The following is a 57,671-nucleotide window of genomic DNA, read 5'->3' on the forward strand; positions in this document are numbered from 1 at the left end:
AATCAGGAAATAGTCGACCATCAGAATCCCCGCCACCGGACCGAGCAAGGCCGAATAGCCGACCAGCCATGTAAAGATATAACCCTGCGTGGTAGCGAGAATCTTCCACGGCATCATCACGATTGCGATGGTCGCGGTAATCATGCCGCCCACGCGATACGAAATACCTTTGGGCCACAGGCTCGAAAAATCATAGGCCGGACCGACGAGATTTGCCGCGAGATTGCAGCACATGGTGTCGAGCGTCAGGATGATCAGCGCGACGCCCACGCCAATGCCGGTCATGCGGCTCGTCAGGTCGATCGGATCCCAGATCGCCTTGCCGTAAATCACCACGGTAGCCGACGTGACGACCACCGAAATCACCGAGAGCAATGCCATCGGCACCGGCAAGCCGACTGACTGGCCGATGATCTGATCGCGCTGCGTTCTGGCAAAACGCGTGAAGTCGGGAATATTCAATGCGAGCGTGGCCCAGAAACCGACCATTGCCGTGAGGCCGGGCCAGAAGGTGATCCAGAACATGCCCTCTTTCTTGCCGCCCGGCACGAATTGCGACGGCGCCGACAGCATCGAGCCCAAACCGCCCGCTTTCGATGTCGCCCACCACACGAGCGCAATGCACATCACGATCTTGATCGGCGCGGACCAGCTTTCGAGCCAGCGGATCGAATCGGTGCCATGCACGATGAAGTAGATCTGCAGCGCCCAGAACACGAGAAAACAGGCCAGTTGCGCAAGCGAGATGTCGAGGAACGGCAAAGCCGCGCCGTGCAGCGCGTTGCCGGTGAGAATGTTCAGCAGCGTATAGATCGCGCTGCCGCCGAGCCACGTCTGAATCCCGTACCAGCCACAGGCGACGATCGCGCGCAGCATCGCCGGCAATTTGGCGCCCTGCGTGCCGAACGAGGAGCGCACCAGCACCGCGTACGGAATGCCGTGCTTCGCGCCCGCATGGCCAATCAGCAGCATCGGCGCCAGCACGATCAGGTTGCCGAGCAGCACGGTCATCACGGCTTGCCACGGCGACATGCCCTCTTCCGTCAAACCGGCGGCGAGCATGTAGGACGCGATGTTCATCACCATCCCTACCCAGAGCGCCGCGAAGTGATACCACTTCCATGTGCGCTGCGCGATACCGGTCGGCGCCAGGTCGTCGTTGTAAAGACTGCTGCCCTGCACGCCGGCTGCGAACTGCGGGTCGGCGGGTTGCGCTGTCTGCTTCATCTAGGGATCTCCACTCGATCGTTGAGGCCCGCGCGGCTCTAATGGCGCGTCGGGCCCTGGGGAATGACAGGTTCAGTACTAGCGCTGCGTGTCCTGCAACCACGTCGTGTTTCAGGCGGCTTTCGCCGCGTGGGCATGCGCGGGCTCGGCGGTTTCAGCCGCGTCCGCCGTTGCGCCTTGTCCGGCACCCACTCGCGCCGGGTTGTTCGGATGCGTGGTCCAGTTCGCGTACTCGCCGTTGTCCACGCGTTCCATCGTGATGCACTGCTCGACCGGACACACGTGCATGCACAGATTGCAGCCGACACATTCGGAGTCCATCACTTCAAAATGCCGGACGCCATCTTTTTCTTTCATGATCGCCTGGTGAGCCGTGTCTTCGCAGGCGATATGGCACAGGCCACACTGAATGCACTTGTCCTGATCGATGCGCGCCTTGATGTCGTATTTGAGGTTCAGGTATTTCCAGTCGGTGACATTCGGCACGGCGCGGCCGCAAATGTCGTCGAGCGTTGCGTAACCTTTTTCGTCCATCCAGTTGGAGAGGCCGTCGGCGAGATCGGAAACGATACGGAATCCGTAGTGCATCGCCGCCGTGCAGACCTGCACGCTGCCCGCGCCAAGCACCATGAATTCGGCGGCGTCGCGCCATGAGGAGATTCCGCCGATACCGGAAATCGGCAGGTTCGGCGTTTCTACGTCGCGCGCGATTTCCGCCACCATGTTCAGCGCGATCGGCTTCACGGCCGGGCCGCAGTAGCCGCCGTGCGTGCCTTTGCCGTCGACCATCGGCAACGGCGACATTGCATCGAGATCGACGGCCACGATCGAGTTGATCGTGTTGATCAGCGACACGCCGTCCGCGCCGCCTTTATAGGCCGCGCGCGAACCCAGACGAATGTCGCTGATGTTCGGCGTCAGTTTGACGAGGCACGGCAGTTTCGTGCCCTCCTTGACCCAGCGCGTGACCATCTCCACGTACTCGGGCACCTGGCCCACCGCCGCACCCATGCCGCGTTCGCTCATGCCATGCGGGCAGCCGAAATTCAGTTCGACCGCATCCGCGCCGGTGTCCTCGACGAGCGGCAGAATCCATTTCCAGTCGCGTTCGTTGCACGGCACCATCAGCGAGACGATCATCGCGCGATCGGGCCAATCGCGTTTGACTTGCGCGATTTCCTTCAGATTGACGTCGAGCGGACGGTCGGTGATCAGTTCGATGTTGTTCAGGCCTGCGATACGCTGGCCGTTCCATTGCACCGCGCCGTAGCGCGAGCTAACGTTCACCACGTGCGGGTCGAGGCCAAGCGTCTTCCACACCACGCCGCCCCAGCCCGCCTCGAAGGCGCGGTTCACGTTATAGGCTTTGTCGGTCGGCGGCGCGGAGGCGAGCCAGAAGGGATTCGGCGAAGTGATGCCGGCAATCGTACAGCGCAGATCGGCCATGTTCGGCTCCTTGGGGACTGCTGTTTTTTGTCTGTTTTCGTTACGTGATTTGGCTCGATTCGCTTCAGGCGGCTTTCGCCGCCGTGCGGGCGAACTGCGCATCGATGGCGGCAGCGGCGACCTTGCCGTCCTGCACCGCCTGCACCGTGAGATCGATGCCGCCAGTGGCCGCGCAATCGCCGCCGGCCCATACGTTTGCCAGCGAGGTCTGGCCGTTCGCGTCGACTGCGATACGGCTGCCGTCCAAGGTCAGCAACTCGCGCCCGATGCCGACCGGCACCAGCGTTTGACCGATCGCCTTGAGCACCATGTCGGCTTCGACTACGAAGCGCTCCTCGCCGCCATCATTCGACGTACGTACGAATTCGACACCCGTGACCACGCCGCCGTCGCCAATCAACCGCATCGGCGTGGCATGCGTGATGAGCGTCACGCCGCTGGTCTGCGCGAAGTCGCGCTCGGCCCAGGTGGCGCTCATCGCCTCGACGCCGCGCCGGTACACCATCGTCACCGACGCCGCGCCGAGCTTGCGGCTTTGCACGGCAGCATCCACCGCCGTATTGCCGCCGCCGATCACGACGACGCGCCGGCCCACCGGCACCGTGCCGAGGTCGCTCGTGCTGCGCACCTGTTCGATGAAGTCCACCGCGTTCATCACACCGCCAAGGTCTTCGCCTTCCATCGCGAGCGCCCGCACGCCGCCGAGGCCGATAGCGAGGAACACCGCGTCGTGCTGCTTGCGCAGCGTGTCGAGCTCGATATCGCGACCAAGCGCCACGCCATGTTTGATTTCGATACCGCCAACGGAGCACAGCCACGCCACTTCACGCTGCGCAAAATCATCGACGGTTTTGTAGGCGGCAATGCCGTATTCGTTCAGGCCGCCGGCTTTTTCGTGAGCGTCGTAGATCGTCACGTTATGGCCGGCGAGCGCAAGCCGATGCGCGCAGGAGAGTCCCGCCGGCCCCGCGCCGACCACCGCAACGTGCCGTCCGGTTTCGGCCGCGCGCTTGAACAGCACTTCGCCGCGCGCCATCGCCCAGTCCGTCGCATGACGTTGCAGCGCACCGATCGCCACTGGTTTCGCATCCTGATGGTTGCGCACGCAAGCGCCTTCACAAAGAATTTCCGTGGGGCAGACGCGTGCGCACATGCCGCCCATCGGGTTGGCCGACAGAATGTCCACGGCCGCGCCCTTCAGATTGCCGTTGCTGATCTTGCGGATGAAACTGGGAATGTCGATCTGCGTGGGGCACGCGTTCACGCACGGCGCGTCGTAACAGTAATGACAGCGGCTCGCCGCCGCGGCCGCGGCGCTCGCGTCGAGCAGCGGTGCGATGTCAGAGAACTCGCACGAGAGCTGCTCGGGCGACAGGCGCTGGGCCGCAATGTCGCCGGTTTGCTTGATGGCCATACTCGTTCCTTCTTCGATGTGAGGACGTAGCCGCTCCCGCCGGCCGCGCTTCGAGCGCAGCCGGGACGGCTTGTTTTATGGGCACTACGGTAAAGCGGGTGAAACGACCGCAACCGCCGGATCGCTACGACGTCGTCATGAAACCGGCTCGCACGCACGCTCCAGCATGGCGTGCAGCAGCACGTTGGCGCCCGCCTCGATCCACTCGAAGGTGGCGTCTTCGATCTCGTTGTGACTGATGCCGTCCACGCATGGCACGAACACCATCGAAGTCGGCGCGACCTGGGACAGATAACAGGCATCGTGACCCGCACCGGACACCATGTTGCGATGCGGATAACCGAAGCGTTCCGCGGCCGCGCGCACGGACTTAATGCAGGCTTCGTCGAACGCGACGGGCGCGTAATAAAAGATCTGCTCCAGCTCGGTTTCAAGACCAATACCGTTTGCGATATCCGCGACGCCCTGGCGTAATGCGCCATCCATTTTCGCGAGCACCGCATCGTCCGGATGGCGGAAATCGACGGTGAAAAACACGCGGCCCGGAATCACGTTGCGCGAGTTCGGATAGACCTGCATCATGCCGACGGTCGCGCAGCCGAACGGCGCGTTGTCCAGACCAATGCGATTGACCAGATCGACCACGCGCGCGGCGCCGAGCAAGGCATCGCGGCGGCGCGGCATGGGCGTCGGCCCCGCGTGCGCCTCCTGTCCCGTCAGCGTGATTTCGTACCAGCGCTGGCCTTGCGCGTCGGTCACCACGCCGATGGTTTTCTGTTCGGCTTCGAGAATCGGTCCCTGTTCGATATGCAATTCGAACGCCGCGTGCAGCGGACGCCCACCGCACGGCAGATCGCCCGCATAGCCGATACGCTTGAGTTCCTCGCCGATGGTCTTGCCATCCACGTCCTTGCGCGAAAGGCCGTAGTCGATCGTGAACACGCCGGCGAACACGCCCGAGGCCACCATTGCCGGCGCGAAGCGCGAGCCTTCCTCGTTGGTCCAGATCACCACTTCGACGGGATGCTCCGTCTCGATGCCGTGATCGTTCAGACTCCGAATCACTTCAAGACCGCCCAGCACACCGTAGATACCGTCAAAGCGGCCGCCGGTCGGCTGCGAGTCGGCGTGCGAACCGGTGACGACCGGCAGCGCGGCGGGATTGCGCCCGGCGCGGCGCATGAACACATTGCCCATCTGATCGACACTGACCGTGCAACCGGCTTGCTTCGCCCAACTGACTATCAGGTCGCGCCCTTCCTTGTCGAGGTCGGTCAGCGCGAGGCGGCAAACGCCGCCTTTGGGCGTTGCACCGATCTTTGCCATCGTCATCAGGCTGTCCCACAACCGCTTGCCGTCGACCTTGATCGACGTAGAGGGTTCGGCGTGTTTCAGCGCTTCGGATACCGCGTTCATTCGTCTCGCTCCTTTCGGTGGACCGACATAAAACTGGTGCATCGGCGGCGGGTTTTGGGGCGTAGCCGCACGGAGGCGGTGCACACGGGATGCCTTTGATCGCCTCTTATACAGAGGGCAAACCCTGGGGCATCGGCCGCTCTTCCAATCCTGTCCAGTTGGACAGGTTGTAGACGATTAAACTCGCCAAATCAACACCTTTCGTTCGGTGAGAAACATAGCGAGAAGCGTGCCATTGCATCGCAGCATGTGTTTGCCGCGGGTAGCGAATGCGCGTGTGGGTGCCGCGGCAAACGACTAGAATGAAGCGCGACGCGGCACACATGCCGCCGAAGGCGAACATGAGAGACGACGACGTGGCAGCCGACATCACGGAAAACGAAGAAACACGCGCACCTTTGCGGCGGCGCAAGGCACATATTCGCGAGTCGAATGAAGCGCATCTTCTGGCGTGCGCCGAGGCGGTTTTCGCCGAGCGCGGACTCGACGGCACCAGCACGGCAATGATCGCGGAGCGCGCAGGCTTGCCGAAAGCCAACCTGCATTACTACTTCCCGACAAAGCTCGCGCTATACCGGCGCGTGCTGGAGGATCTGTTCGAAGACTGGTATCGCGCGGCCGACACGTTCGAATGCAGCGACGATCCGGTCGAAGCGATCGGCGGCTACGTACGCGCGAAAATGGAATTATCGCGCCGCCGGCCGCTCGGCTCGAAGGTGTGGGCGAGCGAGATCATTCACGGCGCGGAGCACATGGAGGACATTCTCACGGAGCGCGTGAAGCCTTGGCTCGATAGCCGCGTGAAGGTGATCGACGACTGGATCGCGCGCGGGTTGCTTGCGCCGGTGAATGCGCAAACGCTGATGTACATGATCTGGGCGACGACTCAACATTACGCCGACTTCGACGCGCAGATTCGCGCGCTCAAAGGCAAGCGCGCGTTGACGCAGAAAGCGTTCGAGGCGACGACGGAGGAAGTCGTGCAGTTGGTGATTCGGGCGTGTGGGGCGGTCTCGCCGGAGAGGTCGGACCTGTTGGGGCAGAGCACCTGAGCGGCTTACCTAAGCGGCGCATCCAGGGGCAGAATTACGGCTTTAAACAGATGACTATCGAGAAAATCATGCAACGGAATCTGGTATCGAAGTCCGAGTTCAAAACCAGAGCGCTCGAGTTCTTTCGGCAAGTGGAATTTTCCGGCGAAAGCCTGATCGTGACGGACCACGGCAAACCCGTGCTTGAAGTGCGGCCCTACCGTCGAGCGGAACGGTGCCCGCTCGACGCGCTGCGCGGCACGGTTGTTAAATACGACAATCTCACCGCGTCTGCCGGTGAAGACGATTGTGAGGCGGCACGGTGAGTTCCGGTGTCAATAAGTCTCCAGATGCAGCCTCCCCTCCCGCTTGAGCCTCGCCCACAGCCCATCCCAATCCAGTTGATGCTGCTCGCCGATCTCCTTGAGCGCCTGTAGCACGCCATCTTCCATACCCTTCAACCCGCACACGTAAATATGCGTGTTATCGTCCCTGAGCATATGCGCCACGTCGACAGCGCGCTCGCGCATGGCATCCTGGACATAGCGCTTCGGTTGCCCCGGCGTACGCGAAAACGCCAGATTGGTATCGATAAAATCTTTCGGCAAATTCGTAAGCGGCCCAAAGTACGGCAACTCTTCTTTGGTCCGCGCGCCGAAGAACAGCATCAGCCTGCCCGTTGCGCCCTTCAAGCGGCGCCGGCGACGATACTCGGTCATCGCGCGCATCGGCGCTGAACCTGTACCCGTGCAGATCATCAGCAAATGCGAGTTCGGATGATTGGGCATCAGGAAGGTGCCGCCGAACGGGCCAATCACATTGACCACCTCGCCCTTCTTCAGATCGCACAGGTAGTTCGAACACACGCCATCGGTCGAATCGCCGTGCTGCTGCGATACTCGTTTGACCGTCAGCGAGATGTTGTTATACCCCGGCCGTTCGCCGTCGCGCGGGCTCGCGATCGAATACTGGCGTGCGTGATGCGCGCGGCCGTCGGCAGTCGAGCCGGGCGGCAGGATGCCGATCGACTGTCCTTCCAGCACCGGAAACGGCATCGAGCCGAAATCCAGCACGATATGATGAATGTCGCTGTCGGTCGAACCATCGGTCAGCCGGTAGTTGCCGACCACCGTCGCGGTAGTCGGCGCCTTGTGCGTGTAGAGATTCACATAGGGCTTCGCCGCGGACCACGGCGGCACGACCGAACCCCGCACGGTATCCACTTCGATGCCGCTTGCGTCCACCGGGGTATCGCCGGACGCGCCCGCGCCCGACAGCTCGTCCGCCGCGGCCACGGCCATCGTGTTCTGTTCCGGCAGCACGTCCCACGTGAACTGCTCGTCGATCGGGTAAGCGTCGGCTTTCAGCACCGTGCGCCAGTTGTCGATCGCCCCGGTCGGACACGGCGGCACGCACGCCATGCAGCCGTTGCAGATATCCGCCTTGACCACGTAGTTGTTGTCGTCGTGCGTGATCGCATCGACCGGGCAAGTCTCTTCGCACGTATTGCAGCGAATGCAGATTTCCGGATCGATCAGATGCTGCCTGAGAACTTCGATCGATACTGGGCCGTTCATGACTTCCTCCACCTGGATATGCAGCGCAAGCGTGCCCCGCGCCGCCCGCGCGCTCAGTTAAAGCGCACGTATTCGAAATCGACCGGCTGACGGTTCACACCCATTGCCGGCGGCGCGATCCAGTTGGCGAACTTGCCGGCTTCGGTGACTCGCCCCATCAACGACGCGACGTACGCGCGGTCTTCCGGTGTGGCGAGCCATTTCGCTTCGTTGGCGGCCCATTCGGTTTCGCTGACCACGCGGCCGTCGGGCGATACGCGCGTGCCGGCGAACGTGCCGATCTGACGATTGAACGCTTTATGCGGCACCGTCATGCGGAAATCGATGCCGGCCTTTTCGAGTACCTTGTTCCAGCGCGCCACGCCCGCCACCGAATCCTTGATGTAATCGTCGCGCAGCACTTCGTTCATCGCGTTGAGCATCGGCACTTCGCGCTCGACCAGCTTGCCGTCCTGCACGTCGAGCAGCTTGTAGCTCTGGCCGTTCAGTTGATGATCGTCCTCGCGCCTGTTTTCTTCATAGCGACCCTTCAGGCCCGAGCTATAGAAGGTGGCCGCGTTGGACGAATGATCGGCGCCGAACAGATCGATGGTGACCGAGTAGTGGAAGTTCAGATAGCGCTGAATGGTCGGCAGATCGATCACGCCGGCCGCGCGAATCTTCGTGACGTCGTCCGTGCCCAGTTCGTTCATCACCTTGGCGGTCCGCTGGATGACCCGCGAAACACCCGACTCGCCGACGAACATGTGATGAGCCTCTTCAGTGAGCATGAACTTCGTGGTGCGCGCGAGCGGATCGAAACCCGACTCGGCCAGCGCCGACAACTGGAATTTGCCGTCGCGATCCGTAAAGTACGTGAACATGAAAAACGCGAGCCAGTCCGGCGTTTTCTCATTGAACGCGCCGAGAATGCGCGGGTTGTCGTCGTCGCCCGAACGGCGGCCGAGCAATGCTTCGGCTTCCTCACGGCCGTCGCGGCCGAAGTAGCGATGCAGCAGATACACCATCGCCCACAGGTGGCGACCCTCTTCCACGTTCACCTGGAACAGGTTGCGCAAATCGTAGATGGAAGGCGCAGTCAGACCCAGGTGGCGCTGCTGCTCGACCGACGCCGGCTCCGTATCGCCTTGCGTCACGATAATGCGCCGCAAATTCGCGCGATGCTCGCCGGGCACGTCCTGCCAGGCCGCTTCGCCCTTATGTTCGCCGAAGTGAATCTTGCGGTCCTGCTCGCCGGGCGTCAGGAAAATGCCCCAGCGGTAATCCGGCATCTTCACATGATCGAAATGCGCCCAGCCGCCCGCGTCGACGCTCACTGCGGTGCGCAGATACACATCGTAGCCCTGCGAGCCTTCCGGGCCCATATCGCCCCACCAGGCCAGAAAATTCGGCTGCCATTGTTCGAGCGCGCGTTGCAGCGTGCGGTCGTCGGCGAGGTTGACGTTGTTCGGAATCTTTTCGCTGTAGTTGATCGTGGACATGGTCGGTTCCTGGTTCGGAAACTGCAGTGACGATGAGAGGCGCGTATCGGGCAAGTGGCGCTCCGGCTCGCGCTCGCTGCGTCGATGGCGTTGCAATGCGCATCAGGCGCGCATCAAATGTGAATCACACGCGCGAGACGTCGAATTGCGCCTTGCTGCCCTTGCCGTACACCTTGAGCGCGCCCTTCTCGCCCACTGCGTTCGGCCGGTTGAAGATCCAGTTCTGCCAGGCGGTGAGACGGCCGAAAATGCGCGTCTCCATCGTTTCCGGACCGTTGAAGCGCAGATTCGCTTCGAGTCCGGTCAGGGCATCCGGCGACATGGCCGCGCGCTCTTCGAGCGCAATGCGGATTTCGTCGGCCCAGTCGATGTCGTCGGGCGATGCCGTAACGAGGCCGAGGCGTTCGGCTTCGACCGGCTTGATCGCCTGACCGATCCGGGAGCGCACGGCATCGAGCGGCTCCGTTTCCTCATAGAAACGCCGCGCCAGACGCGATTGATGCGTGACCATCGGATAGAGTCCGAAGTTGACATCCGAAAGCGTGATGGCCGGCTCTTCGTCTTCATTGGCCGGCAGCGCCGCCATATAAGTGCGGTCGGCGGCGAACGCGAGTTCCGCGAAGGTGCCGGCAAAGCACGAGCCCGGCTCGATCAGCGCGAACAGCGAACGCGACGAGACGTCGATACGCGCCAGCGTGCGGCGCAACAGGCCAATCGTCTCGCGCACGAACCAGTGGTCTTTGTGTTGCATCAGCGAGGCGTCCGCGGCGAGCAGATTGCGGGCGTCGCCTTCGGTCCTGAAGACCCACGTGCCGACCGCAAGCTCGTTGGTGCGCATGGACAGGATCGCGTCGTCGAGCTCGCGGGCGAATTGCAACGGCCACCAGTTCGCGCCGGCAGCGACGATGGCGTCGATACTCATGGGCGGTTCGGTTTGCGGAGCCTTGGCCCTGAACGTTGCAATGCGCTTGGCACGATCGATCGTCACGTCGAGCGTTTTATAAGTGAGGCCGTCTTCGCGATCGGTGCGTTCGATCCGCGTGAGCGGCACGCCTTGTGCGTCCATGGGACGATCGCTCTGCGCGGCGAGTTCGAGCGCGCGCGCCTGGATCGCCTGGTCGAACTGGTTCGGCTTCACGACTTCGTCCACGAGGCGCCATGCCTTTGCGCGCTCGCCGCGCACGCCTTCCACCACCGTGCAGAAGATGTCGGCGCGATCGTGACGCACCTTGCGCTTGTCCGTGACGCGCGTCAGGCCGCCGGTGCCCGGCAATACGCCGAGCAACGGCACTTCCGGCAGCGATACCGACGACGAACGGTCATCCACCAGATAGATCTCGTCGCAGGCGAGCGCGAGTTCATAGCCGCCGCCTGCGCAAGCGCCGTTCACCGCCGCGAGAAACTTCAGCCCCGAATAGCGCGAGGAATCTTCCAGTCCGTTGCGAGTTTCGTTGGTGAACTTGCAGAAGTTGACCTTCCACGCATGGGTGGAAAGACCCAGCATGAAGATGTTGGCGCCCGAGCAGAACACGCGATCCTTCAGGCTCGTCAGCACCACGGTTTTGACTTCCGGATGCTCGAAGCGGATGCGCTGTATTGCGTCGTGCAGTTCGATATCGACGCCGAGGTCGTATGAATTCAGCTTCAGCTTGTAGCCGTCACGGATACCGCCGTCCTCGGCGATATCGATGCCGAGTGTCGCGACGGGACCGTTGAAGCTCAGCTTCCAATGCTTGTACTGCGAGGGATCGGTGCGGTAGTCGACCGGCTCGACGGCGGTTTCTGCTGTGGACATGGGGCGTCTCCTGACTGGACGATGCAAATTGTTTTTTGAACAATAGTGCATCGTCAAACCCATGTAAAGCACTTTAGTGCATGTTCGCTAGTAAACCCTGACACCGGAATACATGTCAGCTCACACGCGTTTCATCCGGCGATTCGGCGGCCAGCCTTGCGGCGAGGCGGTCGCGCAGTTGCAGGTAGGCGTCGGCCAGGGTTTTCTCGCTGGTGTCGAAGGTCATGTCGGCGCGGCCATACAGCTCGCTGCGTCCCGCCAGGATGCGCTTCAGGTCGTCCATCGCCTCCTTGTTGCCCGACATCGGCCGCAGATCGCCCTGCGCGACGACGCGGCGCATATGTTCCTCCGGCGCGGCCTGCAGCCACACCGTGTAGCAATGCGACAGCAGCGTATTGAACGTGCCCGACTCGGACACGAGGCCGCCCGGCGACGCAATCACCGCGTGCTCGTGCTCCTGAATCACGGCCTCGAGCGCCCGGTGCTCATAGCGCCGGTAAGCGGCCGCCCCGTACAGCGAGTGAATCTCCGACGGCGGGCAGCCGGCCAGTTGCTCGATCACGCGCGTGAGCTCGACGAACGGCACCTTGCGCTCCTGTGCCAGCATGCGCCCAAGCGTGGATTTACCGGCGCCGCGCAGGCCGATCAACGCAATCCGGTCCTTGCGATGCGGGTCGCGCGGCGCCTGCGCGAACATCTCGGCAAGCGCCACGCGGGCGCGCTGCAAAGCGGCCTGATCGCGTCCGTGCAGCAGTTCGCGGATCAGCAGCCATTCAGCGGAAGCAGTGGTTTCGTCACCGATCACCTCGGCCAGCGAACAGTTCAAAGTCGCCGCGATCTGCCGCAGCACCAGCACCGACGCATTGCCCACGCCCGATTCCAGATTCGCAAGATGCCGCTCCGACAAGCCGGTTTCCGTCGCCAGCGTCTTGCGGGTCATGCCGCGGCGCGCACGCAGCAGGCGCACGCGCTCGCCCATCGCCGTCAGAAAGGGATCGCGCTCCTCGCGTTCGCCGCCGCGCTCCGTGGCACGTTCCGCGCGGCCGGCATCCTCGTCGGCGGAATCGTCCAATGATGCGGGAGAGTAATTCTGGTTCATGTTTTGGCGCCCCTTAACTACGATACATGTACTATAGTGCTTGACACACACGTGGTGAACGGTTAATTTTCGCCAAATATTGATCCAATAACAAACGCTGTCGAGATGTTCCGGCGGCGTCACGGAGAGTGCGCGACGGCTCGCATGCATTAACGTGCGTGCGGTACCGAACGCGCCGACCTGGAGGCTCGCATGTCCCCACATGAATTCCAGCGCCTGATTGCGGGCGTCACGGAGCAACTCGCCGGCCGGCCGCTCGATGGCAAGCTGGCGGTCTGGCTGAACGACACGTATCCCGTCGACGGCGACACGTTCCGCGAGCTTGCCGCCGCGTGCAGGAGCGGCGTCGCCGATGGCTGGCTTTGTCAGCGCGAAGGCGGCGGCATTCGCTATGGCCGCGTCTTCAAGGCGCTACCCGATACCCATGGCTTTTCTGTCGACGTCGTCGATATGAAGAATATTGCCGGTCCGCACCACGTTCACCCCAATGGCGAGATCGATCTGATCATGCCGCTGACCGAAGGCGCCACCTTCGACCGCCACCCGGCCGGCTGGTGCGTGTACGGCCCCGGCTCCGCGCATCGTCCGACGGTATCGAACGGCGAGGCGCTGGTGCTATATCTGCTGCCGCAAGGCGCGATCGAATTCACTCCCGCCTGAGCGCCGCCATGAACGAACTGTTGAAGAACCATGTGGCCGGCCAGTGGATCGGGGGCGGCGGTGCAGGCATCACGCTCACCGATCCGGTAACGGGCGTTGCGCTCGTGCGCGTATCGAGCGAGGGCCTCGACCTCGCAAGCGCATTCGGCTTTGCCCGCGAAGACGGCGGCGCCGCATTGCGAGCGCTGACCTATGCGCAACGCGCCGCCCGCCTCGCCGATATCGTCAAGCTGCTGCAGGCGAAGCGCGACGACTACTACGCGATCGCCACCGCGAACTCAGGCACCACGCGCAACGACTCGGCGGTCGATATCGACGGCGGCATTTTCACGCTGTCCTACTACGCGAAACTCGGCGCGTCGCTCGGCGAGGTGCATGCACTGCGCGACGGCAGCGCCGAGTCGCTGAGCAAGGATCGATCGTTCAGCGTGCAGCATGTGCTGACGCCGACACGCGGCGTCGCGCTCTTTATCAACGCGTTCAATTTCCCGTCGTGGGGCTTGTGGGAAAAAGCCGCGCCTGCCCTGCTATCCGGCGTACCCGTTATCGTGAAGCCCGCCACAGCCACGGCCTGGCTCACCCAACGCATGGTCGCCGATGTGGTCGACGCAGGCATCCTGCCGCCCGGCGCGCTCTCCATCATTTGCGGTAGCTCGGCGGGCCTGCTCGATCAGATCCGATCGTCCGATGTGGTGTCGTTCACCGGCTCGGCCGAAACCGCCGCGACGCTGCGCGCGCATCCGGCTTTCGTGCAGCGTGGCGCACGCCTGAACGTCGAAGCGGACAGTCTGAACAGCGCGATTCTATGCGCCGACGCCACGCCCGACACACCCGCCTTCGACCTGTTCATCAAGGAAGTGGTGCGGGAAATGACGGTGAAATCCGGCCAGAAATGCACGGCGATCCGTCGTGCTTTCGTACCGGAGGCAGCACTCGAACCCGTACTCGAAGCACTCAAGGCGAAGCTCGCGAAAATCACCGTGGGCAATCCGCGCAACGACGCGGTGCGTATGGGTTCACTGGTGAGCCGCGAGCAATACGAAAACGTGCTGGCCGGTATCGCGGCGTTGCGTGAAGAAGCGGTGCTCGCCTACGACGGCTCTGCTGTGCCGCTCATCGACGCGGACGCAAACGTCGCGGCTTGCGTCGCGCCGCATCTGTTCGTGGTCAACGATCCGGATAGCGCGACGCTGCTGCACGACGTCGAAGTATTCGGACCAGTGGCGAGCGTGGCGCCCTATCGCGTCGCCACCGACGCCAACGCGTTTCCCGAAACGCACGCGGTCGCTCTCGCGCGACGCGGCCAGGGATCGCTCGTCGCATCGATCTATTCGAACGACGACGCGCATCTCGGCCGCCTCGCGCTGGAACTCGCGGATTCGCACGGTCGCGTGCATGCCATTTCGCCCTCGGTGCAGCACAGTCAAACCGGCCACGGCAACGTGATGCCGATGTCCCTGCACGGCGGCCCCGGCCGCGCGGGCGGCGGCGAAGAACTCGGCGGTTTGCGCGCGCTGGCTTTCTATCACCGGCGCTCGGCGATCCAGGCTGCGAGCGCGGCAATCGGGACGCTGACGCAAGCGACGCATTGGCCCGCGGCCTGACCGCGCACGAACCAGGCAATCAGGACCGGGCACGTCAATGAGCGTGCAAGCATCAAGCGGATCATGAGCACAGAACGGCCGGACCGCGCCCACCCGATGGAGGAGACATATGGAAGCTCTGCTGGAAAAGGCGGCGAACCCGCCCGCCGCGACGGTCGAAGCACCGCCCGCGCTATTCAACTTCGCGGCCTATCTGTTTCGCCTGAACGAATCGCGCGCCGGCAAGACCGCCTATATCGACGACACCGGGAGCACCACCTACGGCGAACTCGAAGAACGCGCGCGGCGTTTCGCCAGCGCGCTGCGTACGCTCGGCGTGCATCCCGAAGAGCGAATTCTGCTCGTGATGCTCGATACCGTCGCGCTGCCGGTTGCCTTTCTCGGCGCGCTTTATGCGGGGGTCGTGCCGGTCGTCGCGAATACGCTGCTCACACCGGCCGACTATGTGTACATGCTCACGCACAGTCACGCACGCGCCGTGATCGTCTCGGGTGCGCTAGTGCAGAACGTGACGCAGGCGCTGGAGTCCGCCGAACATGACGGCTGTCAGTTGATCGTCTCGCAGCCCCGCGAAGGCGAGCCGCTCCTCGCGCCTTTGTTCGAAGAACTGATCGTTGCCGCCGTGCCCGCCGCCAAAGCCGCCGCAACCGGTTGCGACGATATCGCTTTCTGGCTGTATTCGTCGGGTTCGACCGGCAAGCCGAAGGGCACCGTTCACACGCATGCGAATCTGTACTGGACCGTCGAACTGTATGCCAAGCCGATTCTCGGCATTGCCGAAAGCGACGTGGTGTTCTCCGCGGCCAAGCTATTCTTCGCGTACGGTCTCGGCAACGGATTGACGTTCCCCCTCTCGGTCGGTGCCACCGCGATCCTGATGGCCGAGCGCCCCACCGCCGACGCGATTTTCACGCGCCTCGTCAAACATCGGCCCACTGTGTTTTACGGCGTGCCCACGCTGTACGCGAACATGCTCGTGTCGCCCAACCTGCCCGCACGCGCCGATGTCGCGATACGCATCTGCACGTCGGCGGGAGAAGCGTTGCCGCGTGAGATCGGCGAGCGCTTCACCGCGCACTTCGGCTGCGAGATTCTCGACGGTATCGGCTCGACGGAAATGCTGCATATCTTCCTGTCCAATCGCGCGGGCGCGGTCGAATACGGCACCACGGGTCGACCGGTGCCCGGCTACGAAATCGAATTGCGCGACGAAGCCGGCCATGCGGTACCCGACGGCGAAGTCGGCGATCTGTATATCAAGGGACCAAGCGCCGCAGTGATGTACTGGAATAACCGCGAGAAGTCGCGCGCCACCTTTCTCGGCGAATGGATCCGCAGCGGCGACAAGTACTGCCGGCTGCCCAACGGCTGCTATGTCTATGCGGGCCGCAGCGACGACATGCTGAAAGTCAGCGGCCAGTATGTCTCGCCTGTCGAAGTGGAGATGGTGCTGGTGCAGCACGACGCGGTGCTCGAAGCGGCCGTGGTCGGCGTCGATCATGGCGGCCTCGTCAAGACTCGCGCGTTCGTTGTTTTGAAGCGTGAATTCGCGCCGTCTGAGATACTCGCTGACGGGTTGAAGGCTTTCGTGAAGGACCGGCTCGCGCCGCATAAATATCCGCGCGATATCGTGTTCGTCGACGATCTGCCGAAAACCGCCACCGGAAAAATTCAACGCTTCAAACTGCGCGAACAGTTATAAACAAGGTGATTTATGCAGAACCCTGCCATTGGCAACGTTGCCGACACGACCGCTAGCGACTTCGCTGAGTTGCCCGCTACCGCGTCGCATGGACCGTTGCGCATCGAGTATCGCTGGGTGAATGAAGCGGCGGGCAACGCGCCGATCGCCGTCTTCCTGCATGAAGGGCTCGGCTCGATCGCGATGTGGCGCGACTGGCCGCAAGCGCTGTGCGAACGGCTCGGCATGCGGGGGCTCGTCTATTCGCGGCCCGGCTACGGGCTTTCCACACCGCGTCCACATGACGTGAAGTGGCCGACTGATTTCATGACGACCCAGGCGCGCGATATCCTTCCCGCCTTGCTCGATGCACTCGGTATCGATATGCGCGAACGCCGGCGCATGTGGGTGATCGGCCATAGCGACGGCGGCTCGATTACGCTGCTGTACGCGGCGCTCCATCCCGAAGAACTGGCCGGCGCGGTGGCGATTGCGCCGCATGTTTTTGTCGAAGATATTTCGGTGGAAAGTATCGCGCAGACCCGACAACTGTACGAAACCACCGACCTGCGCAACAAACTCAGCCGCTATCACGCCGATGTCGATTCCGCGTTCTATGGCTGGAACGACATCTGGTTGAATCCCGCATTCAGGCAATGGTCGATTGCCGGAGAGTTGGCGTCTATCCGCAAGCCGTTGCTCGCCGTGCAAGGTCATGACGACAATTACGGCACGATGGCTCAGATCGATACGATCGCGGTGCACGTGTCGCATGCGCAACTGGTCAAGCTGGACGCTTGCGGGCACTCGCCGCATCGCGACGCGCCGCGGCCTTTGAACGAAGCCATCGCGGCGTTCGTTTTGAAAGACGGCGTAGCTTAGGTATCGAGCACGGTAGCGCGGGGTATCTTCACGACGCCCCGCGCTACCGCGTGGAAACTACGCTCAGATCACCGTCGAAAGACCCAGCGTCAACAGCAACGCCGTTACCGAAATGATCGTTTCGCAAACCGTCCACGTCTTGAAGGTTTGCGGCACCGTCATGCCGAAGTACTCCTTCACCAGCCAGAAGCCGCCGTCGTTCACGTGCGAGAGAATCAGCGAGCCCGCGCCGGCCGCCAGCACCAGCGAGATACCCGCGGTCGGCGTGGGCTTGCTGCCGGGCAATATTACCGTCGAGATCGAGGCCATCGTCGCGATCCACGATTGACGGCACCTCAATTTTCAACAAATACTCATATTTCCACATCTTCACAAAAGTTACACAGGTAAGCGACTATTCTTGCGCATCGCTGACCTGGGCACATCGATGCCCTGGCGCAACCTCCCCGTGCCGGAGACATTGCCATGTCCGTTGTGTCGAAGCCGTCTAAAACCTTGCATTGCAAACGTTTGGCGGGCGTACTGGCCGCCGTGTCGCTTTGTACGCTGATCGGTGCTTGCGGCAACGACGACGAAAAAACGCCGGACCCGAGCGCGGTGAGTTCTGCCGAACGCCCCGCCGACGGCAGCAGCAGCGCCACGGTCCTCTCGGCGAATCCGTCTTCCGCCTCACCCGCACCCGCCGCACTGACGATTCAAACCCCCGCATTACCTGCATCAAGCGCCGACCCGGCATTGTCCGCTGCCGCTTCGACGCCGCTCGCCACACCCGTGATCCACACCGTGGACTGAGTTTCGCGCCCCCACGCGACGCGCGGGCGAGGCTCGCACGCCGCGTGCATCGTTCCTCCACCGAAGATCGAAAGCCAATACCATGACCTCAAAAAATCGCCGTGATTTTCTGCGCTCCGCCGCGCATGCAGCCGGTTCCGCCACCGCATTGAGCATGCTGCCTCTGGGCATTCGCAATGCGCTCGCCATTCCTGCCAACAACAAGACCGGCACGATTCGCGACGTCGAGCACATCGTCGTGCTGATGCAGGAAAACCGCTCGTTCGACCACTACTTCGGCACGCTCAAAGGCGTGCGCGGTTTTGGCGACACGCGCGCCATCAATCTGCCGAACGGCAAGCCCGTGTGGTATCAGCCGCTCGCGGCGGATATCGGCTACGTGCTGCCGTTCCGCCCCACCGCTCCGAACCTGGGGCTGCAATTCCTGCAGGATCTCGCGCACGACTGGACCAGCACGCACGCGGCATGGAACGGCGGCCGCTACGATCAATGGGTGCCCGCGAAAGGCGCCACGACAATGGCCTACCTCACGCGCGAGGACATTCCGTTTCACTATCAGCTCGCCGACGCGTTCACGATCTGCGACGCGTATCACTGCTCGCTGATGGGACCGACGGACCCGAACCGCTACTACATGTGGAGCGGCTGGGTGGGTAATGACGGCAGCGGCGGCGGTCCGGTGATCGACAATTCGGAACTCGGCTACGGCTGGTCCACGTATCCCGAAGTGCTGCAAAGCGCGGGCATTTCGTGGAAGATCTATCAGGACATCGGCACCGGTCTCGATGCGAACGGTTCGTGGGGCTGGACGCAGAATCCGTATATCGGCAATTACGGCGACAACTCGCTGCTCTACTTCAACCAGTACCGCAACGCACAGCCCGGCAACCCGCTCTACGACAATGCGCGCACCGGCACGAACGCGGCGAAAGGCGACGGCTACTTCGATATCCTCAAGCGTGACGTGCAGAACAATGCGTTGCCGCAAGTGTCTTGGATCGTCGCGCCCGAAGCCTATTCCGAGCACCCGAACTGGCCGGCGAACTACGGCGCGTGGTACATCGACCAGGTCTTGCAGATTCTCACGTCCAATCCGGAGGTGTGGAGCAAGACGGTGCTGCTGGTCAACTACGACGAGAACGACGGCTTCTTCGACCACATGGTGCCGCCCTTCGCGCCGTCGTCGAACGCGAACGGTCTGTCCACCGTCGACACCACCAACGAAATCTATGCGGGCGACGCGAAGACTCCCTCCGGCCCGTACGGACTCGGACCGCGCGTGCCGATGCTGGTGGTTTCGCCGTGGTCGAAAGGCGGCTATGTGTGTTCGGAACTGTTCGACCATACGTCGGTGATCCGCTTTATCGAAAAGCGCTTCGGCCACGATCACAATCTCGGCGAATCGAATATCACGCCGTGGCGCCGTGCAGTGTGTGGCGATCTGATGTCCGCCTTCAACTTCAGCAATCCGAACGACGCGGTCCCGGCGCTGCCGAGCACGAGCGGCTACGTTCCGGCGGATCAGAACCGCCACCCGGACTATGTGCCGCTGCCGCCTGCGTTGCAGGCCGTGCCGAAACAGGAACCCGGCGTGCGTCCCGCTCGCGCGCTGCCCTATGAGCTGTTCGTGCGCGTGCACGGCGAAGGCGCGGCCAACACACTCACCATGCGCTTCGTCAACACGGGCCGCGCCGGCGCGGTGTTTCTCGTCTACGCCGCTCACAGTCTCGACGCACCGCGCACCTATACGGTGGAAGCCGGCAAGCGGCTGCAGGATCCGTTGCCATTGAATGCCGACGGCAGCTACGACTACACGGTGTACGGCCCGAACGGCTTTCTGCGCCGGTTCGCGGGCAAGCCGGTCTCGCGCAGCTGGTGGCATGGTTCGGACATCGCGCGTCCTGAAGTTGCAGAAGGCTACGACGTCTCGAACGGCAACCTGCAATTGCGGCTGGAGAACGTGGGCAGCGCGCGTTGCCAGTTCACGATCGTCAACGCGTACGATCCAGGCAATGCGATCAAGCATTCGGTGCGCGGCGGCGATACCGAACAGCTCTATCTGGATCTGCGTAATGCACATGGCTGGTATGACCTGGCCATCACGGTCGATACCGATCCGCTGTTCGCGCGGCGCTTTGCCGGACACGTGGAAACCGGCAAGAGCAGCATGAGCGATCCTGCGCTGGGCGCTTGAACCTGGGCTTGAGCTCAGCTTCAGCCGAACGTTCCGGCTAAATACAACGGCCGCTGCGATGAAAAACGCAGCGGCCGTTTTTTATGCGGCTACCCGAGCGCCTGGGCTCAGCTACGTCATGCAGCCACCGCAGCCGCCAACGACGCGCGCTCCCGCGCCGTCTCGCGAATCGCATCCACGATAAACTCCGCATCGCGCGCGATGCCGGAAAAACGCCCCGAACCCCACGTATGCAGCCACGGCAAGCCGACGAAATACAAACCGTCGATCGGCGTAATGCCGCGCGTATGCGCCGGATAACCGCGACCGTTGAACACGGGTGCATCCAGCCAGCTGAAGTCCGGCGTAAAACCAATGCACCAGATGATCGCTGCAATGCCGCTCCCTTCCAGATCAAGCGTAGTGCGCTCCTGTTCCGGACGCCAGACAGGTTCGTACACGCCACCCGCCGGCGCATCGATCCCGTGCTTTTCGATGAAGCCGTCGATGCTCGCGTTGATCCGGTTATACGTATCGTCGGCGGCATCGAGATTGGCGGCCAGCGTCGGCGCAAAATGGAACTGCCCGTCGCGCAGATCGTCGAGCCGGCCATACAGCTCCATGCCCTCGGCGGCGAACTTGCGCAGGTCGATGTCGCGGCCGCCGTCGCGGCCCGTCACATAGTGATTGGTGTTGTCGCGCACCCCTTCGCGCAACGGATGCTTTTCGACCGGCATATCGTAGTACTGCATGTCTGCGAGCCAGTCGACCACGTCGCGGCCCCGATAGAAGCGCGCACAACGCGGCGCCTCGCCCACGGCGAGTACCACCTTGCGGCCGGCCAGATGCAGATCCTCCGCGATCTGCGCGCCGGATTGCCCGGTGCCCACCACCATAACCGCGCCTTCAGGCAGCGCCTGCGGGTTGCGATATGCCGACGACTGCAGTTGCACGATCCGCGCGGGCAAGCGCTCCGCGAGGCGCGGCACGATCGGCGTGTGATAGCCGCCCGAGGCCACCACCACCTGGTCCGCGGTGAAATCGCCCTGCGTCGTCGTGATGGCGTAGACGCCGTCGTCGCGCTGCCTGACGCGTTTGACTTCCGTGTGCTCCATCACCGGCGCATCGACCTGCGCAATGAAGCCGTCGAGGTACGCAATGATCTCGTCCTTCTTCATGAAGCCGTGCGGGTCGTCGCCGCGATACGGATAACCGGGCAACGCGCATTGCCAGTTCGGCGTGACCAGACAGAACGCGTCCCAGCGCTGCTCGCGCCACGTATGCGTCACCGTATTTTTCTCCACGACCAGATGGTCGATGCCGGCCTGCTTGAGGTAATAGCTGACCGACAGACCCGCCTGCCCGCCGCCGATGACGAGCACGCTGTAATGGCCCTCGGCGCGCGCGTGATGTGTTGGATTCGACATGATGCGTCCTCTGAAAGAATAAGCGCCTAGCTGAATTCGATAACCTTGACGGTCGCGTCGGGCCGATCGCGAAAGCGCGCCGCGTCGCGCTCGATCTGCGCAAGCTGATCCAGCGCCGCCGAGCATGCAAAGCCGTACTTCTCGCGCACCCGCTCGGACGCGATGCCGAGCGCCTGCCGCGAACGCTCGACGAAATCCTCCAGCGCGTAAGCGTGGCCCGGCGTGAAAAAATCGCCGATCACGAGCGAAGGCGAATAACAGTTCGCCTCGTCGCCATCGGGCCATTGAATGCGAAAGTGCATGACAGGCATCGTTAATCCTCGAATCAATGGGTAAGCAGCGCGCGCTTCGCGACGAAACGGCGGTACGCGTCCATATGACGCTGTGCGCTCGCCGTCCAGCTGAAGCGCGCGAGCAATGCGGGCACGGCATGCTCGAAGTCGATACCGCTCTCATTCAACGCACGCACGAGAGCCGCGGCGATCGACTTCGCGTCGAGAGGATCGGCCCAGCAGCAGGTGGTGTCGTCGAGATACTCGGTGAACGGCGCAATCGACGACACCACCACCGGCGTGCCGCTCGCGAGCGCCTCCAGCACGACGAGACCGAAGCCCTCGCGCAGGGACACCATCGACAGAACATCGGCGCTTCGAAACAGCGCGGGCATGACGGCGTCTTCGAGCGGGCCGGTCACCACCACGCTTTCATGCGGTCCGATGGAGAGGCCCAACTCGCTCGCCCGTTGCAGCAGCCGCCGGCTATAGGCGTCGTGGTCGAGCAGGCTCGCGCCACCGGCAATGACGAGTTGCGCTTGCGGCAAACCACTGCGCACGACGGCAAAAGCTTCGAGTAGCGCCAGCGTGTTCTTGCGCGCTTCGATTCCGCCCACTGCCAGCACTATCGGGCCGCCGTCCAGCCCGAAGCGCTGGAGAACCTGCGCGTCGTGTCGATCCGCCCGGGAAGAAAACCGCTGAACGTCCACGCCGTTCGGTACGGTGAACGCGTCAATGCGGTACTCCGCCTGCATTTCACGTGTCCACCTATCGCTCACACACAGCACCTCGTCCGCGTCCTGATATGCGCGGCGCTGCCAGGCCATCAGCCTCGGATCGTCGAAATGATCCAGGTGGTGCACCGTGCGCATGAAACCGTGAATGAGGCCTTGCACTTTCAACTCGGCGAGTGCGTTGCCGCTGATACCGTCTTGCGCGTGCAGCACGTCGAACGCCGCGTCATGCCCGATCAACGCGCGCCGGAAGGCATCGATCCGCGCTTCGACCATTGCAACCGTATTGCCCTGCGCCAGAACGACAGGCGCATACACCACACGGCAAGGCGGCAGACGAAACAACGTCTCGCCGCGCGCGGCCGGCACGAACACTGTCACGTCGTGGCCGAGCGCGGTCAACGCCGACGCCAGTTCGAGCGTGTGCACCACACCGCCGCGCGGATTGACCGAATGCGTGAGCAAGGCGATACGCAGCGCGCTCATTTCACCTCATCCTTTCCGACAATGAACGGCTCACGCTGGAAGTCCCATAACGTGGCGACGTCATTCTGTCGATGCAGGACCACCTGGCTCGTTGCGTCGACGGAACCGATCACTGAGCATGCAAGCGAGCGGGCGTCGAACTTCGCCCGTACGGTCTCCACATGCTCGGGCCGCACGGACAGCAAATAACCGAAACTCGGAAACGCGGTCACCCATCGTTCGAGCGGCACACCCTCAGGCTTCGGAATGCACGCGAGATCGATCCGCGCCCCCACCTGCGAACATTCGAGCAGCATCAGCGCGGTGCCGAGCGTGCCCGCCATGCTGATATCCTTCGCGGCATCGCACAGACCGCTTTCGGCCAGTTGCGGCAGCAGTTCGAGGTCGGCGCGCAGACGCTCGGGCGGCGCCCCCACCGAAGCATTCCAGAACGGATACGGCTCTTCGAAGCGGCCGCGCAGATCGACCGCCATCATCAGGCTGTCGCCCGGTTTCGCGTTGAAGCTCGACAGGAGCGCCCTGGCGCGGCCGATAATCGATACCGCCAATTGCGCCGCCTCGCTGCGCGTATTCGTGTGGCCGCCGACAATCGGCACGCCGTACGCAACCGAAGCCGCCGCCATACCCGCCAGCACTTCCTCCGCAGCGCCAATGCCCTGGCTCCACAGCGCGTCCACCACTGCCAGCGGACGTCCGCCCATTGCATAGATATCGCTGACGTTCACCATCACGCTGCTATAGCCGGCGAACCAGGGCATCGCGCTCACGAAATCGCTGACCATGCCTTCGATCGCGAAGAGCAGATAGCCGTCGCCATCGGCGAGCGCGGCGCAGTCGTCGCCGAGCGCCACGGCCTGCGCGAGATCGCGCGTGCCGCGCGGCAAGCGCTTCGCCAGCGAGCCGACGACATCCACGATATCGGTCTTGTGGCGGAACCCGCGGCTTTCGCGCAAGCCGGCGACCAGATCGGCGACCGTCATGCCGCGCTCCGCTCACGCTCACGACGGCGCGACAGCGGCTGCGACTGCGTGACAAAGCCGCCATAAGGAGTCGCACACGGAGGATACCGGTCCAGCTGCGCCTGCATCAGATGATGCGGTCTGCCGAGCAGGGTTTCCTCCGCGAGTACGTCCCAATACATTGCGCGAAAGAGCGGCACATTCTGACTCTGCACATGCGCGAGGAACGTCTCGCAGCCGAGCGCATGCGCGCTGCTCACCGCGAGACGAATCAGCGTCGCGCCGATCTTTCCATGCCGGCGAAATGCCGCATGCACGGCGAGCCGCGAACCGAACCACACGTTGTCGTGATCGCGATGAATGCGCACGGTGCCGACCACCTGTTCCGGCATACCACCGAGGCAACTCACCGCCACCAGTTGCTGCGCGTGCTGATCGATCTCGTCGCAATCATCGCCGATAAAAATGCCCTGCTCGATGCAGAAGACCGCGCGCCGCAACCTGAACGCCTCTTCGGCTTCCCAATTCAACGTGGTCCACTTGATACGGAATTCGCTCGGCGCATACGGCGCGAAACCCATGTCGCCGTCCAGCGCCTCACCTGCGATCGCTTCACCGAACATGATCACTCCTCGTACGACGACAGCGACGAACACGCGCCGCATTTACCGCAGCCCGCCTTGATATCGCTCGAACGCATGGCCGCGGCATTGAGCATGCCGCCAAGCGGCTGTAAAACCGACTTCATGAATTCGGGCGTGGGCGCCGGATGATCTTCGAGCGGCGTACCGCTAATCGGCACGAACGGCACGACGAACGGATAGACGCCGAGCTCGATCAACTCGCGCGACATCGCCAGAATCGCCTCGGCGCTGTCGCCTAGCCCCGCGAGAACATAGGTGCTGACCTGGCCGCGTCCGAATACCGCCACCGCGGACTTGAACGCTTCCATGTAGCGCGACAGCGGCACGCTCGCCTTGCCCGGCATGATGCGTTCGCGCAATTCGGGCGTCACGACCTCCAGGTGCATGCCGAGTGTGTCGATGCCGCTCGCTTTCATGCGCGCGAACCAGCGGTCGTCGTCCGGCGGCTCGCATTGTGCCTGGATCGGCAGATCGACCGCCGCCTTGATCGCAAACGCGCTCTCGCACAGAATCTGCGCGCCGCGATCCGGCGTGGGTGGCGTGCCGGTGGTCAGCACCATATGCTTCACGCCGTCGAGCAGCACGGCCGCGCGCGCCACTTCCGCCAGTTGCTCGGGCGTCTTGCGCGCAATCGTGCGGCCCGCCGCGAGCGACTGCCCGATCGCGCAGAACTTGCAGCTCTTGCGCCGGCTCTCATAGCGAATACAGGTTTGCAATACGGTAGTCGCCAGTACGTCCGCGCTATGCAATGTGGCGATATGCGAGTACGGCACGCCGTCGAGCGTCTGCATGCCGTAAAAACGCGGCGACTTCGGAAAGCTGATACTGGCAATCGGAATCGTGCCGCGCATCAGCGCACTCGAACCACTGGCATCCGGTGTTTGCGCGACGAACGGAGAGTGCCATGCGGTACTCGTATGCACGGGCACCATGATCGTCACGCCATCCACCGTCACCGCCTTGTGGTCCGACGGGCCCGCGCCGCCGCGCCGGCTCGCCGCGCCCGAATCTGGCGATACGAGCCGCAAACCGGCCGACTGCAATTCAGTCATCAATTGCCGGCTCTCTGCCGACAGCGGTTCGCTGGCGTTCATCGCATCCTCCTTCGGTTGAATTGAAATCGGCGCCCGGGACAACCGGCCACGCCTGCATCGGCGCCACGGTTTCCGCGGGCCGCCGGTTGATGGCGAGGCTCAGCAATTCGGGCCGCGCGTAATGTCCGACTGAATCCATCATGCGTTTGCGCTTGGTGATCAAGGCCATGTCGAGATCGGCGATCACCATGCCTTCGCCCTCGCGCAACGGCTCGGCAAGATGCTGGCCTTCCGGAGACACGATCGCGGTATTGCAGCCCCCGCGCAGCGCCCTCTGCAGATTCGTATCCGGAGTCACCGACGCAATCTGCGCTTCGCTCAGCCATCCCGTTGCATTGACGACGAAGCATCCCGATTCCAGCGCGTGATGGCGGATCGTCACCTCGATCTGGTCGGCGAAGATCGGCCCCACCAGCGAGCCGGGAAACTGGCTGCAATGAATCTCTTCGTGCTGCGTCATCAACGCATAACGCGCGAGCGGGTTGTAATGCTCCCAGCAGGCGAGCGCGCCCACGCGTGCCACCGCGGTGCGCGCCACCGTCAGCCCGGCCGCGTCGCCTTGCCCCCAGATCATCCGTTCATGAAACGTCGGAGTGATCTTGCGGCGCTTGAGTACGATCTGGCCATCCACGTCGAAGATCAATTGCGTGTTGTAAAGGCTGCCGTGATCGCGCTCGTTGACGCCGAGCACCACCACCATCCGATGCAAACGCGCCTGCTCGGCCACCGCCTGCGTCACGGGGCCCGGCACCACCACGGCCTCTTCGTAGAGTTTCATGTGATCGGCGCCGGAGGCGACGGGCGGCCGCACGAAAGAGAAGTACGGGTAATACGGCACGAAGGTTTCGGGAAATACGATCAGTTGCACGCCTTCGCGCGCCGCCTGTGCGATTGCCTCGCAGACCTTCTCGAGCGTGCCGCCGCTGCGCTCGAAGTCCGGTGCGATCTGGACCGCGGCGGCGCGCACGATGCGCTTGCCGGTCGATTTGTCGGACATGGTGGTCACTCGCCTTTCGTCAAACCGTCCAGGTGTGGATGACCAGCGCGTTGTCCTTGCGGTGAAGCAACTGGATGTCGAGCACGTCGAGTGGGCTGATGGGACGAATGCCTTCGATCAGCGAGGCTTCGCCGTGTCCGTACAGCGCCTGCAGTGCGAAGCGGCATGCGTAGACCTTGCCGCCTTCTTCCATGAACTTCGTCAGTTGCTTGTTGAAGTTCAGATGGCCGGGGAACGCTTCGTCGCCGAGCGTCGGAAAGCCGCGTTGCAGACCGAGCGTCACGCCCGGCCCGTAGAGCAATACCGATGTTTCGAAGCCCTTGCGTTGCAGGCGCGTGGCCTGCAGCAGATTGACGAAGCCGATCGAGCCTTCGAAGGCGACGGTATGAAACGTGACGAGCGCCTTCTCGCCCGGCTCGGCTTTCACGTCTTCAAAGACTTTCTCCTCATAGTCGACAAGGTAATCGCCTTTCTGATGCAGCGGTTTGTTGACGGCTGGCATGACACTCTCCGATCAGGTTTGCTAAGTAAAAGAAGGTGCGCGTTCAGGTACTGCGCGCTTCTTCCAATGCAACGGCCGTGCCATTGATCGGCCATGCCAATGCGATCAATCAGCAATCAATTCCGTCTCGATTCGAAATGCGACGTGAAAATTTTTTGGCGCGAAGGTTGCATACAGTCCGCTAATCCCGCGCAAACGCCTTTGGTGCGGCTTTACCGCACCAGCCATGTGCGATTTGCGCAGCCGAACGTGTCGGCGTGGTGCAGTCATTCACCACAGTCGATCAATCCGATCATTGATCGCATTCCGATGCGATCAGCTTTTTCAACACGAATAGAGACCTGAAGGCAATGAGCAGCCCGACACATCACTGGATCAAACGTCTTGCCGACATTCGCAAACCCGCCTACCTCGCGATTCCCGATCTGATCGAAGAAGATCTCGCCACCGGGCGGCTGCGTCCGCGCGACCGCTTGCCGGGCCTGCGCGATCTCGCCGAAGAGCTCGCGCTGAACTACACGACGGTGGCACGCGCCTACGCTGAAGCGCGCAAGCGCGGCCTGCTCGATTCGCGCGCCGGCAGCGGCACGTTCGTACGCGGCCGCACGGCCACCTTGCCGCTCGCGGGCGGCAGCAGCATCGAAATGTCGATGAACACGCCGCCCGAGCCGCCCGATTACGCCATGCGTCTGCGCGACTCCGCCGCGCGCCGGATGGCGGAGAGCGATCCTTATCAGTTGCTGCGTTATCAGGACTTCGGCGGCTCGGCGGCCGACAAGGATGCGGGCGCCGAATGGCTGAGGCGCCGGGTGCCGCATTGCGACGCGCAGAACGTGCTGGTGTGCCCCGGCATCCACAGCGCGCTGGTGGCGCTCGTCTCGCAGCTCGCGCGGCCCGGCGGCACGATCTGCCTCGATTCACTCGCCTACCCCGGCATCAAGGCAATCGCCGCGCAACTCGGTGTGCGTCTGCAAGCGCTGCCGCGCGACGACGAAGGGCCGCTCGCTCATGCCTTCGAAGCACTCTGCAAGACCGACAAGCCGAGCGCGTTCTATTGCAATCCGACGCTGCAGAATCCGAGCACGCTCACGCTCACGCATAAACGTCGCGAGGCGCTCGCCGACGTAGCGCTGCGCTACAGTGTGCCGATCATCGAAGACGACGCCTATGCAATGCTGCCGCAGAGCGCACCCGATGCGCTCGCGAGCTTCGCACCCGAACTGACGTACTACGTGACAGGTCTGTCGAAATGCTTCGGCGCGGGTTTGCGCGTCGCGCATCTGCATGCGCCGACACCGCGCCAGACACAGCGGCTGGCCGGCGCGTTGCGCGCCACCACGGTGATGGCAAGCTCGTACACAGTCCTGCTCGCGACGCAATGGATCGCGGACGGCACCGCCTCGGACATGCTCACCGCGATCCGCAACGAGTCGCGTGCGCGCCAGGCCATTGCCGCGCGCATGCTCGAAGCGTGGCCTTACGAAGCGCATCAGGACGGTTTTCATTTGTGGCTGCCGGTGCCGGTGGAAAGCGGCTGGAGCGCGTCGGAACTCGCCTTGCAACTGCGCAATCAGGGCATTGCCGCCGTGGCGGGTGCCGCGTTCTCCACCGACGGCAATCCGCCCAATGCCATGCGTGTATGCCTCGGCGGATCGAAAACGCGTGACGAATGCACAGAGGCGCTGCGCATCGTGGCGGAAACTCTGGACCATCCGCATCATCTGCATTCACCGGTGATGTAAGACGCGATCCGCCGCCTATTCAGCGCGGCGTTATCGTCGTACGAATACAACGCCTCACGACCCATCTTGCCGCCCCGCGGCACTGCGCCACACGCTGCTCTCACGGCGTTTTGTCAGCAATTGAAAGTATTTACCGCTCAAGTCTCGCGTGTTCAGGCCGTATACCGCAGGTGAGGCCCCCGCCTCACCAACTCCGGTTCACCGCTCACTCCGAAAGACTCCCGACATGTTCACCTCCATTCGCGCGCGCATCGTTGCCCTATGCGTCGCTATCGTCGTGGTGGCGCTTGCCGCCAACGCGGTTCTCAACTATGTCGTCGCCAACTCGTATAACGCCGAGGCCATCAATAGCAGCCTGACCGCGGTCGAAAGCGGACACGCGGCCGGCATCAGCGACTGGGTCGCCAGCAACAGCCAGATGATCAACTCGCTGCAGGACGCGGTGCTGCAACCCGATCCGTCCGCCGCACTGAAGCAGATCGCCGCGGCCGGCAAGTTCACCAACGTGTATGTCGGCTACGCAGACAAGACGGCGAAGTTCTCCGACCCGACCGGCATTCCGGCCGACTACGATCCGACCGGCCGTCCCTGGTACAGGCAGGCCGCCACGGCGGGCAAGCCGGTGGTGACGCCGCCATACGTGGACGTGGGCACGGGCAAGCTGGTGGTGGCATTCGCGGCGCCGGTGGTGCGCGACGGCGCGGTGAAAGGCGTGGTGTCGGGGGACGTTGCGATGGACAGCGTGATCGCCAACGTCAAGGCGATCCATCCGACGCCCGCAAGCTTCGGCATGCTGATCGATGCGAGCGGCCATATCGTCGCGCATCCGGATCCGAAACTGACCTTGAAACCGGTGTCCGATGTCGCGCCCGGCCTGACCGGCGACAAGCTCGCCGCTCTTTTTAGCGCAGACCGTCCGCTCGAAATGGACGTGAGCGGCAGCACCAAACTGATGCGCGCGCAAGCGATTCCGGGCACCGACTGGTACGCGGTCGTCGCACTCGACAAAGCCGAAGCGACTGCCGGCATGCGTTCGCTGCTGACCGCCTCGGTGATCGCGCTGATCGTGATCGCCGGCATCGCCGCCGCAGTCGTGGCGGCGGTCACCGCGGTGTCGTTCCAGCGTCTGTCGAAAGTGCGCGATGCGATGGACGCCATTGGCTCCGGCGAAGGCGATCTGACGCAACGCCTGCCGGCTGTCGGCAACGACGAAGTGGCGCAGATCGCGCGCTCGTTCAACACCTTCATCGACAAACTCAGCCGCGTGATGCGCCAGATTCGTGACGCCAGCGAATCGGTGCGCGTGGCCGCGAATGAAATCGCCGCGGGCAACGTCGATCTGTCGGGCCGCACGGAATCCGCTGCCGCGAGCCTGCAGCAAACCGCCGCCTCGATGGAAGAAATCACCTCGACGGTCACGCACTCGGCCAGCGCCGCGAAACAGGCCGACGATAGCGCCGTCTCCGCTTCGCAGGTCGCCTCGCGCGGCGGCGTGGTGATCTCCGAAGTGATTGCGACGATGGGCGAGATCCAGCATGCGTCGGTAAAAATCTCCGACATCATCGGCGTGATCGACGGCATTGCGTTCCAGACCAACATCCTCGCGCTGAACGCCGCGGTGGAAGCCGCGCGCGCGGGCGAACAGGGCCGCGGTTTCGCGGTGGTGGCCGGTGAAGTGCGCAGCCTCGCGCAACGCAGCGCGCAGGCAGCGAAGGAAATCAAGGCGCTGATCGAATCGACCGTGGCCAGCGTCTCGTCCGGTTCGGGCCAGGTGCGCCAGGCCGGCGAAACGATGACGGAGATCGTCAGCAACGTCGCCAACGTCACGACCATCATTTCCGAAATCACGCAGGCCGCCAACGAACAGACGCGCGGCATTCAGGAAGTCAACCGCGCGGTCAGCCAGCTGGACGAGATGGTTCAGCAGAATGCCGCGCTGGTCGAAGAATCGACGGCGGCCGCCGCCGCACTGCAAAGTCAGGCCGTGAGCCTTGCCGGCGCGGTGACGCAGTTCAAACTCGATTAAAAGCTACCGTTGGGACATTGCAGTGACGTTCTATAGAAATCTGAAGATCGCCGTCAAGTTGGCACTGCTCGGAGCGGTCTTGCTGGCCGCGACGATGATCGTGGGTCTGGAAGGCTGGCATGCATTGTCCCGAACGCATGCGCTGCAAATCGAGTCCGCTCGATCGCTCAGCCAGTATGCGCAAGCCGCCGATACGGCGCGCGTCGCGCAGGTCGAGTTCAAGAAGCAGGTGCAGGAATGGAAGGATCTGCTGTTGCGCGGCGCCGACCCGGCCGCCTTTGCGAAATACCGTGATGCCTTCAACAAGGAAAGCGGCACGACGCACGCTGCCCTGCTGAACCTGAAAGACCAGTTGAGCGCAGTGGGCGCCAACGTGGACGGTGTCGACAAGGCGCTCGCCACGCATGCCTCGTTGCAGGACAGCTACCTCGACGCGCTCAGGCACTACGACGCCGCCGATCCGAACACCGCGCACGTGGTCGACGGCCTCGTGAAGGGCATCGACCGCGCGCCAACCGCCGCTATCGACGATATCGTCGCCGCCGTGATGCAGCAGGCGCATGACTCCAGCGTACGGACGAGCGAAGTCGCCGAACATGCGTACACGATCGCGACCGTATTGTTGCTGTCGGTCGTCATCGGTTCGCTCGGCGTCGGTGCTTTCGCGGTCTGGTTCTTGAGCCGCAGTATCACGGTGCCGGTCAGACAGGCGGTGGGCGTCGCGCAGGCGGTCGCAGCGGGCGATCTGCGCGCGGACGTGCCCGTGGTAAGCCGCGACGAAACGGGCCAGTTGCTCGTCGCGCTCAACGACATGAATCAGCGCTTGCGGCATATCGTCAGCGAGATTCGTGAAGGCGCGCACACGATTTCGTCGGCCACGCAGGAAATCGCCGCCGGCAACCTCGACCTCTCCGCACGCACCGAACAGCAGGCGGCCTCGCTCGAAGAAACCGCCGCGTCGATGCAGCATTTCACCGACTCGGTTCAACGCAACGCCGCCAACGCACGCGAAGCCACGACGCTCGCGCAAACCGCCGCGCATGCCGCGCGTGAAGGCGGCGCGGTCATGACCGACGCGGTGCGCACAATGGGCCAGATCGACGCGGCGTCCAAGCGCATTGTCGACATCATCGCGGTGGTGGAAGCTATCGCGGCGCAGACCAATATCCTCGCACTCAACGCCGCGGTCGAAGCGGCGCGCGCCGGTACGCAGGGGCGCGGTTTCGCGGTGGTCGCAAGCGAAGTGCGCAGTCTCGCGCAACGTTCCGCCGACGCCGCGCGCGAGATCAAGACGCTGATCCGCGAGTCGGTCGCCACGATCGAAGCCGGCACGCAACTGATCAATCGCGCGAGCAACACAATGGACGGCGTGGTGGAAAGCGCCGGCAGCGTGACGCGCATTGTCGAGTCGATCGCGACGGCGAGCGTCGATCAGGCAACGGGTATCGCGGAAGTCAACGACGCCGTCACGCAAATGGACCAGGTGACGCAAAGCAATGCGGCGCTCGTCGAGCAGGCGGCAGCCGCAGCCGACGCCGTGCAAAGCAAGGCATCGGGGCTCGTGCAAAGCGTGAGTTTCTTCAGACTGGGCGCCACGGCTTGACGCATCGGCGCCGTGCCCGTCGCGCGGCGCCCGCGGTGTGTGGATGAAGCAACGCGCCGCTTACGACTCGAAGTCGAGTCCGCCGATCAAGGCGACCGGCTCGGCCTGCGTATGCGAGACAAAGTCCAGTTCGCGCGCACGGTTCCAGGCCGCGAGCTTGCGCGGCAGCGCGGCCAGATAGCCCGCGAAACGCGCCGGCCCTTCGGCGCCCATCAGTCTCTCGATTTCGTCGCTGTCCCAGGTCAGATACAGATTCAGCGGATGCGGGTACAGTCCCATGTCTTCGATCGGCGCTGCATGAATCCGCACGCGGGTGGGATGCCCGTGGCCGCCGTAGGGCAGTACTTCGGTATGCACGGTGGTGGCGAAACACGCGGCAAGAGCCTCTGCAATGCGAGGCGCGAACTGTTTATCGAAACGGGCGGCACTCTCCGGACGCATCCATGTCTCCAACTTAATGCGTAATGTGCCGAATATCCTAGCATGCGGTCAGGCGCGCGCTTCTCTGTATCCGCGCGGCTTCGCGCCGCACTGTTGTATCAAACCGTCTTCAGCATGCGCGGCCTCGCTTCGCTCAATCCGGCCGCCGGCTCGGGGACCGCGTCGGGTACATCGGCGCCCTTCTCGGTGCGCATGGACAGATAGCGCAAACAGCACACCCGCAGGAATGACGCGAAGTTGGTCGGCAGCTCGCCGCGCAGCGCGATCAATTCATCATAGAGCTGCACGGCGAACTGACTGGTCGTCATGTTCTCGCGCGCGGCGATTTCGTGCAGCACGTCCCAGAACAGATTCTCCAGCCGGACCGTGGTGATCACGCCGTGAATGCGCAACGAGCGCGTGCGCGATTCGTACAGGATCGGATCGGCGTTGATGTATATCCCACACATGGCGTTACTCCCGGTTTTCAGGCAGGTGTGCCGTGGCGCTCTTCATGCAGCCACGGCACGCCGCCCCTTCGTCAACATACGCCGGCATCCGCCGCCCGACAATCGCATCGAACCCGAACGCCGCCCTACCCCGTCGAATCGCGTTACACCGCGCGTTTATTCATCTGCGCCGCAATGTGATCGGCCTGCCGGATCGCCAGCGTCACGATCGTCATGGTGGGATTTTCCGCCGCGCCGGTGGTGAACTGGCTGCCGTCCGAAATAAACAGATTCGACACTTCATGCGTCTGGCCGAAACTGTTGCATACGCCGTCTTCGGCGCGAGCACTCATGCGGGCAGTGCCCAGGTTGTGCGTGGACGGATACGGCGGCACGCGATACACCGTCTTCGCACCTGCCGCCTCGTACACCGCCGTACCCTGCCTGAACGCGTGCTCGCGCATCGCTTCGTCGTTCGGATGGTCGTCGAAATGCACGTTGGCGACCGGCTGGCCGTATTGATCCTTCACGTCGGTATTCAAGGTCACACGGTTACTTTCGCGCGGCATATCCTCGCCGACGATCCACATGCCCGCCGTGTACGGGTATTGATCCATTGCCTGGGTAAATGTCGCCCCCCACGCACCCGGATCGAGAAAGGCCGCGTAAAACGGCAGACCGAGCGATATGGTCTCCATGTGATAGCCGCCCGCGAAGCCGCGCTGCGGATTGAATACCGCTTCGTCTTCGATGATCCCGGCCATCGTGGTGCCCTTGAACATCTCCACCTTATCGTTGAACACGGCGTAAACCGAGCCCGTGGTGTGACGCATATAGTTGCGCCCCACCTGTCCCGAGCCGTTCGCGAGCCCTTGTGGGAATCTGCTCGAATGCGAGTTCAACAGCAGGCGCGGCGTCTCGATCGAGTTGCCGGCCACCGCGACGATGCGTGCCTTTTGCCGCTGCAATTTGCCGTTGCCGTCGTAGTAGAGCACCTCCTTCGCTTTACCGCGCGCATCGGTTTCAATACGCACCACGTGGGCCTGCGTGCGCAACTCCATATGGCCGGTCGCCTGGGCGCGCGGCAACTCGGTGTAGAGCGTCGACCACTTGGCGCCCGTACGGCATCCCTGGAAACAGAAGCCGCGCTGGAAGCAATGCGCGCGGTCGTCGCGCACTACGCTATTGATCGCCATGTGCCCGGTATTGCAGTCCTTGTAGCCCACCTTCATTGCGCCGGCCGACATCACCTTGAAGTTGTTGTTGCCCGGCAGACCCGGCAAACCGTTGGTGCGCGTCACGCCCATTTTCTGCTGCGCGCGGTCGTAGTACGGATCGAGTTCTTCGCGCGTGAGCGGCCAGTCGAGCAGATTGGCGTCCTTGATATCGCCATACGTGGTCTTCGCCTTGAACTCGTACGGCCTGATCCGCAGACTCGCGCCGGCCCAGTGCGTGGTCGTGCCGCCCACCGTCTTGCAGATCCATGCGGGGAGATTCGGAAAGTCTTTGGCGACGCGCCAGGTGCCCGACGTGGTGCGTTTGTCGAGCCATGACAGCATCTGGAACGCGCCCCACTCGTCGGTGGTGAAATCGGCCTGCGTATGTAGTTTGCCCGCTTCCAGCACGACGACGTCGATACCCTTCTGCGCCAGTTCGTTGGCGAGCGTCCCGCCGCCCGCGCCCGAACCGATGATCACGACGACCTTGTCGTCGTTGTGCGAAAAACGCACCTTGTTGTTGTCCTGATTCATGTCCTGTCTCCTGTCAGCTATCCGTCGGAATCGGGCCGCTGGCACTGGCCGGCGGATTGGGCAGCCACGAGAGACTGTTGAAACCCTTGTTCAGGTAGCCGCCGTCTCCCTCCGAAGCGCCGTAGCCGAAGTGCGCATACGCCATCGTGTTGGCATACAGCGAGACCACCGCGGTGCTGCGTATCGTGTTGAAGAAAGGCGTCCCCGCGAGCGCCGCAACGTCCCGTGCCTGGTCCGAGGGCGCGCGCTTGAGCCAGTCCGAGGCGGCTTGCGCGTCGAGCTGTTGCACCCCATCCGCGAGTTGCCGGCGCACTGCCGGATCGGCTTTCGCTTTCGCGTCGAGATCCTTGACGACCAGCGCATAGACCGCGTTGTCGAGCGTGGGGTGCGGATAGAGTTGCCGCGTGAAGGCGAGAATCACTTCGCCCTGGTGCGTGTCCAGTCCTTGCAGTTCGAGCGCCCACGCGCGGCTCGGTGCGAGCGTCGACAACACCGATGAAACAGCCAGCGTGCCCATCAGCACACCCGTGCCTCTCAACAGCTCGCGCCGCGTGAGTGGAATCCGCAATGCGGCCGCGGCTGCCTTTGCCGCGCGATGTGCGCCGCCGTGCTCGTCAGCATGCTCGTGAGGGTGCGCATGGTGTGCGTGATCGGACGCGACGATCGGGATGATCGCTGTCTTCATGTCTGTCTCCTTTGTAGACCGGAGTCAGCGCGTCAGCACTTACTCCGGTCCCATGCAACCTGGTTGTTGTGGGGTATTGCAACTACGTGCGGCGGCCGCCTGGATTACTTTTACTATTGATAGTGGCCGTAGCGTTCCAGCACTTCGATTTTGTAGCCGTCAGGATCCTGAATGAAAAAGTAACGCGCCAGCAACTCGCCGTTGTCGTTGTGAAACTCGCGCAGATCGTTGGGCGCCATGCCGAGATCGAGCAGGCGTTGCCGTTCGCGCTTTGCATCGTCGACGCAAAACGCCACGTGGCCGTAGCCGTCGCCGTGCGAATACGGCTCCGCCCGGCCTTTGTTCCAGGTGAGTTCTATTTCGGCGTCGGCTTCCTCGTTGCGCAAATACACGAGCGTGAAATCCGGAAAGTCGAGCCGGTGCGATACGTCCAGATTGAAAGCCTTTTGATAGAACTGCAGCGAACGCGGCAGATCGTGCACGCGGATCATCGTGTGGATGAGTTTGGCCATCTGTGTCCCCTCCTGTTTGAATCCAGTGTAGGAGGCCGCACACGCGAGTGGTAATGCACGGCTAAATCGGGCCAGGGACTTGCCCTATGTTGCGCAAGCGTCGATTGCATGATCTTCGCGCGAGCAATTGCGATGCAAACGGCGATGGACATGACGCTACGGCAGGTTGCAATGCAGCACGCCAGGCTATTCGAGCGAGTGTTTGCCGAATGGCATCAGGCAAAACTCGACAGGGCCGGCAGGCAGGCGTGCGTCCGCTGAAGCCCATTCGTTTTTGCATTGAGGTCGTGCACATGCGCCGCGAGTTTCCATAAGATCCGGCTGTGGACACTTTTCCTGAATGACGGGCGATGCGACACCGATGCATCGGCCCAGGCTGTGGAGCGTAGTGCGTTATGGAATTCGATACGAAAGTCGCGATCATCGTGCTGGACGATCTCGCTGTCTGGCAAAAACTCAATGTCACCGCGTTTCTCGCAACAGGGATCGCGGGCGCGGCGCCCGAGGCGATGGGCGAACCGTACGAGGACGCGGCGGGCCGCCGCCATGCGCGGCTGTTCGGCCAGCCGATGATGGTCTATCAGGCGGACAACGCGGGTTTGCTGCGCGCGTTTCGCCAGGGCATTGAACGCGAATTGACGCGCGCCGTGTATGTGCGCGCGATGTTTTCGACCGGCCACGATCAGGCGAACCGCGATGTGTTCCGCGCCGAGCCGGCCGACGCCCCCGACCTGGTCGGGCTTGCCGTGCGCGGGCCGAAAAAAGCCGTCGACAAAGCCGTGAAAGGTCTCTCGCTGCACACCTGAAGCGCAGCGATTGCTCATCGCGCTCAGAGGTCCGGGCTCGGGCCGCGCTCCAGATAGGTGGTCAGCGCGATATAGCTGCGCGTGCCGGTGAAGCCTTCGATCGCGTGAATGCGCGCGAGCAGTTGTTCGAGCGATTGCGTGTCGCGCGTGCGGACTTTGAGCAGCATGGCGCTCTCGCCCGTTACGGTATGAATCTCCTCGACGTCCGATAGCTCCTGTAGCGCCAGCAGTTGCCGCGTTACCGCCCAGCTCGTCGTATCGACATGCACGAACGCGAGTAACGGACGGTTCAGTTTCGCGGCGTCGAGCGCGGCCACGGTGGCCTTGATCACGCCTTCTTTCTTCAGCCGCCGCGCGCGCTCGTGGACAGCGGGCGCCGATAGAAACAGCAGCTTGCCGAGTTCCGCGTAAGTGCGGGTGGCGTCTTCGGCGAGCAGCGCGAGCAGCTTGCGGTCGGTGTCGTCGAGCGAGGCCGCGCCCGGTTGCGCGCCCGAAGCTCTCAGCGCCCTGCCGCTGCGGGTGGTGAGCGAACGTCGGCTCGTGCTCATCGGCGCTCGGGTTTTGACGTGGGATTGTCCGCGTCCTGTTCCAGTCCCTCGCGCAAGGCTTTGCGGATCACCTTGCCGGTCGCAGTCAACGGCAGGCTGTCGACAAAGCGAATCTCGCGCGGATATTCGTGTGCGGCGAGACGCGTTTTGACATGCTGCTGGATCTCGCGCACCAGCGCCGCGTCGCCGACAAAACCGGGGTTCAGCACCACGAACGCCATCACGATCTCGGTGCGCTCGCGATCCGGCGCGCCGATCACGGCCGCCATCGAAACAGCCGGATGACGCAGCAGTGAGTCTTCGATCGAAGCCGGCCCGATGCGGTAGCCGGCGCTCGTGATCACATCGTCGCCACGGCCGACAAAACGGATGAAGCCGTCCGCGTCGCACGTGCCGAGGTCGCCGGTCACCAGAAACTTGCCGCGGAATTTCTCGCGCGTCGCCGCTTCGTTGCCCCAGTAACCGAGAAACATGACCGGATCGGGCGCGGCCACCGCGATATCGCCGATTGCACCCGGCGGAAGTTCGTTGCCGTCCATATCGACAATCGCAACACGATGCCCCGGCACCGCGCGACCAATCGCCCCGAAGCGCGGCTCGAAGAGCGCCGCGCACGACGACACCACGACGTTGCACTCCGTCTGCCCGTAGAACTCGTTGATCGTGACGCCCAGCGCTTTGCGGCCCCAACCGATCAATTCCTCACCGAGCGATTCGCCGCCGCTCGCCACCGAACGCAACGCGAGACTCCAACGTTCGGGACGTTCGACGCCGCGCATCATCTTCAATGCGGTGGGCGGCAGAAACGTATGCGAGACCGCGTGACGCGCCATCAGATCGAACGCGGCCTCGCCGTCGAATTTCGCAAAGCGGCGTGCGAGTACCGGCACGCCGTGATGCCAGGACGGCAAGAGCACGTCGAACAGGCCGCCGATCCACGCCCAGTCGGCGGGCGTCCAGATCAGCGTGGCATGCGCGGGAAAGCCCTGCTGCGACATCTCGACGCCCGGCAGGTGACCAGGCAACACGCGGTGCCCATGCAGCGCGCCCTTCGGTTTGCCGGTCGTGCCCGATGTATAGATGATCACCGCGGGATCGTCGGCACCGGTATCGGCGGGCATGAAACCGGCGGGCGCGCTCCTCAGCGCGTGCCAGAACGAACGCACCGGTGCGTGCGGATCGCCGTTGTCCTGATCGATATCCACGCTGAAAACATTGCGCAGCGACGGCAACGCCGCGCGGATTTCGCCGACCTTCTGCACGCCGCCGTGATCGGTAATCAACGCCACCGCGCCGCTATCGCCGAGCCGATGTTCGATCGCATCGACGCCGAACAGCGCGAAAAGCGGCACGGCCACCATGCCGGCCTTGTAGGCGGCGAGATGCGCGATAGCCGTTTCGACGGATTGCGACAGGAAGATGCCGATCCGGTCGCCGCGTTGCGCACCCGCTGCGAGCAGCGCGTTGGCGAAGCGGTCGGACAGCGCTTTCAACTCGTCGAACGTATAGCGGGTAGCGTTGCTCTCGGGATCTTCGTAGATCAGCGCGAGACGGCCCGAACCGTCGGCCCATTTATCGCACACGTCCACACCGATGTTGTAGCGCGCCGGGATCTGCCACGCGAAGTTTGCCGTCAGCGATTCGTAGGTCTGGCCGTCGAGGTTCATCGTGTCTGCTCCTGCAAGCCCGTCGGCGGTTGATAGCGCGGGAAGCCGTTATATTCGATCGTACGCTCCGCCGGCGGAAGCGGCCACGAGTGGCGCGCGTTCGGCACGCCGCCGTCGACGCGGATCACCGTGCCGTTGATGAACGCCGACGCCTCCGACAACAGAAACACCGCCGCGCCGGCAAGTTCGGATTCGGTGCCGAAGCGCTGCAGCGGAACCTTATGCCTGAGCGTGCGCAGCAGCGCCTGGTAGTCTTCGTTGTAGCTGTCCATGCCCGCGGACGCTATCCAGCCCGGCGCGACCGCATTGACTCTCACACCGGCGTGGCCCCATTCGCATGCGGCGGTTTCCGTGAGGTTCCATACGCCCGCGCGCGCCGCGCCCGAGTGCCCCATGCCGGGCATGCCGCCCCAGATATCCGCCAGCATGTTCACGATCGTTCCGCCGTGATGTTCCATCCATTGCGTATAGCACTCGCGGGACATCAGAAACGTACCGTGCAGATTGTTGCGCACCACCGCGTCCCAACCGTTCAGCGAAATTTTTTCGAGCTTTGCGGGGAACTGGCCGCCCGCGCAGTTGAAGAGGCCGTCTATGCGGCCGAGTTCCGCGACGATCGAAGCGATCGTTTCGCGGACCTGTTGCTCGTTGCGGATGTCGCAGGAATATGTTTTGTGTCCGGCGGACGCGCGTTGATGATCCTCGTCCAGTTCGGCTTGCACCGCTTTCAGCTTGTCCGCGCTTCGGCCGACCAGCGCGAGAGTTGCGCCTAAGGATGCGAGTTCGTGCGCGGTGCATCGGCCTAACCCGCTACCCGCACCGGTGACGATGATGACTTTGCCGGCGAAGAGACCTTCGCGGAAAACCGAACGATAGCCGTTTGACGGCGGCGAGGTGCTCGACGAAGCTGCGGGCATTCGGGTGTCTCCTTCATGTACTGCGCTTTCGATGTTTATTGAGTTTAGCTCAGGTTTTATTCTCGTGTCGTGCATAACCGCAATTTTATTTCATACTATTTATGCTTTACCACTTCTCCGTTCTTTGAGCTAGACTCAACTTATGCCGACTCAATTTCGCGTGTATCCCAATCGATGACCGTGTCCGCCATTTCCCGCCGCGTGCCTGTGCAGGCGCGCTCCGAACAACGACTCAAGGCGATTCTGGAGGCGGCCCGGCTCGTGTTTTCCGAAGTCGGCTACGCGTCGGCCACCATGACGGAGATCGCCGGGCGCGTCGGCGTGTCCGAGGCGACGATCTTCACGTACTTCGCCAGCAAGCGCGATCTCTGCGTTCGCGTGCTCGGCAACTGGTACGACGAGATCATCACCCAGGTCGAAAACGAATTGCCGTTGATCGCGGGCACCCGCAACAAGTTCGCCTACCTCGTGCGCACGCACCTCTACCGGTTGACCGTCGACGGCACGGGTCTGTGCGCGCTCATTCTTTCCGAAGGACGCGAGAAGGACGACAAGTTCGGCGATGTGATCGTCGAACTTCAGCGCCGCTATACGGCACCGATGATGAACGTGCTCGCCGAAGGCGTGGCGAGCGGCGACGTTCGCGCCGACATGCCGCTCGGTCTGTTGCGCTCCGCCGTGTATGGGCCGATGGAACACGTGCTGTGGGACGCGGTGCGAAAACAGAAAGCGGTGGATATCGAAGCGACCGCCGCTTCGCTGAGCGATCTGCTGTGGCAGGGGCTCGTGCCGCCCGATGCACAGGAGGCCGCATTGCGGCAACTGCGCAGCGATGTCGTCGGCGCGGTGAAGCGGTTCGAGGCGGCGGGATCGAAGTGAAGAAGGTGCGGGTGTCATGGGCCTCAGGCACTGTTCAGCAAAGTTCCTTCCCGCAGCCGATCACGCCGGCACGCCTCTGCCCGTGCCGTGCGCCTGCTGCAAAATGAAATCGATGAAGGTCGCCGCCGCGCGCGTGTGATGCCGGTTCGGCATATACAGCATGTACATATGCGTGCCGAAGATGCTCAAGCGCCATTCGTCGAGCGCGGTCACCGCATCGCCACGGCGCAGGTCGTCCTGCACCACGTAGTCCGGCACGAGGCCCACGCCCAGCCCGGCGAGCACCGCCTGGCGCAAAAAAAGAAAGTTCTCGGAGATGAGCGTCGGCTCCAGCAGCACTTCGTGCCGTTCGTCACGCAAGTAAGCGGCCACGCGCAACTGCCTGCCGACCACGGCCGAGGTAATCAGCGGCGCCGTGCGCAGATCGTCGAGTTGCCGCGGCATGCCGTGGGTTTGCGCGAAAGCCGGCGACGCACACGCCACGTACCTGACCGGCCCCATGTCGCGCGCAACCAGGTTTTGCGGCGGCTCGGACATCACGCGCACGGCGATATCGACTTCGTCGCGCATCAGGTCTTCAACGCGGTTCTCGAACATCACGTCCAGCACGATGCCGGGATAAAGCCGCTTGAACGCGATCAGCCAGTCCGACATGACGAGTTGCCCATACCCGCTCGGCACGCTCAGCCGCACGCGGCCCTGCAGGCTTTGCCCGAGCGTGGTAACGGACTCGCGCGCGGCGAGCAGCGCATTCTGGATCGTGCGGCCATGCTCGTATAGCTGCAGGCCGATCTCGGTCGGCTCGACCCGGCGCGTGGTGCGCCTCACCAGTTGCAGGCCGATAGAGCGCTCCAACTGGTTCAGGTGATAGCTTACGTTCGCGCGGCTCATTTTCAGCCGGCGCGCGGCTTCGCTGAGATTGCCCGCGTCCAGAATCTCCACCAGCAAGGTCAGGGAATTGACGTCCACAGCGGCGCCTTTGTCAAAATAGCCTTGACAGTCTGTCAACCTTCCATGTGATTGTCAATAAACCTTGACCGCCTCACAATCGGAGAATTCGCCAGACCCGGCATGCCTTTCCGCCTGCAACCGATAACAGTCAGGAGACGACACCATGACCCTCAACCCTTCAGCCGACGTTGTGACGCGCGAATTGCGCGGCAAGGTGCTGCTCGTGACGATCGACCACGCGCCGGTCAATGCCCTCTCCGCCGACGTGCGGCGCGGTCTGCTCGCCGCCGTCGAAGCCGCGGATGCCGATAACGCGGTGGAAGCCGTGCTGATCGTCGGCGCGGGGCGCAATTTCATCGCCGGCGCGGACATTCGCGAGTTCGGCAAGCCGCCGGTGCCGCCCGCGCTCCCGGACGTATGCAACCGCATCGAAGCGTGCACGAAACCGGTGGTCGCCGCGATTCATGGCGCGGCGCTCGGCGGCGGCCTGGAAGTGGCGCTCGCGGCGCACTACCGGATTGCCGTGGAAGGCGCGAAACTCGGCCTGCCCGAAGTGCAACTCGGCCTGTTGCCTGGCGCGGGCGGCACGCAGCGCACGCCGCGCCTGATCGGCGCGCAGGCCGCGCTCGACCTGATCCTGAGCGGCCGCCATGCGAGCTCGAAGGAAGCGCTGGCGCTCGGTCTGATCGACCGCCTGGGCAGCAGCGACGACATCCTCGCCGAAGGACTCGCGTATGTACACGAGTTGCTGGCCGCCCACGCGCCGGTGCGCCGCACCCGCGAGGCCGCAGCGCTCGGCGACCGCGCCGCGAGCCTCGCCGCCGTAACCGCAGCGCGCGCGGAAACCGCGAAGAAATCGCGTGGCCTGTTCTCGCCGCTGAAAATTATCGACGCCGTCGAGGCCGCCATCGAACAGCCTTTCGACGAAGGTCTGCGGCTCGAACGCAAGCTGTTCCTCGAATGCCTCGACAGCCCGCAGCGCGCCGGCCTGATCCATGCGTTCTTTGCCGAGCGCGAAGTGCTCAAGGCGCCCGAAACACGCGACGCCAAACCGCGCGCGCTGAACGCGATCGGCGTGGTGGGCGGCGGCACGATGGGCGCGGGCATCGCGGTCGCGGCGCTCGACGCGGGCCTGCCGGTGACGATGATCGAACGCGATGACGCCTCGCTTGCGCGCGGCCTCGCACACATCGAGAAAGTCTACGATGGCCTGATCGCCAAGGGCCGCATGAGTGCGGACAAGAAAGCGGCCGTCATGGCGCGCTGGAACGGCAGCACCTCTTACGATGCGCTCGCCGATGCCGATCTCGTGATCGAAGCCGTGTTCGAAGACCTCGCCGTCAAACAGGCCGTATTCGCCGAACTCGATCGCGTCTGCAAAGCAGGCGCCGTGCTCGCAACCAACACGTCATATCTCGACATCGACGCGATCGCGGCGAGCATTTCGCGCCCCGCCGACGTGATCGGCCTGCACTTCTTCTCGCCCGCCAACATCATGAAGCTGCTGGAAGTGGTCGTGCCGAAACAGGTCAGCGCGGACGTAGTCGCCACCGCGTTCGAGTTCGCGAAAAATTTGCGTAAAACGCCGGTGCGCGCGGGCGTGTGCGATGGCTTCATCGGCAACCGGGTGCTGGCCGTGTACCGCGCCGCCGCGGATGCCATGATGGAAGACGGCGCCTCGCCCTATCAGATCGATGCGGCCGTGCGCGCGTTCGGCTTTCCGATGGGACCGTTCCAGGTGGTGGATCTGGCGGGCGGCGACATCGGCTGGGCGGCACGCAAGCGGCGCGCCGCCACCCGCAATCCCGCAGCACGTTACGTGCAGATCGCCGATCGCCTGTGCGAGCGCGGCTGGTTCGGCCAGAAAACCGGACGTGGCTTTTATCTGTACCCCGAAGGATCGCGCAGCGGCACACCCGACCCCGAAGTGGAAGCGATCATCGACGCCGAGCGCGCACGCGCCGGCATCACGCCGCGCAGTTTCACCGACGACGAGATCATCCGCCGCTATATGGCCGCGATGATCAACGAAGGCGCCAACGTCGTGCACGAGCGTATCGCGCTGCGTCCGCTGGATGTCGACGTGACGTTCCTGTACGGCTATGGCTTTCCGCGCTATCGCGGCGGTCCGATGAAATACGCGGACATGGTCGGCCTGCCGAAGATTCTTGCCGACATCCGCGAGTTCGCCAAAGAGGATCCGCTCTTCTGGAAGGCCTCGCCGCTGCTCGTGGAACTGGTGGAACGCGGCGCCGATTTCGCGAGCCTGAACCAGACGGTCTGAAACGGGGCATCATCGATAGGCATTACGAGCGGCGTGCCTTGCGTGCGCGGCTCGGCCCACTCTATCCGGAAAAACCGTCATGGATCTGAACTTCACTCCCGAGGAAGAAGCCTTCCGCGCCGACGTGCAGGCCTTCCTGCGTGACAAGCTGCCACCACGACTCGCCGACAAGGTGCACGGCGGCCGCCGTCTGACGCGCGACGACATGGCCGGCTGGCACGCCATTCTCAACGCGCAAGGCTGGCTCGCCAATCACTGGCCGAAAGAGTACGGCGGACCGGGTTGGAACGCGGTGCAGAAATTCATCTTCGAAAACGAATGCGCGCTGGCCGGCGCGCCGCGCGTGGTGCCGTTCGGCGTCAATATGCTCGGCCCGGTGCTGATCAAATACGGTAGCGAAGCGCAAAAACGCCATTGGCTGCCGCGTATTCTCGACGGCTCGGACTGGTGGTGCCAGGGCTATTCGGAACCGGGCGCCGGCTCCGATCTCGCCTCGGTCAAAACTTCCGCGGTGCGCGGCACGGATGCGCAGGGCGAGCATTACATCGTCAACGGACAGAAGACGTGGACCACGCTCGGCCACTACGCGAACATGATTTTCTGTCTCGTGCGCAGCGCTACCGACGTGCGCAAACAGGAAGGCATCAGCTTTCTGCTGATCGACATGAAGACGCCGGGCGTCGAAGTGCGTCCGATCATCACGCTCGACGGCGAGCACGAAGTCAACGAGGTGTTCTTCACCGACGTGCGCGTGCCGGTCGAGAACCTGGTCGGCGAAGAGAATAAAGGCTGGACTTACGCCAAGTATCTGCTCACGTATGAGCGCACCAATATCGCGGGCGTCGGTTTTTCCGTGGCCGCGTTCAATCGACTGCGCAAGATCGCCGCGAAACAGCGGCGCAATGGCCGGCCGCTCGTGGAGGATCCCGCGTTCGCGGCGCGCATGGCGCGTGTCGAGATCGATCTGGAGAACATGAAGACCACCAACCTGCGCGTGATCGCGGCGGTGGCCGGCGGCGGCGTGCCCGGAGCCGAAAGTTCGATGCTGAAGATTCGCGGCACGGAGATCCGTCAGGAAATCTCGTCGCTCACGCGCCGCGCAATGGGTCCGTACGCGCAGCCGTTCGTCGAGGAAGCGTTGCAAGACGGCTTCGAAGGCACACCGGTCGGCCCCGAGGAAGCCGCGAGCGCCGCTTCGCTTTACTTCAATAATCGCAAGCTGTCGATCTTTGGCGGCTCGAACGAAATCCAGAAGAACATCATTTCCAAAATGATCCTGGGACTGTAAGAGGCGCACGTCATGAATTTCCAGCACACCGAAGACCGCCGCATGCTGGCGGATACGCTCAATCGTTTTGTCAGCGAGCAATACGGCTTCGAGACGCGCGAGCGGATCGCGTGTTCGGCAGAAGGCTATAGCAGCGAACTGTGGAACCGTTTTGCCGAACTCGGCATTATCGGCGCACTGTTCGACGAAGCTGACGGCGGTTTTGGCGGCGGCGGCTTCGATATCGCCGTGGTGTTCGAGAGCCTCGGACGCGGCCTCGTGGTCGAGCCGTTTCTGGATACGCTGATTGTCGGCCGCGCTCTTGCGCAGAGCGGCAACGCGGCGCAGAAAGCCGCGCTCGGTGAATTGATCGACGGCTCGCGGATCGTTGCTCTCGCGCACGGCGAACCCGACGGCCACTACGAACTGGCCCGCGTGACGACGCGCGCGCAGCGCAGCGGCGACGCGTGGCGGCTGAACGGCGCGAAGGCCGTGGTTCAGCACGGTGAGCACGCTTCGCTCTTTCTGGTCTCGGCGCGCACGCACGGCGATAACGATGAAGAAGCAGGCGTGACGCTCTTTCTCGTGCCGCGCGATGCGGCAGGCGTGAGCGTGCGCGGTTACCGCAAGATCGACGGCGGGCGCGCGGCCGAATTAACGTTCGACAACGTCGCGCTCGGCGACGATGCACTGCTCGGCTCAGCAGGCGCGGGCTTCGCGCCACTGGAATACGCCGTTGGCTGCGGCGTACTGGCCTTGTGTTCCGAAGCCGTCGGCGCGATGGATGTCGCGAAAGACCATACGCTGGAGTATCTGCGCACGCGCAAACAATTTGGCGTGCCGATCGGCAGCTTTCAGGCGTTGCAGCATCGCATGGCCGACCTGATGCTCGAAATCGAGCAGGCTCGCTCGGCGGTGATCAACGCAGCCGCGGCGCTTGGCGCCGAACGCAGGCTGCGGGAGCGTGCGGTGTCGGCGGCCAAATACAGTATCGGCAGGATCGGCGCGCGGGTCGCGGAGGAGTGCATCCAGTTGCACGGAGGAATCGGCATGACGTGGGAACTGCCGCTCGCTCACTACGCAAAGCGCCTCGTGATGATCGATCATCAACTCGGCGATGAGGACCACCATCTCGAACGGTTTATCGCGCTGGGGCGAGAATAAGCGCGACGCGCGACAGCCGGACGGTGAACGCAGTTTGGGCGTTCTGATCGCACTGGGATTTTCGCTCTCACGCGCAGTGGCAATTTCGCGCCCCGATTTATGGTTCAAGGCCGACACGCTGTTTCTTGCGCTCGATCATTGCACCCGTGGCGTCGCGCGATCGTTGCATTGAAAACGAAAAATGCCTTACAAGCATTGCTTGTAAGGCATTGATTTCTTTGGTCGGGGCGAGAGGATTTGAACCTCCGACCACCTGCACCCCATGCAGGTACGCTACCAGGCTGCGCTACGCCCCGAACAGCACAAAATTATAACAGACACTTCATTCGATTAGAACCGCTTCGTGTTAACAAAGGAGACTAATGGCTCAACAAATCGATCACCTTCAGCAATTCCTTGCGCAACTGCTCGACGTCTACTGTGGCTGCGGTCGTGGTCGTCGCCGGTATCGCAGCGCCTTCGCGCTCGTCGACCACGTCGGCCGGCACTGCGTGTGCGCCACCGCCATGCGAATCGAGCCGATTACGCGCACCGTTGATCGTGAAGCCCTGTTCATACAACAGCTCACGAATCCGCCGGATCAACAACACCTCGTGATGCTGGTAATACCGGCGATTGCCACGCCGCTTGACCGGCCTCAACTGCGTGAACTCCTGCTCCCAGTAGCGCAGCACATGCGGTTTCACGCCGCATAGTTCGCTGACCTCACCAATCGTGAAGTAGCGCTTCGCCGGAATCGGAGGCAAGACGACTTTTTCGATCGCCGCTGTCATCGTCAGTTAGCCGTCGTGGTGGGTTGCGCAGGAACGCGCCAGTCGATCAGCGCGTGAAACTCGCTTCAGCGCCGTTCTCGACCAGCGCTTTCAGCTTTTGACTTGCATGGAACGTCACAACGCGGCGCGCGGCGATCGGAATCGCCTCGCCGGTCTTCGGGTTTCTGCCGGGACGCTGGGGCTTGTCGCGCAACTGGAAGTTGCCGAACCCCGACAGCTTCACGCTGTCGCCACTCTCCAGCGCATCGCGGATCACCTCGAAAAACGCTTCGACCATGTCTTTCGCTTCCCGCTTGTTGAGCCCGACATTGTCGAACAGCAACTCGGCAAGTTCCGCCTTGGTGAGTGTCGGCGTTTCAGCGGAAACGACGGCGGGTGATGTCGGAATATCGCGAATCATGGCGCTGCGTTGCGCCGTAAGAAGGGCTTCGAAATCACTCGAGTTCATTTCATTCATATCTATCAAATGGCGCGCCAAGCAAAAAACAAAAGATGCGGAAACAGCCGTGCAATTGTTAAATGCGGGTTATCCGCGCAGCCGTGCGCCATATACTCGAGCCAGACGTTCCACCAGAGTTTGAATAGCCAGTTCGACCGTTTCGTCCTGAAGGGTTCCACCAGTATCTTGCAAGGTTACACGGAACGCAAGGCTTTTCTCATGAGCAGCCAGACCACCGGAAGTGTTTGATTTTGGACGGAATTCGTCGAAAAGCGCAACCTTCTGAACAGTCTTGCACGCGGGTTCGGACTGGGCTTTCTGAAGCTCGTCGAGCAGTGCCTGAACCTCGATTTTCTGATCGACGACCACGGCAATATCACGACGCACAGGCGGAAATTTAGACACTTCCGCCGGAGTAGGCAATACGCGCTGCATTAATGCCTCTGCTTCGATTTCAAACAGAATCGGCGCATGCGGCAAATCATATTTCTGCATCCAGCGCGGATGCAATTCACCAATCCAGCCAACTGCGCGGCCATTCAGTTCGATACGCGCACTGCGTCCCGGATGCAATGCCGGATGTTCCGCTTTGACGAAACGCGCGACCGCCGGCGCCAGTATGGATTCCAGATCGCCCTTCACGTCGAAGTAGTCGACCGTGCGCGTCGCCGCGCCCCACTGCTCGTCGAGCGCGGGACCGTATGCGAGGCCGCCGATCATCTTCGGCTGCGCGAAGCCTTCGACCGTCAGCTCACCGGCCTTGATCGAGGGATCGTGCAGGAACACGCGGCCAGCTTCGAACACGCGCACGCGATCCGCGGCGCGGCGGTTCAGGTTCGTGCGCAGCACGTGAATCAGGCTGCCAAAAAGCGTGGTGCGCATCACCGACAACTGGCTTGCAATCGGATTCAGCAGACGCACCGGCTTGTCATTACCGGCGAAGTCCTGCTCCCACTCGGCATCGACGAAACTGAAGTTCACCGTTTCCGCGTAGTCGCGCGCGGCGAGCGCGTGACGGATCACGTGGATCGAACGCTGCGTTTCGTTGGTCGCGCGCATTTCGCTGGTCGCGACCGGCGGCCGCGCCGGAATTTTCTCGAAGCCGTAAATACGCGCGACTTCTTCGATCAGGTCTTCTTCGATTTCGATATCGAAACGATACGACGGCGGCATCACCGAGAACGTATCGTCACCGCGCTCGAACGACAGGCCGAGGCGCGTGAAAATCTGCGCGATTTCGTCCGCGCCGATCTCGATGCCGATGATGCGATTCGCACGCGAAACGCGCATTTTCACGGGCTCGCGCTTCGGCACATTGACGATCTGATCGTCGACCGGGCCGGCTTCGCCGCCGCAGATGTCGAGGATCAGTTGCGTGATGCGTTCGATATGCTCGACGGTGGTCGCATAGTCCACGCCGCGCTCGAAGCGATGGCCGGCGTCGGTCGAGAAGTTGTATTTGCGCGAGCGCCCGCGAATGCTATCGGGCCACCAGAAAGCGGCTTCGAGATAGATGTTGGCGGTGTCGAGCGTGACGGCCGTGCTGTCGCCGCCCATAATGCCCGCGAGACTTTCGATATGCTGCTCGTCGGCGATCACGCCGACCGTTTCATCGAGCTCGACGGTGTTGCCGTTCAGCAGCTTGAGCGTTTCGCCCTTGCGGCCCCAGCGTACGTCCATGCCGCCGTGGATCTTGTCGAGATCGAACACGTGCGACGGACGGCCCAACTCGAGCATCACATAGTTCGAGATATCCACGAGCGCGGAGATGCTGCGCTGCCCCGAACGCTCGAGGCGCTCGACCATCCATTGCGGTGATTTTGCACGCGCATTCACGCCGCGGATCACGCGACCCGAGAAGCGGCCGCACAGATCGGGCGCCGAGATTTTGACAGGCAGCGTCTCGTTGAGCTTCACTTCAACCGGTTTGATTTCGAGCGGGCGCAGCGGCGCGCCGGTAATCGCCGAGGTCTCGCGCGCCACGCCGAACACCGACAGGCAGTCCGCCTTGTTCGGCGTCAGCTTGATCTCGAACACGGTGTCGTCGAGATTGAGCGTTTCGCGGATGTCCTGGCCGATCGGCGTATCTTCCGGCAGGATCAGCAGGCCGCTATGATCTTCCGAGAGCTTGAGTTCGCGTGCCGAGCACAACATGCCCTGGCTTTCCACGCCGCGCAGCTTGGAGAGCCTGATCGCGAACGGCGCACCGCCTTCTTCAGCCGGCGGCAGTTGCGCGCCGACCAGCGCGACCGGCACCTTGATGCCCGGCGCCACGTTCGGCGCGCCGCACACGATGTTCAGTGTCGCGCCCGTGCCGGCGTCCACCTGACACACGTTGAGCTTGTCGGCATCCGGGTGCTTGACGACTTCCAGCACCTGGCCAACGACGATCTTCGAGGTCGGCGGCGCGGCCGGCCGCAGGTCTTCGACTTCGAGACCCGCCATCGTCAACGCGTGCGACAGTTCGTCGGTCGTCAGTTGCGGATCGACAAAGGTTCTCAGCCAGGATTCCGGGAATTGCATGGTTCTTTGTACGTTCTGATCAGGTTAGGTCCATGTCCGGCAGTGCTTTGCATGACTCGATGTTCGTGTGAATCATCAGGCTCTGCCGGGGACGCTGTGGCGGCATGCACTGCGTGCGTTGCCGCGCTCTATGCTTGTCGCGTTCGCACGCGCCGGTTCACGCGAATTGACGCAGGAAACGCAAGTCGTTTTCGAAGAACAGTCGCAGGTCCTGCACGCCGTAACGCAACATGGTGAGCCGCTCGAGGCCGCTGCCGAAAGCAAAGCCGATGTAACGCTCGGGGTCGAGGCCCATGTTGCGGATCACCGTGGGGTGAACCTGGCCCGAGCCCGAAATTTCGAGCCACTTGCCGGCGTTCTTGCCCGTTTCGAACAACATGTCGATCTCAGCCGACGGTTCGGTGAACGGAAAGTACGACGGACGGAAGCGCACCAGAATATCGTCGCGCTCGAAGAATTTCTTGAGGAAGTCGGTGTAGACGCCCTTCAGGTCCGCGAAGCTGATGTTCTCGTCGATCCACAGGCCTTCGACCTGGTTGAACATCGGCGAGTGCGTCGCGTCGCTGTCCACGCGGTACGTGCGGCCCGGCACGATCACCTTGATGGGCGGCGTGTTGGTGCGGGCGTAGCGAACCTGCATCGGGCTGGTGTGCGTGCGCAGCAGCAGTTGGCGGCCGTCGGCATCCTTACCGTCGACGTAGAAGGTGTCCTGCATGGAACGCGCCGGATGATTCTCCGGGCTGTTCAGCGAGGTGAAGTTGTACCAGTCGGTTTCGATTTCGGGGCCGTCGGCCACGTCGAATCCGATCGTACGGAAAATCTGTTCGACGCGCTCCCAGGTGCGCATTACCGGGTGCAGGCTGCCTGCGCCGGTGCCGCGGCCGGGCAGCGTGACGTCGATGGCTTCAGCGGCGAGGCGCTGGTTCAGCAACGCGTCGGCCAAAGCCTGACGGCGGGCCGTCAACGCGGCTTCCACTTGTTGCTTGACGAGGTTGATCCGTGCGCCTTCAGTCTTGCGCGTTTCGGGATCGAGTTTGCCAAGTCCCTTCAATAGCTCGGTCAGCGCACCCGATTTGCCGAGAAAGCGGGCTTTCTCGTTCTCGAGGGTGGTGACGTCTGAGGCTTCTGCGAAGGCTTTTTGCGCGTCGGCGACAATCTGGTCCAGATCCATTGATCCCATCATTTCAACGTCAGTGTTCAATCGAAGCAAAACTGGTTCTACCAACAAAAACGGGGCTCGGTGAGGAGCCCCGTTTTTGTTGCAACGTCACCGAGACTACCGGATGTTCGCTGCAACGAACCACGCAGTTTTAATTGCCAGAAGCGCAATCAGGCTGCAACGGCGGCTTTCACCTGCTGAACGATCGCAGCAAAAGCAGCCTTGTCGAACACAGCCATGTCGGCCAGCACCTTGCGGTCGAGTTCGATCGAAGCCTTCTTCAGGCCGTTGATGAACACGCTGTACGTCATGTCGTGCTGACGCACCGCCGCGTTGATACGCGTGATCCACAGTGCACGGAACACACGCTTCTTGTTGCGGCGATCGCGGTAGGCGTATTGGCCCGCGCGCATGACCGCCTGCTTGGCGATGCGATAGACGTTATTGCGACGGCCGCGGTAACCCTTGGCCAGCTTGATGATCTTCTTGTGACGGGCCCGTGCGGTAACCCCACGTTTTACTCGAGGCATGTTTCGCTCCTATGAGTTTCGGTTAAGGGTTAAGCGAACGGCAGCATTGCGCGTACGGAGTTCAGATCGGAATCATGAACTGCCGTCGAACCGCGCAGATGGCGTTTGTTCTTGGTGGTTTTCTTGGTAAGAATGTGGCGCTTGAAGGCTTGACCGCGCTTGACGGTACCACCCGGACGCACCACGAAGCGCTTTGCAGCGCTCTTCTTGGTCTTCATCTTCGGCATGACAACTCCATTATTTGATGGATATGGGTGTGCGGTCGGCCAGTTGGCCATTACCCGCCCTTCGAAACCCACTCCACTTGGTATGCAGACCGCCTGAACCGCTGACGGCCGCTTTTTCAGGAAGCGGCGTGCATTTAGTCACACACGCGCCGCCCCGAAACCTGCCGATACCGCACCGGACACCCGGTGCCGCACCGTTTCAATCTTTTCACGACGGGAGCACACGCCACACGGCGCGCCGCTGTTCCGGCCGGTTACTTCTTTTTCTTCGGAGCGAGCACCATGATCATCTGGCGCCCTTCCATTTTCGGCATCTGCTCGACCTGACCGACTTCGTCGAGGTCCGTGCGCAGGCGCTCGAGCATGCGCATACCGATTTCCTGGTGGGCCATTTCGCGGCCACGGAAACGCAACGTGATTTTCGTCTTGTCGCCGTCTTCGAGGAAGCGGATGAGGTTGCGCAGCTTGACGTTGTAATCACCGTCGTCAGTGCCCGGTCGGAATTTGACTTCCTTGACCTGGACGACCTTCTGCTTGAGCTTGGCCTCGTGTTGTTTCTTCGCTTCCGAGTACTTGAACTTGCCGTAGTCCATCAAGCGGCAAACCGGTGGAACCGCCTGGGGCGCGATTTCGACCAGATCCACATCTTGCTGTTCCGACATGCGGAACGCATCAGCCAGTTTCACGATGCCGAGCGGTTCGTTCTCGACCCCGACCAGACGCACCTCGGGTGCCGTAATTTCACCGTTGATGCGGTGCGCAGACTTATCAGTAGCGATGTTACGTTTCCTCTAAAAATTAAAAAAACGAGCCGGGCTGCCAAGTGGCTCAATTGAACGACTGCACATCCTGGCGCAGACGCTCAATGAAGGTATCGAGGGGCATCACACCCAGATCGACACCACCACGGGCACGCACGGCTACCGTTTGGGCTTCACGCTCTTTGTCGCCGACCACAAGCAGGTACGGCACCTTCTCTAGCGTGTGCTCCCGTATTTTATAGCTAATCTTCTCGTTGCGCAAATCGGCCTCCACTCTAACCCCTTGTTTTTGCAACGATTGGGCTAAAGACTGCGCATATTCGGTCTGACTTTCCGCGATATTCATCACAACGACCTGCATTGGCGCGAGCCACGCAGGCATTGCACCAGCGTGGTGCTCGATCAGAATACCGAGAAAACGCTCCATTGATCCGACAATTGCCCGGTGCAGCATGATCGGCCGGCGGCGGCTATTGTCTTCGGCTACGTATTCCGCGCCGAGGCGCTCCGGCAACACCATATCGAGCTGCAACGTGCCACACTGCCACGAGCGGCCGAGCGCATCCCTGATGTGGTATTCGACCTTCGGGCCGTAAAACGCGCCCTCGCCCGGCAGTTCTTCCCACGTTACACCGCAGGCCGTCAGCGCCTCGCGCAGACCCTGCTCCGCGCGATCCCACGTCTCGTCCGTGCCGGCGCGCGCGTCCGGGCGCAGCGACAACTTGATCTCGACATTGTCAAAACCGAAATCCTTATAAACGCTCATCGCCAGCGTATTGAACGCGATCGATTCGCTGATAAACTGGTCTTCGGTACAGAAAATGTGCGCGTCGTCCTGTACGAAACCGCGCACGCGCATCAGTCCATGCAGCGCGCCCGACGATTCGTTGCGGTGGCACGAGCCGAATTCCGCATAACGCAGCGGCAGATCGCGATACGAACGCAGACCGTGGTTGAACACCTGCACGTGACCCGGGCAGTTCATCGGCTTGATCGCGTAATCGCGCTTTTCCGATTCCGTCGTGAACATGTTTTCACGATAGTTCTGCCAATGGCCCGACGCTTCCCAGAGCGAGCGGTCCATGATCATCGGCGTCTTGATTTCGAGGTAACCCGCGTCGTTCACGCGACGGCGCATGTACTGCTCGACCTGCTGCCACAGCGTCCAGCCACGCGGATGCCAGAACACCATGCCCGGCGACTCGTCCTGCATGTGGAACAGATCGAGTTGCTTGCCGAGCTTGCGGTGGTCGCGCTTTTCCGCCTCTTCGAGCATGTGCAGGTACGCTTCCTGGTCTTCCTTCTTCGTCCAGGCCGTGCCGTAGATGCGCTGCAATTGTTCGTTCTTCGAATCGCCGCGCCAGTAGGCACCCGCGACCTTCATCAGCTTGAAGACTTTCAGCTTGCCGGTGGACGGCACGTGCGGGCCGCGGCACAGATCCGTGAAGCCGCCATGCGAGTACAGCTTGATCTCGTCGGTGGCGGGAATCGATTCGATGATCTCGGCCTTGTACTTTTCGCCGATGCTCTTGAAGTAGTCCACCGCTTCGTCACGCGACACCACGCGGCGCGAAACCGGCTCGTCTTTCTTCGCGAGTTCCTGCATGCGCCTTTCGATCTTCTCGATATCTTCCGGCGTGAACGGACGGTTGTACGCGAAGTCGTAGTAAAAACCGTTGTCGATAACCGGGCCGATCGTGACCTGCGCTTCCGGGTACAGATCCTTCACCGCGTACGCGAGCAAGTGCGCCGTGGAGTGGCGAATGATATCGAGACCGTCTGCGTCTTTCTCGGTGACGATGGCAAGCGCCACGTCGTGATCGATCAGCGCGGACGTATCGACCAGCTCACCGTCGATCTTGCCGCCGAGCGCGGCCTTCGCGAGGCCGGGGCCGATCGAGGCGGCCACTTCGGCGACGGTCACCGGATGCTCGTACTGTCGAACAGAACCGTCAGGCAAACGTATCGAAACCATTGCGTTCTCCGTGGTGCCGACCGGCGGCGGCACATACAACCATCAAACAAGCCAAAAAAAATGCGGCCCCGCTTTCGAGGGGCCGCATTCACATTTCCTGCAAACTACATTGGCGAAAGTGGTCCTCGACTAGCGTCGCTCCGAAGTAGTTTCGGTCAACGTTCGCGGTGTCATAACCGTATTCGCCTTTTGCGCCAAATGCGCTTACTGCAGTTTGCGAAACCCCGGCGAAACCGGAATTTCTCTTTCGTTGGTAGGCTCGATTGGACTCGAACCAACGACCCCCACCATGTCAAGGTGGTGCTCTAACCAGCTGAGCTACGAGCCTGAAGAAACGAGATTATATGGAGCGCCACACCGCTTGGCAAGTACTTTTATGCATCGACTTTAAATATCTACTCGCGAACTCGAACATGTCCACGAGACGCGCACACCTATCAACAGCATCAACTCCTGCGCGATGCACGCACCACGCCCGTCACCTCACCGAGCAGCGTACACGCGCGCTGAATCTGCGCGGCGTTCGATACCTCGACGGTAAATTGCATGAACGCAGCGTTACGCCGCGTCTGCGTCTTCACGCCGATCACGTTCATCTTTTCACGCGCGAACACTTCGGAAATATCGCGCAGCAAACCCTGCCGGTCCGTGGCTTCGATCGAGAGATCGACCGGATAGACCGACTGGCCGCGGCCGCTCATTACCTCCGCCGACCACGCCGTTTGCAGCACTCGCTCGGGCGCCCGCTCGGCCATGCGCAGGAACGTCGCGCAATCGCTGCGGTGAATCGACATGCCTTTACCACGCGTGACAAAGCCGCAGATGTCGTCGGGCGGCGCCGGCCGGCAACAGCGCGCGAGTTGCGTGAGCAACGCGTCGACACCGACCACCAGCACGCCGGTGGACGCACCGCGCGCTACGCTCGCGCCACTACTGCGCTTTTCGAATTGCTCAGGCGCGTCGACCACCGGCTCAGGCGGAGGCGCATCGTGCAGCGCCTGCTCGACGAGCCGCAAACTGAATTCTTCCTTGCCCACCACCGAGAACAGATCGTCGGTGGTCTTGAAGCCAAGCTTGGCCGCGAGCTGATCCAGATTGACCGACGTCTTGCCCTCGCGCTGCAAGGTCTTTTCGACCATCGCGCGGCCGCTCGCGATATGTTCCTGCACTTCGACCGCGTTGAACCACGCGCGCACTTTTTGCCGCGCGCGCGGACTTTGCAGATAGCCGAGTTGCGGGTTCAGCCAGTCGCGCGACGGGCCGCCCTCCTTGACCGCGACGATCTCGACCGTCTGACCGTTCTGCAGCGGTGTGTTGAGCGGCACCATTGCGCCATCCACGCGCGCGCCGCGGCAGCGATGCCCCAGCTCGCTATGCAGGTGGTACGCGAAATCGACGGGCGTTGCGCCGTGCGGCAACGGAATCACCCGCGCCTGCGGCGTCAGCACATAGATATGGTCGTCGTCGAGCGTGGCCTGGCGCAGTTGCTCCCATGGCTGCGCCGCACGCTTCTCGCCGTGCTCGCCCTCGGAGACTTCGTCTTTCCACGCGAGCAATTGGCGCAGCCACGCGATCTTCTCGTCGTACTTCTCGTTCGCGGTGAACTGGCCGCCGTACCCGCGCACGCCCGCTTCCTTGTAGCGCCAATGTGCCGCCACGCCGTATTCGGCGAACTGATGCATTTCCTGCGTTCGGATCTGCACTTCGAACGCGCGGCCGTCGTCGCCGATCACGACCGTGTGCAGCGATTTATAGCCGTTCGGTTTCGGCCGCGAGATATAGTCGTCGAACTCTTTCGGCACCGGTTGCCACAGGTTGTGCACAATGCCGAGCACGGTGTAGCAATCCTTGATGTCCGGCACGATCACCCGAAAGGCGCGCACGTCGTACAGTTCGGCGAAGTCCAGTTCCTTGCCGCGCATCTTGCGCCAGATGCTGTAGATGTGTTTCGGCCTGCCGCTCACCTCTGCACGAATATGCGCCGCGGCCAGTTCCTTTTGCAGGCGCTCGATAGCCTGCGCGACATAGCTCTCGCGCTCGACGCGTTTCTCGTCGAGCAGTTTGGCGATGCGCTTGTAAGTGACCGGCTCTTCGAAGCGCAGCGCGAGATCTTCGAGCTCCCACTTCAGTTGCCAGATGCCCAGGCGGTTGGCGAGAGGCGCATAGATATCGAGCGTCTCGCGGGCCACGTCCGGCGAGGGCGTGATTTTCGCCGCCGCG

50 protein-coding genes, 2 tRNA genes and 1 pseudogene (2 of these 53 running past the window's edge) are annotated in these 57,671 nt (G+C 62.7%); 16 read left to right on the forward strand and 37 right to left on the reverse strand.

From position 1 onward, the window contains the following. The 4 genes from NE850_RS02155 to NE850_RS02170 form a co-directional block, all read right to left on the reverse strand. Positions 1-1,227, reverse strand: partial view of an NCS1 family nucleobase:cation symporter-1 gene (locus NE850_RS02155; protein ID WP_007181161.1) — the 5' portion only. It extends 285 nt beyond the left edge of the window; 1,227 of the gene's 1,512 nt are visible here — the first part of the coding sequence; it begins with the start codon at positions 1,225-1,227; its stop codon lies beyond the left edge, outside the window. Positions 1,228-1,338: 111 nt separating this feature from the next. Beyond that, a complete protein-coding gene (gene preA, locus NE850_RS02160; protein ID WP_007181160.1) occupies positions 1,339-2,673 on the reverse strand; it encodes an NAD-dependent dihydropyrimidine dehydrogenase subunit PreA in 1,335 nt (444 codons plus the stop codon). A 64-nt stretch (positions 2,674-2,737) separates the two neighbouring features. Further along, entirely contained in the window at positions 2,738-4,087 is a 1,350-nt protein-coding gene (locus NE850_RS02165) for an NAD(P)-dependent oxidoreductase (protein ID WP_165186632.1), read from the reverse strand. A 135-nt stretch (positions 4,088-4,222) separates the two neighbouring features. Then, positions 4,223-5,503, reverse strand: a complete 1,281-nt coding sequence (locus NE850_RS02170) for a Zn-dependent hydrolase (RefSeq protein ID WP_310698388.1) — start codon at positions 5,501-5,503, stop codon at positions 4,223-4,225. A gap of 302 nt (positions 5,504-5,805) precedes the next feature. Here NE850_RS02170 and NE850_RS02175 point away from each other — a divergent pair, with 302 nt between their 5' ends. Continuing rightward, positions 5,806-6,555 (forward strand): TetR/AcrR family transcriptional regulator, encoded by a 750-nt coding sequence (locus NE850_RS02175; protein ID WP_197740234.1) that lies wholly within the window; start codon positions 5,806-5,808, stop codon positions 6,553-6,555. Positions 6,556-6,623: 68 nt separating this feature from the next. Next, positions 6,624-6,860: a type II toxin-antitoxin system Phd/YefM family antitoxin gene (locus NE850_RS02180; RefSeq protein ID WP_007181156.1), complete on the forward strand. Its 237-nt coding sequence runs from the start codon at positions 6,624-6,626 to the stop codon at positions 6,858-6,860. A 9-nt stretch (positions 6,861-6,869) separates the two neighbouring features. Here NE850_RS02180 and boxA read toward each other — a convergent pair whose 3' ends face one another. The 4 genes from boxA to NE850_RS02200 all read right to left on the reverse strand — a co-directional run bounded on the left by boxA (position 6,870) and on the right by NE850_RS02200 (position 12,486). Continuing rightward, positions 6,870-8,111, reverse strand: coding sequence for a benzoyl-CoA 2,3-epoxidase subunit BoxA (gene boxA / locus NE850_RS02185; protein ID WP_007181155.1), 1,242 nt, complete (start codon positions 8,109-8,111; stop codon positions 6,870-6,872). 53 nt (positions 8,112-8,164) lie between these two features. Beyond that, entirely contained in the window at positions 8,165-9,592 is a 1,428-nt protein-coding gene (gene boxB, locus NE850_RS02190; RefSeq protein ID WP_165186639.1) for a benzoyl-CoA 2,3-epoxidase subunit BoxB, read from the reverse strand. Between the two features lie 124 nt (positions 9,593-9,716). Further along, a complete protein-coding gene (gene boxC / locus NE850_RS02195) occupies positions 9,717-11,387 on the reverse strand; it encodes a 2,3-epoxybenzoyl-CoA dihydrolase (RefSeq protein WP_310698389.1) in 1,671 nt (556 codons plus the stop codon). A gap of 115 nt (positions 11,388-11,502) precedes the next feature. Beyond that, a complete protein-coding gene (locus NE850_RS02200; RefSeq protein WP_007181152.1) occupies positions 11,503-12,486 on the reverse strand; it encodes a helix-turn-helix transcriptional regulator in 984 nt (327 codons plus the stop codon). A gap of 192 nt (positions 12,487-12,678) precedes the next feature. Here NE850_RS02200 and NE850_RS02205 point away from each other — a divergent pair, with 192 nt between their 5' ends. The 4 genes from NE850_RS02205 to NE850_RS02220 all read left to right on the forward strand — a co-directional run bounded on the left by NE850_RS02205 (position 12,679) and on the right by NE850_RS02220 (position 17,313). Continuing rightward, positions 12,679-13,146, forward strand: coding sequence for a DUF4863 family protein (locus tag NE850_RS02205; RefSeq protein ID WP_007181151.1), 468 nt, complete (start codon positions 12,679-12,681; stop codon positions 13,144-13,146). Between the two features lie 8 nt (positions 13,147-13,154). After that, positions 13,155-14,750, forward strand: coding sequence for a 3,4-dehydroadipyl-CoA semialdehyde dehydrogenase (locus NE850_RS02210; RefSeq protein WP_165186641.1), 1,596 nt, complete (start codon positions 13,155-13,157; stop codon positions 14,748-14,750). A 109-nt stretch (positions 14,751-14,859) separates the two neighbouring features. Then, positions 14,860-16,452, forward strand: a complete 1,593-nt coding sequence (locus NE850_RS02215) for a benzoate-CoA ligase family protein (RefSeq protein ID WP_007181149.1) — start codon at positions 14,860-14,862, stop codon at positions 16,450-16,452. Between the two features lie 12 nt (positions 16,453-16,464). Continuing rightward, on the forward strand, positions 16,465-17,313 hold the full coding sequence (locus NE850_RS02220) for an alpha/beta fold hydrolase (RefSeq protein WP_007181148.1): 849 nt from the start codon (positions 16,465-16,467) through the stop codon (positions 17,311-17,313). Between the two features lie 63 nt (positions 17,314-17,376). On the opposite strand, the pseudogene NE850_RS02225 reads toward NE850_RS02220, so the two are convergent. Continuing rightward, positions 17,377-17,562: pseudogene (locus tag NE850_RS02225) on the reverse strand (permease DsdX); the annotation flags it as partial. A 216-nt stretch (positions 17,563-17,778) separates the two neighbouring features. Here NE850_RS02225 and NE850_RS02230 point away from each other — a divergent pair. Then, complete coding sequence (locus tag NE850_RS02230; protein ID WP_007181147.1) at positions 17,779-18,105, forward strand: hypothetical protein; 327 nt, start codon at positions 17,779-17,781, stop codon at positions 18,103-18,105. An 82-nt stretch (positions 18,106-18,187) separates the two neighbouring features. Beyond that, a complete protein-coding gene (locus NE850_RS02235; protein ID WP_007181146.1) occupies positions 18,188-20,299 on the forward strand; it encodes a phosphocholine-specific phospholipase C in 2,112 nt (703 codons plus the stop codon). Between the two features lie 116 nt (positions 20,300-20,415). Here the strand turns inward: NE850_RS02235 and NE850_RS02240 are convergent, their stop codons facing one another. From NE850_RS02240 to NE850_RS02275, 8 genes are read right to left on the reverse strand one after another with little or no spacing between them, the layout of a single operon-like run. After that, complete coding sequence (locus NE850_RS02240; protein ID WP_007181145.1) at positions 20,416-21,705, reverse strand: MSMEG_0569 family flavin-dependent oxidoreductase; 1,290 nt, start codon at positions 21,703-21,705, stop codon at positions 20,416-20,418. A 26-nt stretch (positions 21,706-21,731) separates the two neighbouring features. Then, complete coding sequence (locus NE850_RS02245; protein ID WP_310698390.1) at positions 21,732-22,016, reverse strand: MSMEG_0570 family nitrogen starvation response protein; 285 nt, start codon at positions 22,014-22,016, stop codon at positions 21,732-21,734. Between the two features lie 14 nt (positions 22,017-22,030). Continuing rightward, positions 22,031-23,197 carry an MSMEG_0565 family glycosyltransferase gene (locus tag NE850_RS02250; protein WP_310698391.1) on the reverse strand — a complete coding sequence of 389 codons (1,167 nt, stop codon included), beginning with the start codon at positions 23,195-23,197 and terminating at the stop codon, positions 22,031-22,033. Beyond that, positions 23,194-24,177: a sll0787 family AIR synthase-like protein gene (locus NE850_RS02255; protein WP_310698392.1), complete on the reverse strand. Its 984-nt coding sequence runs from the start codon at positions 24,175-24,177 to the stop codon at positions 23,194-23,196. The genes NE850_RS02250 and NE850_RS02255 overlap by 4 nt, the downstream gene beginning before the upstream one ends. Further along, positions 24,174-24,779 carry an MSMEG_0567/Sll0786 family nitrogen starvation N-acetyltransferase gene (locus tag NE850_RS02260; RefSeq protein ID WP_007181141.1) on the reverse strand — a complete coding sequence of 202 codons (606 nt, stop codon included), beginning with the start codon at positions 24,777-24,779 and terminating at the stop codon, positions 24,174-24,176. Before NE850_RS02260 ends, NE850_RS02255 begins: the two co-directional genes overlap by 4 nt. A 2-nt stretch (positions 24,780-24,781) precedes the next feature. Continuing rightward, positions 24,782-25,894, reverse strand: coding sequence for an MSMEG_0568 family radical SAM protein (locus tag NE850_RS02265; protein WP_165186649.1), 1,113 nt, complete (start codon positions 25,892-25,894; stop codon positions 24,782-24,784). Further along, positions 25,845-26,891: a Nit6803 family nitrilase gene (locus tag NE850_RS02270; RefSeq protein WP_007181139.1), complete on the reverse strand. Its 1,047-nt coding sequence runs from the start codon at positions 26,889-26,891 to the stop codon at positions 25,845-25,847. The genes NE850_RS02265 and NE850_RS02270 overlap by 50 nt, the downstream gene beginning before the upstream one ends. Before the next feature lie 19 nt (positions 26,892-26,910). Further along, positions 26,911-27,393 carry an MSMEG_0572/Sll0783 family nitrogen starvation response protein gene (locus NE850_RS02275; RefSeq protein WP_007181138.1) on the reverse strand — a complete coding sequence of 161 codons (483 nt, stop codon included), beginning with the start codon at positions 27,391-27,393 and terminating at the stop codon, positions 26,911-26,913. 350 nt (positions 27,394-27,743) lie between these two features. Here NE850_RS02275 and NE850_RS02280 point away from each other — a divergent pair, with 350 nt between their 5' ends. From NE850_RS02280 to NE850_RS02290, 3 genes are all read left to right on the forward strand, one after another. Next, on the forward strand, positions 27,744-29,135 hold the full coding sequence (locus NE850_RS02280; protein ID WP_007181137.1) for a PLP-dependent aminotransferase family protein: 1,392 nt from the start codon (positions 27,744-27,746) through the stop codon (positions 29,133-29,135). Between the two features lie 226 nt (positions 29,136-29,361). Next, entirely contained in the window at positions 29,362-31,161 is a 1,800-nt protein-coding gene (locus tag NE850_RS02285; RefSeq protein ID WP_007181136.1) for a methyl-accepting chemotaxis protein, read from the forward strand. A gap of 22 nt (positions 31,162-31,183) precedes the next feature. After that, complete coding sequence (locus NE850_RS02290) at positions 31,184-32,764, forward strand: methyl-accepting chemotaxis protein (protein WP_007181135.1); 1,581 nt, start codon at positions 31,184-31,186, stop codon at positions 32,762-32,764. A 60-nt stretch (positions 32,765-32,824) separates the two neighbouring features. On the opposite strand, the gene NE850_RS02295 is transcribed toward NE850_RS02290, so the two are convergent. The 5 genes from NE850_RS02295 to NE850_RS02315 form a co-directional block, all read right to left on the reverse strand. After that, the gene (locus tag NE850_RS02295; protein ID WP_007181134.1) at positions 32,825-33,205 is read right to left on the reverse strand and encodes a DUF5594 family protein; all 381 of its coding nucleotides are present in this window, start codon (positions 33,203-33,205) and stop codon (positions 32,825-32,827) included. 98 nt (positions 33,206-33,303) lie between these two features. Beyond that, the gene (locus tag NE850_RS02300; RefSeq protein ID WP_007181133.1) at positions 33,304-33,654 is read right to left on the reverse strand and encodes a ribbon-helix-helix domain-containing protein; all 351 of its coding nucleotides are present in this window, start codon (positions 33,652-33,654) and stop codon (positions 33,304-33,306) included. Positions 33,655-33,797: 143 nt separating this feature from the next. Then, positions 33,798-35,384: a GMC family oxidoreductase gene (locus tag NE850_RS02305; RefSeq protein ID WP_007181132.1), complete on the reverse strand. Its 1,587-nt coding sequence runs from the start codon at positions 35,382-35,384 to the stop codon at positions 33,798-33,800. 13 nt (positions 35,385-35,397) lie between these two features. After that, positions 35,398-36,069, reverse strand: coding sequence for a hypothetical protein (locus tag NE850_RS02310; protein ID WP_007181131.1), 672 nt, complete (start codon positions 36,067-36,069; stop codon positions 35,398-35,400). A gap of 113 nt (positions 36,070-36,182) precedes the next feature. After that, on the reverse strand, positions 36,183-36,581 hold the full coding sequence (locus tag NE850_RS02315; RefSeq protein ID WP_007181130.1) for a VOC family protein: 399 nt from the start codon (positions 36,579-36,581) through the stop codon (positions 36,183-36,185). Positions 36,582-36,976: 395 nt separating this feature from the next. Between NE850_RS02315 and NE850_RS02320 the strand changes: the two genes are divergently transcribed. Next, entirely contained in the window at positions 36,977-37,387 is a 411-nt protein-coding gene (locus NE850_RS02320; protein WP_007181129.1) for a DUF2000 domain-containing protein, read from the forward strand. Positions 37,388-37,410: 23 nt separating this feature from the next. On the opposite strand, the gene NE850_RS02325 is transcribed toward NE850_RS02320, so the two are convergent. The 3 genes from NE850_RS02325 to NE850_RS02335 are packed head-to-tail and all read right to left on the reverse strand — an operon-like array spanning position 37,411 to position 40,519. Then, positions 37,411-37,935 carry an Lrp/AsnC family transcriptional regulator gene (locus tag NE850_RS02325; protein WP_007181128.1) on the reverse strand — a complete coding sequence of 175 codons (525 nt, stop codon included), beginning with the start codon at positions 37,933-37,935 and terminating at the stop codon, positions 37,411-37,413. Beyond that, positions 37,932-39,602: an acyl-CoA synthetase gene (locus NE850_RS02330; protein ID WP_007181127.1), complete on the reverse strand. Its 1,671-nt coding sequence runs from the start codon at positions 39,600-39,602 to the stop codon at positions 37,932-37,934. Before NE850_RS02330 ends, NE850_RS02325 begins: the two co-directional genes overlap by 4 nt. Beyond that, complete coding sequence (locus NE850_RS02335) at positions 39,599-40,519, reverse strand: SDR family oxidoreductase (RefSeq protein WP_007181126.1); 921 nt, start codon at positions 40,517-40,519, stop codon at positions 39,599-39,601. The genes NE850_RS02330 and NE850_RS02335 overlap by 4 nt, the downstream gene beginning before the upstream one ends. A gap of 174 nt (positions 40,520-40,693) precedes the next feature. Between NE850_RS02335 and NE850_RS02340 the strand changes: the two genes are divergently transcribed. Next, on the forward strand, positions 40,694-41,398 hold the full coding sequence (locus NE850_RS02340) for a TetR/AcrR family transcriptional regulator (RefSeq protein ID WP_310698393.1): 705 nt from the start codon (positions 40,694-40,696) through the stop codon (positions 41,396-41,398). 60 nt (positions 41,399-41,458) lie between these two features. Here NE850_RS02340 and NE850_RS02345 read toward each other — a convergent pair whose 3' ends face one another. Next, entirely contained in the window at positions 41,459-42,367 is a 909-nt protein-coding gene (locus NE850_RS02345; RefSeq protein ID WP_007181124.1) for a LysR family transcriptional regulator, read from the reverse strand. 145 nt (positions 42,368-42,512) lie between these two features. Here NE850_RS02345 and NE850_RS02350 point away from each other — a divergent pair, with 145 nt between their 5' ends. The 3 genes from NE850_RS02350 (at position 42,513) to NE850_RS02360 (ending at position 47,064) form a co-directional block, all read left to right on the forward strand. Beyond that, the gene (locus tag NE850_RS02350) at positions 42,513-44,633 is read left to right on the forward strand and encodes a 3-hydroxyacyl-CoA dehydrogenase NAD-binding domain-containing protein (protein ID WP_007181123.1); all 2,121 of its coding nucleotides are present in this window, start codon (positions 42,513-42,515) and stop codon (positions 44,631-44,633) included. A 79-nt stretch (positions 44,634-44,712) separates the two neighbouring features. After that, on the forward strand, positions 44,713-45,921 hold the full coding sequence (locus NE850_RS02355; RefSeq protein ID WP_007181122.1) for an acyl-CoA dehydrogenase family protein: 1,209 nt from the start codon (positions 44,713-44,715) through the stop codon (positions 45,919-45,921). A gap of 12 nt (positions 45,922-45,933) precedes the next feature. Next, a complete protein-coding gene (locus NE850_RS02360) occupies positions 45,934-47,064 on the forward strand; it encodes an acyl-CoA dehydrogenase family protein (RefSeq protein ID WP_165186654.1) in 1,131 nt (376 codons plus the stop codon). A gap of 219 nt (positions 47,065-47,283) precedes the next feature. On the opposite strand, the gene NE850_RS02365 is transcribed toward NE850_RS02360, so the two are convergent. The 11 genes from NE850_RS02365 to NE850_RS02415 all read right to left on the reverse strand — a co-directional run. Continuing rightward, a tRNA-Pro gene (locus tag NE850_RS02365) sits at positions 47,284-47,360 on the reverse strand. A gap of 63 nt (positions 47,361-47,423) precedes the next feature. Continuing rightward, positions 47,424-47,837 (reverse strand): MerR family transcriptional regulator, encoded by a 414-nt coding sequence (locus tag NE850_RS02370; RefSeq protein WP_007181120.1) that lies wholly within the window; start codon positions 47,835-47,837, stop codon positions 47,424-47,426. 46 nt (positions 47,838-47,883) lie between these two features. Beyond that, positions 47,884-48,294, reverse strand: coding sequence for an integration host factor subunit alpha (locus NE850_RS02375; RefSeq protein WP_007181119.1), 411 nt, complete (start codon positions 48,292-48,294; stop codon positions 47,884-47,886). 69 nt (positions 48,295-48,363) lie between these two features. Next, on the reverse strand, positions 48,364-50,799 hold the full coding sequence (pheT, locus tag NE850_RS02380) for a phenylalanine--tRNA ligase subunit beta (RefSeq protein ID WP_007181118.1): 2,436 nt from the start codon (positions 50,797-50,799) through the stop codon (positions 48,364-48,366). Positions 50,800-50,956: 157 nt separating this feature from the next. Beyond that, the gene (pheS, locus tag NE850_RS02385) at positions 50,957-51,970 is read right to left on the reverse strand and encodes a phenylalanine--tRNA ligase subunit alpha (protein WP_007181117.1); all 1,014 of its coding nucleotides are present in this window, start codon (positions 51,968-51,970) and stop codon (positions 50,957-50,959) included. A 158-nt stretch (positions 51,971-52,128) separates the two neighbouring features. Continuing rightward, on the reverse strand, positions 52,129-52,488 hold the full coding sequence (gene rplT / locus NE850_RS02390; protein ID WP_006052502.1) for a 50S ribosomal protein L20: 360 nt from the start codon (positions 52,486-52,488) through the stop codon (positions 52,129-52,131). Positions 52,489-52,517: 29 nt separating this feature from the next. Then, positions 52,518-52,715 carry a 50S ribosomal protein L35 gene (gene rpmI, locus NE850_RS02395; protein ID WP_006052501.1) on the reverse strand — a complete coding sequence of 66 codons (198 nt, stop codon included), beginning with the start codon at positions 52,713-52,715 and terminating at the stop codon, positions 52,518-52,520. A 254-nt stretch (positions 52,716-52,969) separates the two neighbouring features. Continuing rightward, positions 52,970-53,494, reverse strand: coding sequence for a translation initiation factor IF-3 (gene infC, locus NE850_RS02400; protein WP_084585254.1), 525 nt, complete (start codon positions 53,492-53,494; stop codon positions 52,970-52,972). Positions 53,495-53,543: 49 nt separating this feature from the next. Beyond that, positions 53,544-55,451 (reverse strand): threonine--tRNA ligase, encoded by a 1,908-nt coding sequence (thrS, locus tag NE850_RS02405; protein WP_165186656.1) that lies wholly within the window; start codon positions 55,449-55,451, stop codon positions 53,544-53,546. Between the two features lie 251 nt (positions 55,452-55,702). Then, positions 55,703-55,779 (reverse strand) — tRNA-Val (locus NE850_RS02410). 118 nt (positions 55,780-55,897) lie between these two features. Next, positions 55,898-57,671 carry the 3' portion of a bifunctional (p)ppGpp synthetase/guanosine-3',5'-bis(diphosphate) 3'-pyrophosphohydrolase gene (locus NE850_RS02415; protein ID WP_007181114.1) on the reverse strand. 470 nt of this gene lie beyond the right edge of the window, so 1,774 of the gene's 2,244 nt are visible here — the last part of the coding sequence; the start codon falls outside the window, past its right edge; its stop codon occupies positions 55,898-55,900.

Source organism: Paraburkholderia sp. USG1 (assembly GCF_031570135.1).
GTDB lineage: Bacteria > Pseudomonadota > Gammaproteobacteria > Burkholderiales > Burkholderiaceae > Paraburkholderia > Paraburkholderia dioscoreae.

Bases quoted from the DNA above. Each gene is read 5' to 3' on its own strand.
- boxB (WP_165186639.1), bottom strand. From the start codon at position 9,592: ATGTCCACGATCAACTACAGCGAAAAGATTCCGAACAACGTCAACCTC.
- NE850_RS02370 (WP_007181120.1), bottom strand. From the start codon at position 47,837: ATGACAGCGGCGATCGAAAAAGTCGTCTTGCCTCCGATTCCGGCGAAG.
- NE850_RS02220 (WP_007181148.1), top strand. From the start codon at position 16,465: ATGCAGAACCCTGCCATTGGCAACGTTGCCGACACGACCGCTAGCGAC.
- NE850_RS02175 (WP_197740234.1), top strand. From the start codon at position 5,806: ATGAAGCGCGACGCGGCACACATGCCGCCGAAGGCGAACATGAGAGAC.
- NE850_RS02280 (WP_007181137.1), top strand. From the start codon at position 27,744: ATGAGCAGCCCGACACATCACTGGATCAAACGTCTTGCCGACATTCGC.
- NE850_RS02375 (WP_007181119.1), bottom strand. From the start codon at position 48,294: ATGAATGAAATGAACTCGAGTGATTTCGAAGCCCTTCTTACGGCGCAA.
- NE850_RS02295 (WP_007181134.1), bottom strand. From the start codon at position 33,205: ATGCGTCCGGAGAGTGCCGCCCGTTTCGATAAACAGTTCGCGCCTCGC.
- NE850_RS02180 (WP_007181156.1), top strand. From the start codon at position 6,624: ATGCAACGGAATCTGGTATCGAAGTCCGAGTTCAAAACCAGAGCGCTC.
- NE850_RS02275 (WP_007181138.1), bottom strand. From the start codon at position 27,393: ATGCCAGCCGTCAACAAACCGCTGCATCAGAAAGGCGATTACCTTGTC.
- NE850_RS02245 (WP_310698390.1), bottom strand. From the start codon at position 22,016: ATGCCTGTCATGCACTTTCGCATTCAATGGCCCGATGGCGACGAGGCG.
- NE850_RS02255 (WP_310698392.1), bottom strand. From the start codon at position 24,177: ATGACGGTCGCCGATCTGGTCGCCGGCTTGCGCGAAAGCCGCGGGTTC.
- NE850_RS02300 (WP_007181133.1), bottom strand. From the start codon at position 33,654: ATGTGTGGGATATACATCAACGCCGATCCGATCCTGTACGAATCGCGC.
- NE850_RS02200 (WP_007181152.1), bottom strand. From the start codon at position 12,486: ATGAACCAGAATTACTCTCCCGCATCATTGGACGATTCCGCCGACGAG.
- thrS (WP_165186656.1), bottom strand. From the start codon at position 55,451: ATGGTTTCGATACGTTTGCCTGACGGTTCTGTTCGACAGTACGAGCAT.
- NE850_RS02285 (WP_007181136.1), top strand. From the start codon at position 29,362: ATGTTCACCTCCATTCGCGCGCGCATCGTTGCCCTATGCGTCGCTATC.
- NE850_RS02335 (WP_007181126.1), bottom strand. From the start codon at position 40,519: ATGCCCGCAGCTTCGTCGAGCACCTCGCCGCCGTCAAACGGCTATCGT.
- rpmI (WP_006052501.1), bottom strand. From the start codon at position 52,715: ATGCCGAAGATGAAGACCAAGAAGAGCGCTGCAAAGCGCTTCGTGGTG.
- rplT (WP_006052502.1), bottom strand. From the start codon at position 52,488: ATGCCTCGAGTAAAACGTGGGGTTACCGCACGGGCCCGTCACAAGAAG.
- boxC (WP_310698389.1), bottom strand. From the start codon at position 11,387: ATGTCCACAGCAGAAACCGCCGTCGAGCCGGTCGACTACCGCACCGAT.
- NE850_RS02350 (WP_007181123.1), top strand. From the start codon at position 42,513: ATGACCCTCAACCCTTCAGCCGACGTTGTGACGCGCGAATTGCGCGGC.
- NE850_RS02315 (WP_007181130.1), bottom strand. From the start codon at position 36,581: ATGGCCAAACTCATCCACACGATGATCCGCGTGCACGATCTGCCGCGT.
- NE850_RS02210 (WP_165186641.1), top strand. From the start codon at position 13,155: ATGAACGAACTGTTGAAGAACCATGTGGCCGGCCAGTGGATCGGGGGC.
- NE850_RS02360 (WP_165186654.1), top strand. From the start codon at position 45,934: ATGAATTTCCAGCACACCGAAGACCGCCGCATGCTGGCGGATACGCTC.
- NE850_RS02320 (WP_007181129.1), top strand. From the start codon at position 36,977: ATGGAATTCGATACGAAAGTCGCGATCATCGTGCTGGACGATCTCGCT.
- NE850_RS02325 (WP_007181128.1), bottom strand. From the start codon at position 37,935: ATGAGCACGAGCCGACGTTCGCTCACCACCCGCAGCGGCAGGGCGCTG.
- NE850_RS02270 (WP_007181139.1), bottom strand. From the start codon at position 26,891: ATGTCCGACAAATCGACCGGCAAGCGCATCGTGCGCGCCGCCGCGGTC.
- NE850_RS02340 (WP_310698393.1), top strand. From the start codon at position 40,694: ATGACCGTGTCCGCCATTTCCCGCCGCGTGCCTGTGCAGGCGCGCTCC.
- pheT (WP_007181118.1), bottom strand. From the start codon at position 50,799: ATGCAATTCCCGGAATCCTGGCTGAGAACCTTTGTCGATCCGCAACTG.
- NE850_RS02240 (WP_007181145.1), bottom strand. From the start codon at position 21,705: ATGTCGAATCCAACACATCACGCGCGCGCCGAGGGCCATTACAGCGTG.
- NE850_RS02355 (WP_007181122.1), top strand. From the start codon at position 44,713: ATGGATCTGAACTTCACTCCCGAGGAAGAAGCCTTCCGCGCCGACGTG.
- NE850_RS02260 (WP_007181141.1), bottom strand. From the start codon at position 24,779: ATGTTCGGTGAAGCGATCGCAGGTGAGGCGCTGGACGGCGACATGGGT.
- NE850_RS02235 (WP_007181146.1), top strand. From the start codon at position 18,188: ATGACCTCAAAAAATCGCCGTGATTTTCTGCGCTCCGCCGCGCATGCA.
- NE850_RS02215 (WP_007181149.1), top strand. From the start codon at position 14,860: ATGGAAGCTCTGCTGGAAAAGGCGGCGAACCCGCCCGCCGCGACGGTC.
- preA (WP_007181160.1), bottom strand. From the start codon at position 2,673: ATGGCCGATCTGCGCTGTACGATTGCCGGCATCACTTCGCCGAATCCC.
- NE850_RS02170 (WP_310698388.1), bottom strand. From the start codon at position 5,503: ATGAACGCGGTATCCGAAGCGCTGAAACACGCCGAACCCTCTACGTCG.
- NE850_RS02250 (WP_310698391.1), bottom strand. From the start codon at position 23,197: ATGAGCGCGCTGCGTATCGCCTTGCTCACGCATTCGGTCAATCCGCGC.
- NE850_RS02205 (WP_007181151.1), top strand. From the start codon at position 12,679: ATGTCCCCACATGAATTCCAGCGCCTGATTGCGGGCGTCACGGAGCAA.
- NE850_RS02305 (WP_007181132.1), bottom strand. From the start codon at position 35,384: ATGAATCAGGACAACAACAAGGTGCGTTTTTCGCACAACGACGACAAG.
- NE850_RS02165 (WP_165186632.1), bottom strand. From the start codon at position 4,087: ATGGCCATCAAGCAAACCGGCGACATTGCGGCCCAGCGCCTGTCGCCC.
- boxA (WP_007181155.1), bottom strand. From the start codon at position 8,111: ATGAACGGCCCAGTATCGATCGAAGTTCTCAGGCAGCATCTGATCGAT.
- NE850_RS02230 (WP_007181147.1), top strand. From the start codon at position 17,779: ATGTCCGTTGTGTCGAAGCCGTCTAAAACCTTGCATTGCAAACGTTTG.
- NE850_RS02265 (WP_165186649.1), bottom strand. From the start codon at position 25,894: ATGAACGCCAGCGAACCGCTGTCGGCAGAGAGCCGGCAATTGATGACT.
- NE850_RS02330 (WP_007181127.1), bottom strand. From the start codon at position 39,602: ATGAACCTCGACGGCCAGACCTACGAATCGCTGACGGCAAACTTCGCG.
- NE850_RS02310 (WP_007181131.1), bottom strand. From the start codon at position 36,069: ATGAAGACAGCGATCATCCCGATCGTCGCGTCCGATCACGCACACCAT.
- pheS (WP_007181117.1), bottom strand. From the start codon at position 51,970: ATGGATCTGGACCAGATTGTCGCCGACGCGCAAAAAGCCTTCGCAGAA.